47 protein-coding genes (1 of these 47 cut by a window edge) are annotated in these 57,671 nt (G+C 57.4%); 28 read left to right on the plus strand and 19 right to left on the minus strand.

What is annotated here, in order from left to right:
* The first annotated feature begins 328 nt into the window (after nt 1–328).
* The gene (locus ACYVGU_RS08020) at nt 329–883 is read left to right on the plus strand and encodes a rhomboid family intramembrane serine protease (protein ID WP_460622002.1); all 555 of its coding nucleotides are present in this window, start codon (nt 329–331) and stop codon (nt 881–883) included.
* A 19-nt stretch (nt 884–902) separates the two neighbouring features.
* Here ACYVGU_RS08020 and ACYVGU_RS08025 read toward each other — a convergent pair whose 3' ends face one another.
* The 3 genes from ACYVGU_RS08025 to ACYVGU_RS08035 form a co-directional block, all read right to left on the minus strand.
* Nucleotides 903–1,409, minus strand: coding sequence for a vitamin K epoxide reductase family protein (locus tag ACYVGU_RS08025; RefSeq protein WP_460621613.1), 507 nt, complete (start codon nt 1,407–1,409; stop codon nt 903–905).
* An 84-nt stretch (nt 1,410–1,493) separates the two neighbouring features.
* On the minus strand, nt 1,494–2,717 hold the full coding sequence (locus ACYVGU_RS08030; RefSeq protein WP_460621614.1) for a hypothetical protein: 1,224 nt from the start codon (nt 2,715–2,717) through the stop codon (nt 1,494–1,496).
* Between the two features lie 28 nt (nt 2,718–2,745).
* Entirely contained in the window at nt 2,746–3,351 is a 606-nt protein-coding gene (locus tag ACYVGU_RS08035) for a hypothetical protein (RefSeq protein WP_460621615.1), read from the minus strand.
* 346 nt (nt 3,352–3,697) lie between these two features.
* Here ACYVGU_RS08035 and ACYVGU_RS08040 point away from each other — a divergent pair, with 346 nt between their 5' ends.
* Nucleotides 3,698–6,700, plus strand: a complete 3,003-nt coding sequence (locus ACYVGU_RS08040) for a PD-(D/E)XK nuclease family protein (protein WP_460621616.1) — start codon at nt 3,698–3,700, stop codon at nt 6,698–6,700.
* A 12-nt stretch (nt 6,701–6,712) separates the two neighbouring features.
* Here ACYVGU_RS08040 and ACYVGU_RS08045 read toward each other — a convergent pair whose 3' ends face one another.
* Nucleotides 6,713–7,246 (minus strand): hypothetical protein, encoded by a 534-nt coding sequence (locus ACYVGU_RS08045; RefSeq protein WP_460621617.1) that lies wholly within the window; start codon nt 7,244–7,246, stop codon nt 6,713–6,715.
* A 95-nt stretch (nt 7,247–7,341) separates the two neighbouring features.
* Here ACYVGU_RS08045 and ACYVGU_RS08050 point away from each other — a divergent pair, with 95 nt between their 5' ends.
* The 6 genes from ACYVGU_RS08050 (at nt 7,342) to ACYVGU_RS08075 (ending at nt 15,434) form a co-directional block, all read left to right on the plus strand.
* On the plus strand, nt 7,342–7,776 hold the full coding sequence (locus ACYVGU_RS08050) for a nucleoside deaminase (RefSeq protein WP_460621618.1): 435 nt from the start codon (nt 7,342–7,344) through the stop codon (nt 7,774–7,776).
* Nucleotides 7,777–7,847: 71 nt separating this feature from the next.
* The gene (locus ACYVGU_RS08055; protein WP_460621619.1) at nt 7,848–11,870 is read left to right on the plus strand and encodes a DUF7619 domain-containing protein; all 4,023 of its coding nucleotides are present in this window, start codon (nt 7,848–7,850) and stop codon (nt 11,868–11,870) included.
* 33 nt (nt 11,871–11,903) lie between these two features.
* Nucleotides 11,904–12,194, plus strand: a complete 291-nt coding sequence (locus ACYVGU_RS08060) for a hypothetical protein (protein WP_460621620.1) — start codon at nt 11,904–11,906, stop codon at nt 12,192–12,194.
* Nucleotides 12,191–12,571 carry a hypothetical protein gene (locus ACYVGU_RS08065; protein ID WP_460621621.1) on the plus strand — a complete coding sequence of 127 codons (381 nt, stop codon included), beginning with the start codon at nt 12,191–12,193 and terminating at the stop codon, nt 12,569–12,571. The genes ACYVGU_RS08060 and ACYVGU_RS08065 overlap by 4 nt, the downstream gene beginning before the upstream one ends.
* 103 nt (nt 12,572–12,674) lie before the next feature.
* Nucleotides 12,675–13,502 (plus strand): mechanosensitive ion channel family protein, encoded by an 828-nt coding sequence (locus tag ACYVGU_RS08070; RefSeq protein WP_460621622.1) that lies wholly within the window; start codon nt 12,675–12,677, stop codon nt 13,500–13,502.
* A 153-nt stretch (nt 13,503–13,655) separates the two neighbouring features.
* Complete coding sequence (locus ACYVGU_RS08075; RefSeq protein ID WP_460611617.1) at nt 13,656–15,434, plus strand: chloride channel protein; 1,779 nt, start codon at nt 13,656–13,658, stop codon at nt 15,432–15,434.
* Nucleotides 15,435–15,725: 291 nt separating this feature from the next.
* On the opposite strand, the gene ACYVGU_RS08080 is transcribed toward ACYVGU_RS08075, so the two are convergent.
* Nucleotides 15,726–16,814: a cation:proton antiporter gene (locus ACYVGU_RS08080; RefSeq protein WP_460622003.1), complete on the minus strand. Its 1,089-nt coding sequence runs from the start codon at nt 16,812–16,814 to the stop codon at nt 15,726–15,728.
* 263 nt (nt 16,815–17,077) lie between these two features.
* On the opposite strand from ACYVGU_RS08080, the gene ACYVGU_RS08085 reads away from it, so the two are divergent.
* A complete protein-coding gene (locus ACYVGU_RS08085) occupies nt 17,078–18,331 on the plus strand; it encodes a BaiN/RdsA family NAD(P)/FAD-dependent oxidoreductase (protein ID WP_460621623.1) in 1,254 nt (417 codons plus the stop codon).
* An 8-nt stretch (nt 18,332–18,339) separates the two neighbouring features.
* Here the strand turns inward: ACYVGU_RS08085 and ACYVGU_RS08090 are convergent, their stop codons facing one another.
* On the minus strand, nt 18,340–18,597 hold the full coding sequence (locus tag ACYVGU_RS08090; RefSeq protein ID WP_460611614.1) for a hypothetical protein: 258 nt from the start codon (nt 18,595–18,597) through the stop codon (nt 18,340–18,342).
* Between the two features lie 207 nt (nt 18,598–18,804).
* Here ACYVGU_RS08090 and ACYVGU_RS08095 point away from each other — a divergent pair, with 207 nt between their 5' ends.
* Complete coding sequence (locus ACYVGU_RS08095; RefSeq protein WP_460621624.1) at nt 18,805–20,256, plus strand: diadenylate cyclase; 1,452 nt, start codon at nt 18,805–18,807, stop codon at nt 20,254–20,256.
* A gap of 88 nt (nt 20,257–20,344) precedes the next feature.
* Here ACYVGU_RS08095 and ACYVGU_RS08100 read toward each other — a convergent pair whose 3' ends face one another.
* Nucleotides 20,345–21,334: an aldo/keto reductase gene (locus ACYVGU_RS08100; protein ID WP_460621625.1), complete on the minus strand. Its 990-nt coding sequence runs from the start codon at nt 21,332–21,334 to the stop codon at nt 20,345–20,347.
* Between the two features lie 178 nt (nt 21,335–21,512).
* Between ACYVGU_RS08100 and ACYVGU_RS08105 the strand changes: the two genes are divergently transcribed.
* Entirely contained in the window at nt 21,513–21,983 is a 471-nt protein-coding gene (locus tag ACYVGU_RS08105; RefSeq protein ID WP_460621626.1) for a DUF4112 domain-containing protein, read from the plus strand.
* 197 nt (nt 21,984–22,180) lie between these two features.
* Nucleotides 22,181–22,882 (plus strand): hypothetical protein, encoded by a 702-nt coding sequence (locus ACYVGU_RS08110; RefSeq protein WP_460621627.1) that lies wholly within the window; start codon nt 22,181–22,183, stop codon nt 22,880–22,882.
* A gap of 46 nt (nt 22,883–22,928) precedes the next feature.
* Here ACYVGU_RS08110 and ACYVGU_RS08115 read toward each other — a convergent pair whose 3' ends face one another.
* The gene (locus tag ACYVGU_RS08115) at nt 22,929–23,480 is read right to left on the minus strand and encodes a glutathione peroxidase (RefSeq protein WP_460621628.1); all 552 of its coding nucleotides are present in this window, start codon (nt 23,478–23,480) and stop codon (nt 22,929–22,931) included.
* A 287-nt stretch (nt 23,481–23,767) separates the two neighbouring features.
* On the opposite strand from ACYVGU_RS08115, the gene ACYVGU_RS08120 reads away from it, so the two are divergent.
* From ACYVGU_RS08120 to ACYVGU_RS08135, 4 genes are all read left to right on the plus strand, one after another.
* Nucleotides 23,768–24,175, plus strand: a complete 408-nt coding sequence (locus ACYVGU_RS08120) for a hypothetical protein (protein WP_460621629.1) — start codon at nt 23,768–23,770, stop codon at nt 24,173–24,175.
* A complete protein-coding gene (locus ACYVGU_RS08125) occupies nt 24,172–24,861 on the plus strand; it encodes an SCO family protein (protein WP_460621630.1) in 690 nt (229 codons plus the stop codon). The genes ACYVGU_RS08120 and ACYVGU_RS08125 overlap by 4 nt, the downstream gene beginning before the upstream one ends.
* Nucleotides 24,858–25,289, plus strand: coding sequence for a c-type cytochrome (locus tag ACYVGU_RS08130; protein ID WP_460621631.1), 432 nt, complete (start codon nt 24,858–24,860; stop codon nt 25,287–25,289). The genes ACYVGU_RS08125 and ACYVGU_RS08130 overlap by 4 nt, the downstream gene beginning before the upstream one ends.
* 443 nt (nt 25,290–25,732) lie before the next feature.
* Complete coding sequence (locus tag ACYVGU_RS08135) at nt 25,733–26,731, plus strand: enhanced serine sensitivity protein SseB (protein WP_460621632.1); 999 nt, start codon at nt 25,733–25,735, stop codon at nt 26,729–26,731.
* A gap of 72 nt (nt 26,732–26,803) precedes the next feature.
* On the opposite strand, the gene ACYVGU_RS08140 is transcribed toward ACYVGU_RS08135, so the two are convergent.
* Nucleotides 26,804–27,337 carry a DUF2062 domain-containing protein gene (locus ACYVGU_RS08140; RefSeq protein WP_460611605.1) on the minus strand — a complete coding sequence of 178 codons (534 nt, stop codon included), beginning with the start codon at nt 27,335–27,337 and terminating at the stop codon, nt 26,804–26,806.
* A 108-nt stretch (nt 27,338–27,445) separates the two neighbouring features.
* On the opposite strand from ACYVGU_RS08140, the gene ACYVGU_RS08145 reads away from it, so the two are divergent.
* The 3 genes from ACYVGU_RS08145 (at nt 27,446) to ACYVGU_RS08155 (ending at nt 31,901) form a co-directional block, all read left to right on the plus strand.
* A complete protein-coding gene (locus ACYVGU_RS08145; RefSeq protein ID WP_460611604.1) occupies nt 27,446–28,381 on the plus strand; it encodes a YihY/virulence factor BrkB family protein in 936 nt (311 codons plus the stop codon).
* Nucleotides 28,382–28,492: 111 nt separating this feature from the next.
* The gene (locus tag ACYVGU_RS08150) at nt 28,493–29,887 is read left to right on the plus strand and encodes a DEAD/DEAH box helicase (protein WP_460621633.1); all 1,395 of its coding nucleotides are present in this window, start codon (nt 28,493–28,495) and stop codon (nt 29,885–29,887) included.
* Nucleotides 29,888–30,413: 526 nt separating this feature from the next.
* On the plus strand, nt 30,414–31,901 hold the full coding sequence (locus ACYVGU_RS08155) for a glycoside hydrolase family 30 protein (RefSeq protein ID WP_460621634.1): 1,488 nt from the start codon (nt 30,414–30,416) through the stop codon (nt 31,899–31,901).
* Between the two features lie 265 nt (nt 31,902–32,166).
* On the opposite strand, the gene bglX is transcribed toward ACYVGU_RS08155, so the two are convergent.
* Entirely contained in the window at nt 32,167–34,485 is a 2,319-nt protein-coding gene (gene bglX / locus ACYVGU_RS08160; RefSeq protein ID WP_460621635.1) for a beta-glucosidase BglX, read from the minus strand.
* Between the two features lie 705 nt (nt 34,486–35,190).
* Between bglX and ACYVGU_RS08165 the strand changes: the two genes are divergently transcribed.
* The 3 genes from ACYVGU_RS08165 (at nt 35,191) to ACYVGU_RS08175 (ending at nt 38,677) form a co-directional block, all read left to right on the plus strand.
* Nucleotides 35,191–35,541 carry a low molecular weight protein tyrosine phosphatase family protein gene (locus tag ACYVGU_RS08165; RefSeq protein ID WP_460621636.1) on the plus strand — a complete coding sequence of 117 codons (351 nt, stop codon included), beginning with the start codon at nt 35,191–35,193 and terminating at the stop codon, nt 35,539–35,541.
* A 144-nt stretch (nt 35,542–35,685) separates the two neighbouring features.
* A complete protein-coding gene (locus ACYVGU_RS08170; RefSeq protein WP_460614323.1) occupies nt 35,686–36,642 on the plus strand; it encodes a zinc-dependent peptidase in 957 nt (318 codons plus the stop codon).
* A gap of 181 nt (nt 36,643–36,823) precedes the next feature.
* A complete protein-coding gene (locus ACYVGU_RS08175) occupies nt 36,824–38,677 on the plus strand; it encodes a M2 family metallopeptidase (RefSeq protein WP_460621637.1) in 1,854 nt (617 codons plus the stop codon).
* A 118-nt stretch (nt 38,678–38,795) separates the two neighbouring features.
* On the opposite strand, the gene ACYVGU_RS08180 is transcribed toward ACYVGU_RS08175, so the two are convergent.
* The 3 genes from ACYVGU_RS08180 to recQ form a co-directional block, all read right to left on the minus strand.
* Nucleotides 38,796–39,515, minus strand: coding sequence for a pirin family protein (locus ACYVGU_RS08180; protein ID WP_460614326.1), 720 nt, complete (start codon nt 39,513–39,515; stop codon nt 38,796–38,798).
* A gap of 237 nt (nt 39,516–39,752) precedes the next feature.
* Complete coding sequence (locus ACYVGU_RS08185) at nt 39,753–40,565, minus strand: helix-turn-helix domain-containing protein (protein WP_460621638.1); 813 nt, start codon at nt 40,563–40,565, stop codon at nt 39,753–39,755.
* A 173-nt stretch (nt 40,566–40,738) separates the two neighbouring features.
* Complete coding sequence (gene recQ, locus ACYVGU_RS08190; protein ID WP_460621639.1) at nt 40,739–43,030, minus strand: DNA helicase RecQ; 2,292 nt, start codon at nt 43,028–43,030, stop codon at nt 40,739–40,741.
* A 157-nt stretch (nt 43,031–43,187) separates the two neighbouring features.
* On the opposite strand from recQ, the gene ACYVGU_RS08195 reads away from it, so the two are divergent.
* The gene (locus ACYVGU_RS08195; protein ID WP_460614329.1) at nt 43,188–43,532 is read left to right on the plus strand and encodes a four-helix bundle copper-binding protein; all 345 of its coding nucleotides are present in this window, start codon (nt 43,188–43,190) and stop codon (nt 43,530–43,532) included.
* 114 nt (nt 43,533–43,646) lie between these two features.
* Here the strand turns inward: ACYVGU_RS08195 and ACYVGU_RS08200 are convergent, their stop codons facing one another.
* Nucleotides 43,647–45,539 (minus strand): glycoside hydrolase family 13 protein, encoded by a 1,893-nt coding sequence (locus tag ACYVGU_RS08200; protein ID WP_460621640.1) that lies wholly within the window; start codon nt 45,537–45,539, stop codon nt 43,647–43,649.
* Between the two features lie 177 nt (nt 45,540–45,716).
* The gene (locus ACYVGU_RS08205; RefSeq protein ID WP_460614331.1) at nt 45,717–46,910 is read right to left on the minus strand and encodes a THUMP domain-containing class I SAM-dependent RNA methyltransferase; all 1,194 of its coding nucleotides are present in this window, start codon (nt 46,908–46,910) and stop codon (nt 45,717–45,719) included.
* 225 nt (nt 46,911–47,135) lie between these two features.
* Between ACYVGU_RS08205 and ACYVGU_RS08210 the strand changes: the two genes are divergently transcribed.
* From ACYVGU_RS08210 to murB, 5 genes are all read left to right on the plus strand, one after another.
* The gene (locus tag ACYVGU_RS08210; protein ID WP_460614332.1) at nt 47,136–48,158 is read left to right on the plus strand and encodes a hypothetical protein; all 1,023 of its coding nucleotides are present in this window, start codon (nt 47,136–47,138) and stop codon (nt 48,156–48,158) included.
* Between the two features lie 69 nt (nt 48,159–48,227).
* Complete coding sequence (locus tag ACYVGU_RS08215; RefSeq protein ID WP_460621641.1) at nt 48,228–49,628, plus strand: sugar MFS transporter; 1,401 nt, start codon at nt 48,228–48,230, stop codon at nt 49,626–49,628.
* A gap of 234 nt (nt 49,629–49,862) precedes the next feature.
* Nucleotides 49,863–50,636 (plus strand): bacteriorhodopsin-like, encoded by a 774-nt coding sequence (locus tag ACYVGU_RS08220; RefSeq protein ID WP_460614334.1) that lies wholly within the window; start codon nt 49,863–49,865, stop codon nt 50,634–50,636.
* A 111-nt stretch (nt 50,637–50,747) separates the two neighbouring features.
* Nucleotides 50,748–51,764 carry a Brp/Blh family beta-carotene 15,15'-dioxygenase gene (locus ACYVGU_RS08225; protein WP_460621642.1) on the plus strand — a complete coding sequence of 339 codons (1,017 nt, stop codon included), beginning with the start codon at nt 50,748–50,750 and terminating at the stop codon, nt 51,762–51,764.
* Between the two features lie 80 nt (nt 51,765–51,844).
* A complete protein-coding gene (murB, locus tag ACYVGU_RS08230; RefSeq protein ID WP_460621643.1) occupies nt 51,845–52,873 on the plus strand; it encodes a UDP-N-acetylmuramate dehydrogenase in 1,029 nt (342 codons plus the stop codon).
* Between the two features lie 104 nt (nt 52,874–52,977).
* Here murB and rlmF read toward each other — a convergent pair whose 3' ends face one another.
* From rlmF to ACYVGU_RS08250, 4 genes are all read right to left on the minus strand, one after another.
* Nucleotides 52,978–53,910 (minus strand): 23S rRNA (adenine(1618)-N(6))-methyltransferase, encoded by a 933-nt coding sequence (gene rlmF, locus ACYVGU_RS08235; RefSeq protein WP_460621644.1) that lies wholly within the window; start codon nt 53,908–53,910, stop codon nt 52,978–52,980.
* A 106-nt stretch (nt 53,911–54,016) separates the two neighbouring features.
* Nucleotides 54,017–56,434, minus strand: coding sequence for an endonuclease MutS2 (locus ACYVGU_RS08240; protein ID WP_460621645.1), 2,418 nt, complete (start codon nt 56,432–56,434; stop codon nt 54,017–54,019).
* A 110-nt stretch (nt 56,435–56,544) separates the two neighbouring features.
* Nucleotides 56,545–57,303, minus strand: coding sequence for a DUF2400 domain-containing protein (locus ACYVGU_RS08245; protein ID WP_460621646.1), 759 nt, complete (start codon nt 57,301–57,303; stop codon nt 56,545–56,547).
* Between the two features lie 21 nt (nt 57,304–57,324).
* A protein-coding gene (locus ACYVGU_RS08250) for a tetratricopeptide repeat protein (protein ID WP_460621647.1) crosses the window boundary here: on the minus strand, nt 57,325–57,671 show its 3' portion. Its footprint extends 457 nt past the window's final position; only the last 347 of its 804 coding nucleotides appear in the window; its start codon lies off the right edge, out of view; it ends in the stop codon at nt 57,325–57,327.

Consider the following 57,671-nt stretch of genomic DNA (forward strand, 5'->3'; position numbering starts at 1 on the left):
AGGCAAAGCTGAACTTCTGACCGCTGTCCAACGCAGCCCGTTTTATCAGGCGTCTGAGCCTCCGGTGCTGGTTGAACTCCAAACGGAGCCATTTGATCAGCGCACCCTCCCCCCACTTCGGAAGCTGGCTTGGATCCTGAGCATAGGGCTTGGCTTATACTTATTCATGTTTGTGTTTCCAGAAGTAGCTACTACCTCTGGGGAAATGTGGCTGACGGGTGGTAGCTACACGCCCCTGTGGCCCCAACTACAGCTTATCATTATACCTAGATCTGGGTATATAGCCACTCCCCTGCTTGTAGGGAGCATTCTGCTCCTATATCTGGCGATGGTAGGCGCAGGACTTGGGGTTGTGACATTCCGCACGGGTGATTTGCTCCGTTGGGGAGCCGTAAGCAGACCAACTGTTGAACAAGGCGAGTGGTGGCGCTTGCTGAGTAGCACGTTCTTGCACGGTGGTCTCATTCACATCATCTACAATGCGGTAGCTATGGCGTTGATTTGCTGGCTAGTGGAGTCAGTGGCCGGAACCATGCGGATAGTACTGATTTTCGTGATAAGTGCGCTGGGGGCAAGCTTGGTGAGCATATGGTGGCACCCGCAACTAGTTAGCGTGGGCGCCTCCGGAGCTATTTTTGGGCTTTTTGGCGCTGCCCTTGCTATGAGTGGAAGCCAACGCATACCAGAAGAAGACCGAGGGGGCCTTCTTCTGGTACCCATCTTATTTGGCGGCCCCAGCCTGTTAATTGGCTGGTTTCAGCCCACAGTCGATAATGCAGCGCATCTTGGAGGCCTAGCAACTGGCTTGTTAGTAGGCCTAGCTATGTTGCCTACCTTCCCGTCCTTTTACCAACGGTCTAGGCGTAGGTCGGTAGTGCGCTAAAGTAGGAGAGTACGCTTATTTACGAGGGTTTACCCAGCAGTTTGCGGGCGCCTTTCAGGGCTTCCGGCACGGCGAGGGCTAGGGAAGCGAACGAGGCAACAGTGGCGACTTGGCAGTAGAAACACAGAGCTTTATTCTCCTGCCACTCTTCCTGACCCAGCTTCACGGTAGTCAGCGAATCGAACAGGGTTTTGAGGCCCATAGCCACGGGCAACATAGGCTGGGTAGTGGCTCGGTGCAAGCCGCCGGCTCCGGCTAGAGTGGCGGTAATACCATAGGTAACAATCATGGGCAGCGCGTCGGGCGTATCCATACGCTTGTAGGCGTAGTCCGAGGCATCCACCTTATCGGAGTCAAACGGACCCACGGGCGGATCGGGGAGGTGCTTGATGATACCGGTTTGGTAGAGGCTCACGATTTGGCCCGCCACCACCCCTAGCAGGGAGAGGCCAATAATCCAGCGGCGGCGTTTGAGGTCGGTGCTTTTGCCATGACGTAGTTCAAGGCTGAGTTGAGTAGGATCCATCAGAAAAGAATAGCAGGTGGTTAGTGCTACCGGGTTACGTGTTTCTGAGGGGGTAGGGTTCAGGAACAGCTTGCCGCTAGTGCACTAGCTTGCCAGTTTTACCCGACGGTAGCGCAGCTGCTCGGGGTGGTCCTTTTCCGCGTAGAATTCAAAGCGTGTCGCTTCCGCGTCGATATAAAACTGAATTTCGGATGGCCGGACTGGCGGCCGGAATTGGGTCATTTGCCGAAATTTTACTTCCTGTGTGGCTGCTGGGCTCTGCTTGTTCAGTAGGCGTAGGTATCCTCCCTCCTCATCCAGCAGGTAGTAGGTGTTAGTAGCAGGCACGTAAGTTCGCGGCACATAATACCCGAGGTTGCTGGCAAAGCCATTGTACTGAAATCGGGCTACTTTCTCGCCTTGTAGGGTTAGCACAAAGGCATTGGGTTTGTTGCGCATGTGGGGCGGCACTTTCCAAACCATACTTTCCGCGTTGCCAAGACTATCATTCGTCACGATGTATTCGCCGTACTGATAGATGGTTAGCAGCGTACTATCAGAGAGAAAGCGAGCCAGAACGAGGTCGGCGTGCGGTTTTCTTAGGGGTAGTGCTGCGCGGCCCGCCCGCAAAAGCTGCTGGCAGCTGATAAAAGCGCCGCCGTGCGGGGCGGGCAGCGGGTCACAATCTGCTTGGCCTTCCCCAAAGTGGTTCCCAAAGGACATGTTATGGACGTTGCCTTGCATATCCAGCAGGAAGAAAACGTAGCTACCCACGTCGCTGCCCGGAATTGCAATTTCCTGCCAGAAAGCCAGCCCACCTAGTTCCGGATAATAGCCCAGAAAGCGGGGCGGCATTGGGGCGCTTACCACAACGATATCAGCCCCAACCACTTTAGAGAAATCTGATTTTCGAAACTCCTTTCGCATCACGGGTTGGCCGGCTGCTGTGGTCAGCACAACGCGGTAGTAGCCTGTGGGCCCTTTCACTAGTTGGTTGTTGGCAAAGTTGCTATCAGCGGCCAGAGCGGTTCCTACAATGCCATCTGTCTCGACGCGCAACATACGCGTTGAGTCGGCCTCGGCACTCAGGCGCAGGCGGTATGGCTTCCCGTCAATTTGGAAGGTAGTGTCCGTGGTAGCCTTTTCGTGTAATCCCTTCCCCATCCAGTCTACCGCATCGAACGCCTCTTGACCAGGAGAATCCACAGACGGTTGCAGTGAGTCTGACACCAGCGGCGGGGTAGTAACCTGTTCAGCTGGTTTCTCAGGTTGGCAGGCGGCAATTACGAAAGCAGCTATAGGGAGTAAACGACGAAGATTATATGCCATAAGGGCCGAGAATAAGCAAGGAACAGCATTAAGCCAGCGTTTCAACCTGTATTTCCACCTCGCCACTATAAGTGTTTACTCCTTTGAATATGGAAGGGTCCGCCGTTTCATTCGGCAACAAATAAAATTCCTTTGTTTCCGCAAGGCATTGCCATTTCAGGGAAGCAAACTCAAGATGCACCAGCCAGGAAGTAGCCGGCGGCACCTGGCCCGGAAGTGGCTCTAGCAGTTGCATAAACACCCCATTAGCTCCCTCCCGACATAGCGTAGATGCGAGCTGGCCGTGTAGGCCCACTACCTCCGGCTTCGTCAGCAACCGGCCGGTTAGTGGGCTGTGGCCTTGAAATTCCAACTCATCCCATTGCTCGCGCCAGTTTGTAAACTCTTGGTCTAGTCCGTCCTCATCCAGATTCTCCAGCCATAAATGCACAAACTCGTTATGAAACAGCTCTTCCACCTCTGGTGGTGCAACAGGCTCCAACGCAATCGGCATCTGCCCTAGTAAGTGCTGGCAAAAACCAACCAGCTTGTTCTTCGCTTCCCACACCACACTCATAAGCCCAGCCACTAGGCCGGCGCTGATGAAGAGCACGAGCACCGGTACCGTGCATACTAGCATCAAGCTAATCTCCATCCATTCCAACCAGGAGGTGCTGGATGGAGGTACAGGGGGGCGTACCACCTGCTGAACTGTAAACCTCATTTGCTGCAACTCATAGTTACTCTGCTAAGTAATAACACCCCATAAAATCAGGAGGCCAGAAGTGGGCAGATACTGAGAGCTGCACTATTGCTTTCTTACTACAGTTCTCGCATCACGGCCACCGGCCGGGGCAGAATGGGCATGCAATAAATTAGGAAGCTGGTTTCTATAACAGATTAGTGGGTGAAATTTAATTACAAAGTCCACTCACGAAGGTAGCAACCTGCTACCAGCAGGAAACGGTTTCCGACGCAACCAGCGTTATCTTTACTACTGTATGATTACCTCTCCCGCTCCTACTACCCTCGCTCCTCTTCTAAACCGCCCCGATACCACGCCTTTCCTTACCCGGATGGCGCGGGAGCTGGTGGCCAAGTATGGGCCTAGCGGGGAGTTGTCGGACTTGGTGGTGGTGGTACCTACGCGGCGGGCGGTGGTATACTTGCAGAATGAGCTGAGCTTGGCCGCCGAAGCCGGGGTAGCGGTCTGGAGCCCGCGCATTGCGGCCATGGAAGACTACATGGTGGAGCTAGCCGGCGTGCAGGTAGAGGAACCCATTGCCCTGCAGCTCCTGCTGTTTGAGATTCTGCGCGACATCGACCCCAAGCTGGATTTTGACCAATTTGTGGGGTGGTCGGGGTTGCTGGTGCAGGACTTTTCTAGCCTCGATCAGAACCTGGCCTCACCCAAAAAGGTGTTTGAGTACCTGAGCCAGGCCAAGGCGTTGGAGCGCTGGGACTTGGGTGCTGAGCCCGCCCCCCAAAGCACTACGGCCGCCTATTTCCGCTTCTGGGACGACCTCGAGAAAGTGTACTGGCGCCTGCGCCGGCGTATGGAGCAAAGCCACTTGGCCTATCCGGGCCTATCCTACCGCCTGGCTGTAAACCGCGTGCAGGACCGGCTAGAGAAAGATGAACCGCTGCCCCAACATGTGTTTATCGGGCTGGGCTTGCTCTCGAAGGCTGAGGAACGTCTGATCCGGCTGCTGCGCAAAGCTCACCGAGCCGAGGTGTTCTTCGATGCCGACGCATTTTACCTGGAACGCGGCTCACCCAACCGCGCCGGTCAGCACTTGCGTGAGTACCAGGAGCTGTTTGATTTGCCGTGGGAGAACTTCGGCGGCCCCGCTGAGTTGCTGCGCGGCTTGCCGCGCGAGGTGCGGTTTGTGGGTGTGGCCAACGCCAGTATGCAAGGCAAAGTAGCGGGCCAATTGCTAGCCGAATCACGGCGGCTGAACCCCAAAGCCAAGGTAGCGGTAGTCCTGCCCGATGAAACCCTGTTGCTACCCGTGCTGCACGGCCTGCCCCTAGATGCAGTGCCGGAGTACAACGTAACCATGGGCCTCAATTTCCAGAGCACGCCCTTGTTCAACCTCGTCGATTTGCTGTTTGAAGTTCACCTGACGGGCGTACGGGAAGGCTCGCCGGAAACCGGCTATGGCATTCCGCGCTACCACCATTTGGCCGTCAGTAAGCTGCTCCAGCACCCGTTTTTGCGCCGCTATCAGCAGTGGCTCGATAAACAAGAAGACCCCACATACCACGGCCTGCTCGACCACGTGTGCCGCACCATTGTGAAGCGCCATGCCGTGTTGCTGCCGGCCGAGGAGCTAGTAGAGCTGGGTCGTGGCCACGAGCTACTGCACGCCCTGTTTGCCACCTGGAATAACTGTGACGATATTATTGCGGCCTGCTATACCCTTATCAACCTGCTCAAGCAAGCCTACCAGGACCAGCATTCGGCTATCGAGGCCGAGTACTTGTACCTGTTTTTCACCCTAGTAAAGCGGCTCGATTCAGTGTTCGATTGCCGAGAGCAGCGCCTGTCGGTGCGCTCGTTCCGGCGGTTTCTCTACGAGCAGATGAAGGCCACGCGCCTACCCTTCAGCGGCGAGCCCATTGCTGATGTGCAGGTGATGGGCCTACTGGAAACCCGCGCCCTCGACTTCGACCACATCATTATTCTGAGCTGCAACGAGAACGTGCTGCCGGCCCCCAAACGCCACAGTTCCTTGTTCCCCTACGACGTACTCACCACGTTCCAGCTCCCCACCTACGCCGACCACGAAGCTGCCACGGCCCACCAGTTCTGGCGCCTGTTGCAGCGCGCCCGCCAGATTGACCTGCTCCATATTCTGCCCGGCGCCGAAGGAACCCGCACTGGCGAGCGAAGCCGCTTTCTGCTTCAGATTGAAAACGACCTGGCCGTACAAAACCCCGGACTAGTACTACGCGACCTGACGGTGACGTCGGCGGAGCCGGAAGCCACGGAGCCACCAACGCACGCGGGCGCATCGGCCCTGGAAGCATCCAACGAAACCACCGACCTAGTATTGGAAAAGGATGCGGGCATGCTGCTGGCCCTGCGCGGCGTCCTAACCAAAGGCCTGTCGCCGACGGGCTTAAACCAATACCTGAACTGCTCCCTGCAGTTCTATTTCCAACGCGTAGCCCGCTTCCGCGAAAACGACGAGGTGGAAGAAGCCCTAGGTCCCGATGGATTCGGAACCGTGGTGCACGAGGCGCTGGAAGACTTGCTTGGCCCCTTCCAGCAGAACCAGCAGCCCATAATGGCCGCCGACATACCGGGCCTAGTGAAGCTGGCTCCCATCATGGTTGCCAAAGCGCTGCGCCGAGAAGAAGACGGCCGCCACGCCCGCGCCGATGAGGGCCTGAACCATGTGCTGGGCCAGGTGGCCAGCCAGCTCGTGCGCCGCTACCTCGAAAGTTTGCTCGAACAGCCTGATGCCTTACCCCTGCTCGTCCAGAGCCAGGAAGAAGCCCTGCAAACTACCGTGTACGTGCCCCTGCCCAGCGGCGAAAAGCTACCCGTGAGCCTGGTGGGTTTCGCCGACCGTGTGGACCAGCTACCCGACGGCCGCCTGCGGGTTGTAGACTACAAAACGGGCATGGTAGAAAAGTACCACCTGCAACTGCTCAAGCGCGGCGAAGGCCCTGCCGAGGCCGTGCAGCGCCTGCTTACCGACGCCACCCCAGCCGCCGATAAAGTGCGCCAGCTCTGGCTCTACCGCTTTTTGCTGGCCCAAGGTGGCCGCCCCGCCGCCGATGCCGCCATCATTTCCCTGCGCAACCTCGGCGCCGGCCCCATGTCGGCGGATATGAGCTTTCTGACGGCCGACGGGCAAGATTTTGTGCAGCACAGCGAGCAACTGCTCAGTCAGCTCGTCAACCGCATCCTCGACCCTGAAGAACCTATCCGTAAAACCGACGACCAGGTTAAGTGTCAGTATTGCCCCTACAAAGGCATTTGCGCTAGGTAAGCACGTTTTTAATTAAGCGGGCCATTGCGCCCGGCGTCGGCGCCATTCGGCCCAGAAGAGCTCGTAGCCCTTTGCGTCCTCTTCATCCTCAGGAATCTCTTTGGGCTCGCTCTTAAAATAAAATTGCTCTACTTCATCAGCAAACCGCAGCACTTGCGTCTGATATTCAGCTAGTGGAATAACTATAGTCGGGCCAGCCGCCGCGCATAGCCGCACTTCATTTCCTTGATGCTCTACGCTCCAATCTACCCCATTTGGGCACCCCAGCACTAACACGTTGTCACTGGTTACGTCCGGCCACATCGTGAAGCCACAGCATGGCAAGAGCTGGTCGCCGACTGGGTGTTCCGGTGTATGATTGGTTGTCAGCGTCCGAAGCAGAAACAATCCCGCCGCGCTTACCGTCCAGCTGGTGCTGGTGCTATCCGACAATACCTCGCCGCCAAGGATAGCCTCTACTTTACTATGCGCACAGCGGTCTTCCGCCGCCGACAGGGTTTCGAGCCAGTGCAGGCCTAGCAGGCGAAGGGTAAATTGTTCTTGCATAACTCTAGTGTGCACAGCTCTTATTGCCCCATAAAAAATACCTTTGCAAGATTACTAGCTTCCTTTCAAGCCTGTACCTCACTACGCACGATATTATGGACAAATTCATGCAGGCCGCCATTGAGGAGGCCCTTCAAGGACGAAAAGAAGGCGGTATTCCGATTGGCTCGGTGCTGCGCCGTGGCGACGAAATCGTAAGCCGTGGCCGCAACAAGCGCGTGCAGGAAGATAACCCCATCAAGCACGGCGAAATGGATGCCCTGTTTAACGCCGGCCGCCAGCGTTCCTACCGCGACACGGTGCTGTACACTACCCTGATGCCCTGCTATATGTGCGCCGGCACCATCGTGCAGTTCAAGATTCCGAAGGTGGTAGTAGGCGAAGCCCGCACGTTCGGCGAGTCCAAGGAATTTCTGGAATCACATGGGGTGGAAGTAGTAATTCTGGACCTACCGGAATGCGTGCAGATGATGAAAGACTTCATCCGCGACGAGCCCACCCTCTGGAACGAGGACATTATGGAGCTGTAACCCCGTTTTACTAGCCTATTTACTCATCTGAACCTATCCTATCGATTCGACTTCTATCCGCCTGCCTTTAGATGCGTATTTTTTATGTAGTGTGCTGCTTGCTGCTGTTGCCGCTTGCCAGCTGGGCGCAAACGCCCTCTACTTTCCAGTTAAGCACGGTTTTCGGGACGCCGCTTGAAAACCCGCAGGATGTAGCCGCGGCGGCGCACCGCTATATCTATATTCTCGATAACGGGCTTGTCACTCAGCTGGATGCGGAAGGCCGATTCGTAGCCCAGCTAGATCCCAAAAGTCCCGACCCCAACAAAGCAAAGTTGGCAAATATCAGGGCCATTGGCGCCGACGCAGCGGGCAACCTGTATGTGGCCGACCGAGGAGCCCGCGAGGTCCGCAAGTTTAGCCCCAGCGGTCAGTTGCTGCTGACGTTCACTCATCCGCATTGGGTTTCTAATGACTATGCTTACCGCGACAGTTATCCGGAAAGCTTAACAGTGGACGCGGCCGGCAACGTGTACGCCCTAGAGCCTCTCCGGACTCTTAAATTCAATGCTCAAGCTCAGTTGCAGTGGGTGTATGACCCCAGAGACTATTGGACGACAGGAGGGGTATTCGGTATATCAGGTGGCCGAGACATAGCCATTAATTCGCAAGGGCTCGTTTTTTGTCTGGATTACGGGCATACTGTTACAGTTCTCGACGCAGCTACGGGCAAAAAGCAACGCTCCTTTTCTGTAAAAGACCAATCGTATACGGACAGTGCGCATCCAAGCCTAGCGGTTGATGCGTCAGGCAATGTGTATACGTTAAATGGTATTGCCATCAGCAAATCTGACTCGAACGGAATTTACCAGAATCTACTACGCCTGAGCGTTGAGGCGGAAACCTATGCCCTGACGTTTGACCAGGAAGACAACCTTTATGTAACTACTGCGCGCGCCACCAACCGCTACGACTATACAGGAGGCTCCCGGCTTTTCAAGCTGAACACTGCAGGGCAGCAGCTAGCCCAATGGGGCAACCAAACCAGCCAGAACTGCCTTACCCAGGACAAGCTGGGCAACTACTACGTGTATGAGGCTCTGCAGAGGCAGCTACGAAAATATGATGCCGCTGGGCAGGAAATCAACCGGTTTCCGGAGGCAGGCGCAGCCAAGCAGTTTTCAATAAATGACCGAATGCTGACCCTAGCTACGGACATTAGCGATAATGTGTATGCGTTGTATTTTGATTATGATGCTCAAAAGGTTGCTATCAACAAGTTCAACGCCCAAGGACGCTACATAACAACCATTCCGATTCCGATTTCTAATGACTATCTGTGGCCAGCGAGCCTGGCCATTAGCCCTGCCGGCGACCTGTACATCACGAACGGCTTTGAAGGACTTGTCTATAAGTTCGATTCCTCTGGACGGCAGCTGCTTCGATTTGGGGCCAAAGGGCGCGGGGCGGGGCAACTGGAGTTTCCGATGGCTTTGGCCGTGGATATCAGGGGGTATGTATACGTGGCGGATATCAACGGACACCGCCTGCAAAAATTCACTTCGGATGGCCGTTTTTTACGTGAGACGAAAAACCTCAGCGCCATTGATGACACGTACCCAAGGTGCACGGTTGGGCTGAGCGTAGATGCCAAAGGCACAGCATTTCTGAGTTCTACCCTTGATGCCTTTGTGCAAGTGTATGGCCCCGATGGCCAGCCTGGGCAGCGCATACCGGGCATGTTTTGCTACCCCTCCGTGAACCTCAAAGGCACCCGCCTGCTAGCTCTCAATAAAGACCGGGATGCCGTACACCTCTTCACGGCGCCCAGCCCAACCGCTGTCACAGAAGCCCTGATATCCGGACGCGTTTTTCAGGATCAGACCTTTACCTGCGCCAGCCAAACCGCCCCCGGCATGAAGGGGATGCTAGTGGTAGCGGAGCCCGGCAACTACTACGGCCTCACCGACGAGAATGGCACCTATACCATGGCCGTCGATACCGGCACGTACACTGTGCGGCAGTTAGTACCCAGTGAGCCCGGCCGCCAGATTCAGGTGACGTGCGCCACCAGCCAGAAGGTGCGCGTGGGTACGTACAACACCACCGTAGCCGGGCCAAACTTCGGCAACTTTGTTTCTGCTACTCCGCATCTGACTGTCAACGTTGCTTCGAACCGGCGCCGGCGGTGCTTCCGCAACCTCACTACCGTATCGTATGGCAATAGCGGGTTTGCGGCCGCCAACAATGCCAAAGTGCTTGTGGAGCTACCGGAGCATGTGGTGCTGGTAGCAGCCAACGCGCCCTATACCCGCACGGCGAAGGGCTACTACCAGTTTGAGGTGGGCACGCTCACGCCCAATCAACACGGCACCATCCTGATTCAGGACTCCGTAGCGTGCGGCAACTCTGCCATCCGGGGCCTGACGGTTTGCACCAAAGCTTGGATTACCCCCGCCAATACATATTCCGGCTCACCCAGCTGGAACGCGGCTTCCATCACGGTTAGTGGCACCGGGGAGGCTAGTAACCAAGCGCGCTTCACGGTAACCAATACCGGCAAAGCCGCCACCACCGACGGCCTCAACCTACGGGTGTACCAGGATGCGCAACTGGCGTTGGTGCATCGGTATTCCTTGGCCGCTGCTGACAGCCTAGTGCTGCGAGTGCCCGCCACCGGCCGGGTGGTGCGGGTGGAGGCCGACCAGCCCCAGGGCCACCCGCTGAAAATGATGGCCAGCGCCAATGTAGAACTGGCCAACCGTGTGACAGATGGTGTTCCGAGCGCCAGCATGCAGGCGTTCCCACTGGATGATACCGAGCCGGAAAAAGCCGTTGACTGCCAGCCTATCGTGGATTCCTTTGACCCCAACGACAAGCAGGTTGCTCCCATTGGCCTCACTGCCGAGCACTACACGCCTACTAACACGCCCTTGCGCTACCAGCTCAGGTTCCAAAACACCGGTACGGATGTGGCCTACCGCGTAGAGGTAGTGGATACCCTAGCCGCCGACCTCGATGTAAGTACCCTAAAACTAGAGTCTTCCTCGCACCCCTACCGCCTGAATGTATCCGGTAAGAACCGCCCGGTCCTGACGTTTACCTTCGATAATATTATGCTGCCCGACAGCACCCGGGATGTGCTGGGCAGCAACGGATTTGTACAGTTCAGCGTGAAGCCAAAAGCGGATCTGGCACCTAAAACCCGTATTGATAACGTAGCGGACATCTTCTTCGACTACAACGAGCCCGTCCGGACCAACACGACTGTAAACCGAATTTTTGATGTTCCACTCACTGTTAATCCGGCCATTCGGCTGCAGCCCCAGCAGGTTATCGTGACGCCTAGTATCCTGAGCTTTTCACCGATGCAGGGCCGCGTAGGCACCTTGGTTACGCTTACGGGAAAGCATTTTTCGCCAACCCCAGCCAGCAACCGCGTGCTATTTCAGGGAGTGGCGGCTCCGGTTCTGAGTGCTACCTCTACTTCGCTTACTGTGCGCGTTCCGGCTAATGCCGCTACGGCTCCCATTCAGCTACTCACCCCCGAAGGCGCCACCAAAAGTGCGGGCATCTTTACCTTTATTCCGGCTCCCGTACTTACCAGTTTCAGCCCTACAACAGGCAAACCTGGCTCCTCCGTTACTCTTACGGGGCGAAATTTCCGGGCTGGTGGGGCCACCGATACGGTTTATTTTCAGGGCACCGCCGCTACTGTTCTCAACGCCAGCGCTGAGCGCCTAGAGGTGCTCGTACCTGAAGGGGCACGCTCCGGACCTATTACTGTATCGGGGGCCGGCGGAACTGGCCAGTCTGCCATGCCCTTTACCGTCTCGGTCCTGACGCCCACTGCTACTGCTGATGCCTTTTCGGCAATCCAGGTGTACCCCAACCCTACGGCCGGCCTGTTTACTATCGACTGGCAGAAGGCGGATGTTGCGGTGCAACAAGTACGGGTATTTAATGCCGTCGGGAGCCTGATTTTCCAAGAAAATATGCGGCGTAATTCGCCGGCAGCCCTCACAGTAAATTTAGCGACCAACCAGCCTGGGCTGTATGTAGTTGTGCTTCAAACGGCCATGAGTACCATAACAAAACGCGTTACTTTGCACTAGAACGTCCAAAATCCCTGCGTTCTTGCTATGCCTATGACTGCAACCAAAAAATGTCCGCATTGCGGCCAATGGACCGAGTGGCACCAACAGCCCACCGACCTGTGCCAGCACTGCGGGCAGGTCTTGGAGCCCTATCGGGTGGCCAGCAACGAGGAGCGGCAGCAGCTGGCCGATGAACCGGTTTCGCCGCTGCTGCTCATCGAAATAAAGCCCGATGACAACGCGGCAGTGAAGTTTTTTAAGTACATCGTGCGGGGCGGGCAGCTGGCGTTTGCGGCCATCGTGTCGTTTTTGCTTTGGCTGGTGGCGGCCGCGGCCGGATGAGGAGCCGCTGGCCCGCGGAGCTGCGGCAGCCGCTGTTTGTGGCGGGCGCAGGACTATATGTGGTTTTGCAGGGTAACCGCCGCCTAGTGCAGGTGCCATTGCCCTCATTACTCAACTCGTACCTAGCTGATGTGCTAGCCCTGCCGCTGCTGCTAACCCTGGCACTGTGGTATATGCGGCGGGTCTATTTCCGGAAGCCCGGTTTTGTGCTGCCCGGTTCCTGGGTTTTCAGCACGTGGCTGGCCGTGGTGGTGGGGTTTGAACTGTTGCTGCCGATATGGCGCCCCACCGCCACGCCCGACCCCTGGGATGCGGCGGCGTATGCCGTAGGCGGCCTGGTTTTCTGGCGCTGGATGAACCGCCCGGCCCACGCGTAACCCCAACCTTGCCTCCCATTTGGCGCGTATACCCCCTCGTGCCGCCCCGCTGCCCCCGTGGTTGCGGGGCTTTGTTTTGTACTGTTGGAGTTTTTGAGTGCGTATGTTGCTAACAGATTTAACTCGGGTGCTGTCCAGCTACTGGGAGCAGTTTTTGTATTTGTTGCCGAAGCTGGCCGTTGCGCTAGTACTGCTGTTTCTGGCGGTTTTCGTGGCGAACCGGGCTAGTGCCTTACTAGGCAGCCGCCTGCGTAGTCGCTCCTCCGACCCCTTATTGCCTGATTTTCTGGCCAACATTAGCAAGTGGCTGGTGGTGCTAGTGGGTATTGTCGTGGCCCTCAACATTCTGGGGTTTTCCGGGATGGTGGGCAGCATAGTAGGCGCCGCAGGAGTATCGGCGTTTATTGTAGGCTTTGCCTTCAAGGACATTGCCGAGAACTTTCTGGCCGGCGTCATTCTAGCCTTCAACCGGCCCTTCCACATCAACGACACTGTGCAGATAAAGGACCTCATTGGGCACGTGGAGGCGCTTAACCTGCGCACTACCCTCGTTCGCACCTTTGATGGTAAACACATCTTCTTACCCAATTCCATGGTACTTAAGGAGCCCCTGATCAACTACACCCGCGACGGCAACCTGCGCCAGGACTTCCTGGTGAGTGTAGAGCTAGGACCTGATGTGATGCCAGATGTCGCCATTAACCTTATTCTGAACCACCTGCGCACCATTCCTGACATTCAGCAGAGCCCGCGGGCCCCGTACGTAAACCTTGAAAAAGCCACTACTACCGTGGCTGACTTGCGGGTGTATTTCTGGGCTGACTCGGAGGATTACCGCCGGGGCGTGCTGCAGCAAAAAAGCCGCGTGATGCAGGAAGTAAAACAGGAGTTGCTGGGCGCTGGCCTGGGCGTACCTACCCTGGGGCAGTAGGCAGGTTGGTGTGGTTGTTGGGGCTAGTACACTAGCGGGCGTTAGCTGCCGTTGCTAAGTCAAGGAAAAGTTATTGCCCTAGCGGCTTTTTCGCTAGGTTGCAGCGTCAGGCAGCGGCAGCGTAAATTCGCTTACTGCTGAGGTTATTCGCCCATGCCCCAAAACACCATTCACCGCCTGCTTCGCCCGTTGCTGCTGTGGCGCCTGCGCCACGTCAGCGACCGGGTGTACATTATCCTGGTGAGCATTGTGGTAGGGGTGCTGGCGGGCCTGGCGGCAGTATTGCTCAAAACGCTGGTCCATGACTCGCAGAGCCTGCTCAATGCCTGGGTTCCAACGCAGTACCGGGTGTTTTCCAGCTCCTTCTACCCCATCATCGGCATTGCTCTCACGGTGCTGTTTACTAGGTACTTTCTGGACGGCAACCTGGGCCGTGGTATTGGGCCTATCATCTACAATATTGCCCGGCAGGGCAGCGTGGTTCCGCGCAGCAAGCTCTATTCCCAGCTGGTTTCGTCTTTCCTGACGGTTACGTTTGGCGGATCGGCGGGTCTGGAGGCTCCTATTTCTGTTACGGGCTCGGCCATTGGCTCCAACGCTTCGCGCATCTTGCGTATTGGGCGGCGGGAGCGGCGCCTGCTCACGGGGTGTGGGGCCGCGGCGGGGGTAGCAGCCATCTTTAACTCGCCTATTGCGGGGGTACTGTTTGCCGTTGAGGTCATCCTTTCCGAGCTGTCGGCGGCGTACTTTGTGCCGCTGCTCATCTCGTCGGCTACGGCTACCGTGGTATCGAAGGCACTGTATGCGGGCCAGCCCTTCGTGCTCATTACTACCAGCTGGCCCGTTGATGCCGTGCCGCTGTACCTGATGCTGGCCGTGTTTACGGCCCTGCTGTCAGTGTACATGATCCGGGTGTACTTCTGGGCCGATGCGTATTTTGAGCATATACCGGGCAGCTTCCGTAAGGTGGTGCTGGGCGGCCTGGCCCTGGGCGGCCTGGTATTTCTGTTTCCGCCGCTGTATGGCGAGGGCTACAATATTGTGCAGCTCCTGCTAGGTGGCCGCGCCGAGCAACTCGTTGATAACTCGCTGTTTGATGTATTTCATGAGCAGAGTGTGTGGCTGGTGCTGTTGGTGGCCACGGGCAGTATGCTGCTGAAAGTAGTAGCTACTACCATTACCATTGGCTCGGGCGGCAACGGCGGGATGTTTGGTTCCTCGTTGTTTGCGGGGGCGCTGTGCGGTTTTGTGTTTGCCCGTCTCATCAACATGAGCGGCCTCTACCCTATCTCCGAAGTACACTTTATTGTGCTGGGCATGGCCGGCACCCTGGCCGGCGTTGTGCACGCGCCCCTGACGGGCATCTTCCTGATTGCCGAAATTACGGGCGGATACGCCTTGTTTGTTCCGTTGATGGTGGTCACGTCGGGCTCGTACCTGATTACGCGTTACTTCGAGCCCTACTCAGTATATACCCGTAAGCTGGTGCAGCGCGGCGTGTACGTAAACCAGGACCGCGACCGAAGTCTGCTGGCGCAATTGGATGTAACCACGCTCCTGCAAACCGATTTCTTGCCGGTGCACCCGGATGATACCCTCGGTGAGCTGGTGCAAACCTTCCGCCACGCTACCCGCAATCTGTTTCCGGTGGTTGATTCGGAGGGCCATCTGCACGGCATCGTGAGCCTAGACACAGTGCGCGACGCCCTCTTCGACGATGTGCATTACAACACCACCCGCGTACGCGACCTGATGAGCGATGCGCCGGCCATTGTCCGCCCCGATGATACCCTGCTGGACACCTTGCGCTGCATGGAGCAGCTAGGCGCCTGGGCCTTACCCGTCATCAGTCTCGACGATCGGTACCTGGGCTTTCTGCTCAAATCCACCATATTGGCCAACTACCGCCGCCAGCTGATCAAAGACAGTTAATGGAGGTAGCAGACCTAGCTTTTTTTGACTTGCCAACCTGTCTCTGTTTTAATAACATCCGAAAATTCAAGAACGTCCTGCTGAGCGGAGCCGAAGCATCTCTACCGCTGGCTAACTCATGTCGTAAGGACAAAGTGGTAGAGATGCTTCGACTCCGCTCAGCAGGACGTTCTATTTGCTAGGGTAACGCACTAGCCCAACCTTAGTCAGGCGAGTTACGTCAGCTGCGTAAGCACCAGATCAAGCAAGTTGGTTTGATTCTTCCCGGACACCTTTGCCTCAGTAGCGCACCTAGTACTCGCCTATTTCGGGTTCCTCTTTGGCCATCAGCAGCCCGATCATCATCAGAATTCCGGTCAGCAGAATTACCACGAACAGGATTTTCTCACTGACTTGCCCGATAAGGTGCTGCTGCGGAATGCTGTAGAATAGCAGGATCGTAATCAGGCCTTTGGGGGCAATAAACAGCTCGGGTACCAGGTCGGTGCGGGCAATGTAGCGAAGGTAAAAGAAGCGGATAGCGGTGAGGGCGGCCACAATTAAAATGCCTTGCCCAATCAATGCCGGACTCAGAACACTGTTAAGCTCAATGCTGAATCCGAACAGCAGAAAGAAGAACGTACGAATCAGGAACGCCGACTCAGCCGTGATGCTGCGCAACTGGTGCACCTCCTCACTGAGGCGCTCCGGATGAAACCAGCGCCGCAAGGGGCCTTTCAGAAACTGCTCGGCGTTGCTTACGGCTAGGCCAAAGGCTAGCACCAGCACCAACGACGACAAATGCAGCTTCTTGGCTAGGCTGTACAGCAAGATCAGGAAGGCCAGAATAAGGAAGAACTTGACGTGCAGCCGGATTCGACCGAGCAGGAAGGCTAGCGCGGCTGTGCTGAGCACCGCCACCACCAGCACCGCCAGCACATCGGCCCCAAACGTGAGGACCGAGGCTCCCTGAGCAAAGTTTTTTTGAAGGGCGAAGTTGAAGAACATAATGCCCAGAATGTCGGAGAACGTGCTTTCGTACACGATAAACTCCTGCTTTTCGCCGCGCAGGTTGGCTACGCTGGGAATGGCAATGGCCGAGCTGATAACGGCCAGCGGAATGGCATTTACCAGGCAGCTCTGAAAACTAACCTGCAGCCACAGATGCAGAATCAAGGCAATAACCAGGGCTTGCACCACCAGTATCAGAATAGCCGCGAAAAACGAACGCCGAATGAGGGGCGCTTTATCCCGACTGATTTTCAAATCCAGGGCGCCTTCCAGCACAATCATGATCAGTCCGATGATGCCGAATATTTCCAATACCACCTTCGGAATGCCCAAGGCAATATCGAAGTAGTCGGCGGACTGGCGCAGCGCAATGCCCGCGAGCAGCAGCATTAGCACCGACGGCACTTTGGTGGCCCTGGCAGCCAGATCGAAGAGGTACGAAAGTATAACGGCCAGACTCAGGCCGATCAGAATGGAATAAGGACCCATGCAGCAGAATGTAAGCCAAACACTAGCCCGGCACCCACTTCAAAGGCAGGTGAACCACGGCTCAAGCTGCCCAAGATAGGGAGCCCGCGGCACCTAGCGCGCCGCTAGGCCTTTCTGCGGGCCGTGGTAGCCTAGCTCTGGCGGCGGCATTCTACCTTTGCACGATGGATCAAACGGCTGAGCTGGCACCTGCTTGGATTGCAATTATTGGGGGCGGCCCGGCCGGCCTGCTGGCGGCCCAACGCCTGGCCGAAGCGGGCTGCCGCGTGACGGTGTATGAGGCCCAGGCCACGGTAGGGCGTAAGTTTTTAGTGGCCGGCCATGGCGGCTTCAACCTAACCAACAGTGAGCCCCTGCCGGCTTTTGCGCCGCGCTATGCCCAGCGCCAGGCTGAGTTTGCCCGCTTTCTGGAGCACTTTTCTCCCGCCGACCTGCGCGCCTGGACCCAGGACTTGGGCATTGCTACCTTCATTGGGACCAGCGGACGGGTGTTTCCGCTGGAAGAGCACAAGCCGGCGCACGTGCTGCGGGCGTGGTTGGAGCGGCTCAGTGCCCTAGGCGTTACCATCCGAACGCGCCAGCGCTGGCTGGGCTTTGCGGGACCACATGGCCTACGGCTGCGCGATGAAACAACAGGCACCGAAACTACGGTGCAGCCTACCGCTACCGTGCTGGCTTTGGGCGGAGCTAGCTGGGCTAAAACTGGCTCCGACGGCAGCTGGGTGGCAGCGTTAGAGGAAATTGGGGTTACGTGCGTGCCCTTCGCGCCCAGCAACTGCGGGGCGGAAGTGGCATGGTCGGCTTTCTTTAAAGAGAAAGTGGGCCGTCAGCCGCTCAAAAATGTGGCCTTAAGCTGCGGGGCGCAAACTGTTCGGGGCGAACTGATGCTGACCGATTACGGCCTGGAAGGAACGCCTGTGTACGCCCTTACGCCGGCGCTGCGCGCGGCCCTGGCTACGGGAGGCTCCGCTACCCTACGGCTCACCCTCAAACCCGACCTAGCACCTGAGGCATTGCTGGAGAAGCTGGCCCGGCGTCGGGCAGAGAAATCACTAGCCTCGTTTCTAGCCGATACGCTGAAGCTAAAGCCACCGGTGCCTACTCTGCTGCGGGAGCTACACCCCGGCCCGTTACCCACTGAGCCCACCGCTCTGGCTCACCTGCTCACGCACCTGCCTATTCCGGTTACGGGCCTGCGCCCGCTTGATGAGGCCATTAGTACGGCGGGTGGGGTGGCGTGGGAAGCGGTAGATGAGCACCTGATGCTGCGGCAGCGTCCCGGCACATTTGTGGCCGGCGAAATGCTGGACTGGGAGGCACCGACAGGGGGCTATTTGTTGCAAGGCTGCTTTAGCACCGGGGCCTGGGTGGCACGCGGGGTACTAGCTAGCCTTGGGCAGCCAACCGGCAGCAACTAAACGCTAGGCTACCGTTCGTTCTGAATGCGTTCGGCTTCCTCGGCAGCAGCCAGAATGGCCTTGGCTTCGGTAAGCAAATTCTGGCCATGATCGAGCTGCTGACGCAGGATCAGAGCAAACAGCACGAAGTAGGAAATTATGGGCAGAAACAACCCGAGGGCAAACCACAACCAAAACGAGCGGCCGTAGCTATAGGCACAGTACCCCGTGGTCATCGGTAGCAACGACATGGCAAAAATGCCGGCAATAAGTAAATCTACGAACATGACACGACGGGGCAAAGGCGTGAAACTTCCTGAAGATACGCCCCACCATACAAACTGCCAAGCAGTAGCTTACGAACGGGCTTGCTGATAACCCGTAAACAGGTAAAAGGTTGAAAAATCGGGCTTTTCTTTTCAGGTTTTCGATCATTCGGCTGATTTTTTCGTAATTCCTGCTTTGCGTTCCCCTCTCGCCCGCCCTTCGCCCCTATGTGGGAAAATCAAAGTCTATTCCGCGTTTCAGCTCAGCTCTCGGCTGATGGTGTCTTTAATCTGCTGGACCGAAGCCTGAAGCCGGAGGTGTTTCTGCTGGGGCTGGCCGCGGTCCGCGAAGCCGATGTGCCGGAAGGCGTGGTGATTGAGCCGGCCGCGCACCGCTACCGCCCGCATGAGTTTGCGGCCGTAAAGGAACGAGCAGCTTCTCTGGAGCCGGATGGCCCGCGGGAAATGGTGTACCATCTGCACCCCCTCGACCACGATCAGTACGAAAAACACCGCTGGTACGAGCTGCTGCGCCGAGCCACCGAACATACCCTCAACGACTTAGTAGTTACGCACCGCGAGGAGCGCGTTACCTTTTGCTCGTTGCCCGTTGGGGTGGGCAACTACTTGGTAGTGGTAGTGTTGCAGCTTTCTTCGGAGGCGTACCACAGCTATTATGCACTTCCGGGCCCGGCGGGGCCTAGTCGGCCGGCGTCGTTGCTGGCGGCTACTATTCAGGAGTTTCTGCAGGATGCCTCACGGGCCCTGCGCGAGTCAGATACCACCGACGACCGCCCCGTGCTCGACCGCGACTACAACGAGGTGCTGCGCGCGGCAGGCCGGCGCTTTATGCTACGGGCCGCGGCGGGCTCACATGGGCTCTACGATGCCTGCAACGGCATTGCGGCTTTGCGCCACGAGGGCGACGAAGGCGTAGGCACCATGATTATCTCCCGGCGCAACCACCCGGCCGTAGTGCCCATCCTGACGCTGGACTCCCCCATTCCACTGCGCGACTACCGCCGCATCCGGAAGCTGCTGGAGCTCAGCGAAGACCGCAATGCCCTCCTGACCGATGCCACCGACGTGTTCGGCCTAGGGTACCTGGTAGAGCCAACCGACCCGCAGTACGAGGCCCTGTTCACGGTGCACTTCACCAAGCACTACAGCTGGGAGCTTAGCCACAACGCCCAAATCATGATGAAAGTGGTGTCGAACACACCACGCCTGCCCCAAGGCACCGTTGATGAAAACAACTTTGCCGATGCCATCCGGCGCGTATTTCCGGCCACTGACGCGGCTGGGGCGGCCTATTTGTGGGAACTCACCCTGAAAGCTACCGCCCAAACCAACGGTACCATTCTGGTAATTTCGGAAGGCGCGGCTCAGGAAGCGGCCCGCCTCACGCGGCAGTGTTTCCGGGTTTCGCCGCGCCTCATGACACCCTCCGTACTGCGCCTAGTCACGAACATTGATGGGGCCGTGCTGATTGACCCGGCTGGCACCTGCTACGCCATCGGAGTGATTCTGGACGGGCTGGCTACGGCCAAAGGCGACTCTTCGCGCGGCTCCCGTTATAACTCAGCCTTACGTTACGTAGAAAGCAGCCGCTACCCAGTGCTAGCCATTGTGGTCAGTGAAGACGGCTGGATTGATTTGCTCCCGCCCGTACGTCGCTAGAAAACAGCCCAGCAGGTGAGTTTGACGGGTTTCCAGGCCTAGGCCCACCACCACGTCAAACCCACCTGATGGGCTGTTTATTCTTGTGTTATCCGTTCACCGATTTCATCATGGCATCGGGGTAGCGCTGTCCGGCGGCCGCGTGCTGGGGCGCAATTTGGTTGATGCGAGCCAGGTCCTCCAGCGACAGCAGCAGTTCGGCGCCGCCTACGTTTTCTTCCAGATACGTGACGCGCTTGGTACCCGGAATTGGCACGATATCCTCGCCCTGCGCCAGCACCCACGCCAACGCCAACTGGCTTGGGGTGCAGTCCTTTTCGGTAGCCATTTCCTTGATGCGTGCCACTAGGTCCAGGTTTTTCTGAAAGTTCTCGCCCTGAAAGCGTGGCGTGTGGCGGCGGTAGTCATCGGGAGCTAGGTCCTCAAACCGCTGAATCTGCCCGGTCAGGAACCCGCGGCCTAGGGGCGAATACGGCACAAACCCAATGCCCAGCTCGCGGCAGGTAGGCAGAATCTCATCCTCCGGGTCGCGGCTCCACAACGAGTACTCGGTTTGCAGCGCCGAAATAGGATGGATGTGATGGGCGCGGCGGAGCGTGTCGGGTGCGGCTTCCGAGAGGCCCAGGTACCGGACCTTGCCTTCCTTCACTAGCTCGGCCATAGCTCCCACCGTTTCCTCAATGGGGGTTTCGGGGTCTACGCGATGCTGATAATACAAATCAATGTAGTCGGTGCCTAGGCGGCGCAGGCTAGCTTCGCAGGCCTGGCGCACATACTCGGGGCGGCCACTGATGCCACGCTTGGTAGGGTCGTTTGGGTCGCGCTGAATCCCGAATTTGGTAGCCAGCACTACCTGCGGTCGGTGTCCTTTCAGGGCCCGGCCTACCAGTTCCTCGTTGGTATAAGGCCCGTACATATCGGCGGTATCAAAGAAAGTAATGCCTAGCTCAATGGCCCGATGAATGGTGCGTGTACTTTCCTCATCGTTGGGCTGGCCGTAAAAATCCGACATGCCCATGCAGCCAAGGCCGAGAGCAGAAACTTGCAGGCCTTCGCGGCCCAGATTGCGTGTTTTCATAGCGTGAATGCGTGTGGTACAGAATACATGAGCTAACCTGAGTTGGTAGCCGCCCGCTTCATCCCGTCAAGGGAATTGCCAAATCTGCGGCTCCTACACTGCAAAAACCTGTACGCGCCGTATAACAGGCCTGTTGCCGCTCCGGCTATTCTTCTCCCTCCCGTTCTGCTTCTTTCCCATGTCTATTCCTTTTGATCAAGATGAACGCCTGCGTTGGGTTGAGCGCATTTCGCACCTGCTCGACAGCCAGTTTCGGGTACCCGGTACCAACTGGCGTTTCGGCCTCGACCCCCTAATGGGCCTGATTCCGGTGGTGGGAGGCCTGCCGTCCCTGGCCGTTTCGGGCGCCCTCATCCTGACGATGATGCGCCACGGCGCCAGCGGCCAGTTGGTGGTGCGTATGGCCTTCAATGTGCTCCTCGACACCCTTATCGGTGCTATTCCGGTGCTGGGCAACATCTTCGACTTCGCCTATAAAGCCAACAACCGCAACGTGCGGCTCCTGCGGGAGCACTACGCCGAGGGCAAACACCAAGGCAGTGGCAAAGGCATTTTGCTGCTCTTGGCCGTGTTTCTGGCGCTAGTGTTTGGAGTAGTGGGCTGGCTGATTTTTCTGCTTTTCGAGTGGGTGTGGCATGCCTTGAGCTAGGTGCCTCGCAGGCGGTTTGCGCCCCGTCAATACCTAGGCTATGTAGATAGCAAACGAAAAGTACGTCATGCTTCGGCTCGGCTCCGCATGGCGTACTTTTCGTTTGCTATAACGAGCGGTTTAAGCCTCGTTGGCACCTAGTAAAAAGTGGCATTGTAACTCGTTCGATGCCACCGCATTTTTAATCTTCTACTCCCTTGTGGAATGCCACTATTTTGCATGAAATTCATCTACACAGCAGAGTGGTACCAACTATACTTTCGAGCCTGCGTCTTAGCACCTGTTATTGGCTACTCCTGTTTTTAGTACTCAGTGCTTGTGATGGACAACACAAGCAGGCTAAAGTTACTCAACAAGGAACAACTGCTTTCCAACCACGATCTTTTAGTCTGGCACGGCTGGATGGAACCCAAAGCTTTCTTGATAGCCTGCGTGCCCTGCCTCGAGTTGATACTCTGCTTCTTCGGCAGTTTTTTGCCAAAGTAGACTCGCGTTATATTCCTGGAAAGGCATATGACGCTTATACAACATTTCACCGCTATACTACGCTTACAATAGGCGAGCGACATGCAGAAGTCATTGCCGAAATCATGGACATTAATACAGTCTATGCTATCCTACACTTAATACTTTTCGATGAGCAGAACCAATGTGTGGCAACGGTGCCATTAGCACTTCATTATGATGAAGCCGGCGGCAGTGAGAATTGGAGTAGCATACAGAAAACTCGCACCTCTTTTTTACAGCGGCAGGAAAAGTCTGATTTTGTCTACAAGAGCCCCATGGAAGGAGACCCAGTAGGAAGAGATACAGTGCTTATTTACCTAAGTATAGAGCTTAAAAACTCCAGAGTAGAAAAGAGCCGGGTTGACAGCACATATACAGCAACGAAGCACTAAATCAGCCGTTTAAGCCCCATCGGCACCTAGTACAAAGCAGCCTCAGTTACTTGCCTGAGGCCTTAATGCTGGTGGTTACTTCTTCGCTAAGCGGTGATACGGCGGGACCGAAATAGTGCGTCAGCTGGCCGTTTTCACTGATGAGGTACTTGGAGAAGTTCCAGTCGGGGGCCTGCTCGTTCCAGCCGTTTTGCTGGGGGTTGCTGAGCCACTGATACACGGGATTTTGGTTGGGCTGCTTTACTACCACGCTCTTTTTCATGAGCGGAAATGACACGCCAAAGTTTACCTGACAGAACTGCTGAATAGCGGAGTCGTCGTCTTTTTCCTGCTCCGCAAAGTCGTTGGCCGGAAACCCGAGCACTACTAGTTTATCGGCATATCGCTCTGAAAGCTGCTGCAGTTCCTCGTATTGGTTCGTGAAACCGCAGTTAGAGGCCGTGTTCACCAGCAGCACTTTCTTGCCCTTCAGGTCATCAAACGACAAGTCCTGGCCGCTGTTGAGCGTACTACCGAGCGTGTAGAACGAAACCGGCGCGGGTGTTTTCTTCTTGTTTTCCAACACCTTGCCCTTACTGCTTGACTTAGAAAGACGCATAATAAGCGGGTAAAGCAGTTTCATTGCCTTTTGGCGAAATGTGGCCATAATGAGGGAGTTGGTTTAGTGAAAGGAGGCCTTCCAGTGCCGAATTGCTGGCTGAGAAGCAGCCTTCAAAGGTAGAAGACTCGGGAAAAGTGTAACAGGGAAGGACGAGCCTAGTACGCAGAAGTTACTACCGAGGTGCTTTCCTAGGCTGCTTGCGAGCTTCAACCGTTTCCTGTCGCATTCTGTTACGGTTTTCATCCGTTCCTCACCTAATCGCGCCTTACCTTTGCGGCGTGAAAATGCTCCGATTCCTTCCGTTGCTCGTGCTTTTTTCGGGTTGCCTCTCGCTGCAAAGTGATGAGCAAAAGGCCGAAAACGCCGAGAAGGCGGTGCTAGCCCGCCATGATGAGCTGATGGCCCAAATGGACCAGCTCTACACCCTGCGCCTTAAGCTCCAGAAAACCCCTCCGGCCGATACCGTGGCCGCGGGCCGCCAGCGCCGCGCGCTGCTGGCCGCCGAGGCTGGCATGATGTTCTGGATGCACAACTACCGACGCCCCCAGGATACTGTGGCCGTAGCACGACGCTTGGCCTATTACGCAGTCCAACAACAGCGAATTGATTCTGTTGGTCGTTTGTTTAGAAGTAGTCAGGACTCCGCTAAGCTGCTCCTGACTACCACCGCCACCCCATCTTCAGCCCAATGATCCGACCTATTTTGCGCCGCACTAGCTTCCTGTTAATCAGTACCCTGGCTAGCATATCCTTGCTACTGAGCAGCTGCACCGAAAAGCCCGACCAGGCCAAGCTGCCCTACCTTGGGGAGCCTGATGTGGTGCGCAACGCCTCCGGGGCCGCCCCCGATACCATTCCGTTCACGGTGCCCACCTTCACGCTCACCAACCAGCTCGGCCAAACCATCACCGACCAAACCTTTGCCGGCAAGGTCTACGTGACGGATTTCTTCTTCGCAACCTGCCCCAGCATCTGCCCCAAAATGCAGAGCGAGCTGCTGCGCGTGTACAAGGCCTACGAGAAAAACCCGAACGTACTGTTCTTGAGCCATACCATCGACCCAGCCCACGACTCCATTCCGGTGCTGCGGGACTATGCTGAGCGCCTGGGCATTCAGGACGCCTCGCGCTGGCACTTCGCCACGGCTCCGCACGACACCATTTTTGGGCTAGCCCGCGCCTACATGACGGGTGCCGAAGTAGATAAGCAAGCCGAAGGCGGCTTTGCCCACAACGGCACCTTCGCCCTCGTTGATTCGCACCGCCGCGTACGGGGTTTGTATGATGGCATGGTGAAAGAAGAAGTAGACCGCCTGATTAAAGATTTGCCCGTGCTGTTGAAAGAAGAAGCAGAACAGCAAAAAGTAGCCACTAAATGAGCCGCCCGTGGTGGCGCGGGTTGGGCCGCGGACTGGTGGCTGCGGCCGTGGGCAGCACCTTGTTAAGCAGCTGTTTCACGGAGCGCAAAAACGAAGGCGCGCAGCTCTATGCCACGCATTGCGCCAGCTGCCACGGCGACCAGGGCCAGGGCCTGCAACGCCTGATTCCGCCCGTAGCCAACGCCGACTACATTGCCAAGTACCGGGCCGAGCTGCCGTGTGTTATTCGGAAGGGCCTGAAAGGGCCGCTGGTGGTGAATGGGGTTGACTACAACCAGGTAATGCCCGGCCACGAAGACCTCACCGACTCGCAAATCACGAATCTGCTGAACTTCCTGCAAACCAATTGGGGCAACAAAAACCAGCCCTACACCATCCGCGAAGCCTCCGAGCTGCTGGCCCGCTGCAACGGCTCCGATGGACAATAATGCCGGGTGTTAGCTACTAGACTGTGTTTGAAAAGTGCTTTTGATCATCTTGAACGGTCATATGTAATCTAGCGCCCGTCAGCCGAGGCATCTTGCTCGCATAGTTGTGTTACTAGCCTAACATCAGCAGGAGAGAAGCTTCCTTCTCTGCTTGATGCGCAGAATGCTCAGCATGACGGGCTAGAGCGTTCAGACACAAGCTAGTCTTACAGAAAAAGCCGCGGGCAGCTTTCGGGCTGCCGCGGCTTTTTCTGTTCCGTAGGGTTTAAGCTGCTGCTGGGCCTAGTGCGCTGTGCGCCGCCTGAGCCGCTCGCATTTCTACTAGCCTGCCGCCACCGCAAAACCCCTGAATTATTTTGCGCGGGCTGTCGGGCCGCTGGTGGTTTAGGCGTGCATCTTCCCGTAAACCTGATTAGCTTGCAGCTTCATCTGCTTGTTTTGTTATGGGTCTGTTTGACTTCCTGAAAAAGAAACCTGAGGACGCTCCGGCTCCTGCTTCCACTCCTACCCCAGCCCCCGATCAGGGCGCTGCCACTACCCCTGCTGAATCGGCAAAGCCGTCGGGCCCTCGCTATAAAGGAGCTAACTATCAGGCACCTGCTACGCCGGCTCCGGCCCCGGCTTCTATGCCGTTTATTCCTCCAGCGCCGCCTATTCCGCTGCCCGGCACGTATGAGGGTGAAGTACCCACGCCACAGGTTCCTGATTTTCAGCCGCTCAATATTCTGGAGCAGTTGCTGATGCAGGCGGCCATGGACCCGCAGTTCCGCTCACCCTTCTACCAAGCGTTGCTCGGCGAAGAAGTATATGTGGTAATGGCAGCCGCCGAAGGCCAGGAGCCCGGCGAGGTTACCCCTACTGAGGGCATGGAAATTCAGCTTCAGGCCCTGCACGATGGCAAAATTGCTGTGTTTACGGCAGTAGAGCGCATCTTCGACAACGGTGCCGTACCCCAGGACAGCGTGGCGTACATGCGCCTGCGCGGCCATGATTTCTTCACGATGACCCAAGGCGCCGACTGCGCCCTGAACCCGTTCTCGTCGGTGGGCAAGCTACTGCCTGTTGATGAAGTTCAGGCCCTGCTGTCGGGTCAGTTGTTCGAAATGCCGCCTCAGCAGGATATGCAAGTGTCGTTGCACCAGCCGGAGCCAGAGCCAACCGAGCTACTGGAAGCCCTGCGTGAGTACAGCGCTAGCCAAGACCACATCCGCAACGTGTACCTCACCGAGATGCGTTTGCAGCAGGATCCGCAGCAGGCCCGCTTACTTCTCGCCTTCGACACCGAATCGCAGGACCCCGCTTTCCTGCAAGATTTGGGCCCGATCATCCAAGGAAAAATCGGCAGCGCGCAGTTCGTAGACCTCATGCTGGTTGACCCGAACTCCGAGGAGCCTCTCATCCAGTACCTGCTTACTACTACGCCCGTTTACCAGCGCGCGTAGCAGGTACTAGGCACCCCACTAGTAGAAACCCTGACCAGCGGCCCAGTGCCGTAGGTCAGGGTTTCGGCCTTTTCAGGGGGTAGCAGTTTCCGTGGGAGCCGGGCGCATGGTACGGCGCAAAATCGGGCGCAGCAGAAAGTACAGGATGGGGCATAGCACGAGGCACCCCACGGCCCAAATGGCCAGCGCCCCCAGCATAGCATACCACAGCAGTTGCAGCGCCCCCACCCAATCAGAGGCAAATAGCTGCTTGAGTTTCTCCAGCGTCAGCTCCGGGCCGTGGCTTCCCCACAGCTTGGCTCCTTGGCGCATCAGTGGAATAAGTAGCAGCAGCTGCAGCGGGCTCCACAGATGCGCAATGAGCAGGATGGCCGCTACATTCAGCCGAAGCCGCACGGCCGCAAACGTAGCCGACAGCGTGGTTACGCCCAGCACGGGCACCATCCCGAACGCCGTTCCGAGCGCGGCCGTGAGGGCCAGCTGATGCGGCGTGAGCCCCTGCCGCAGCAGGTTAAGCACGGGCTGCACCAAGCGCCGCCGCAGCCACCCGGGGTTAGGAGCAGGCGGCGGGCTAGTAAGAGGCGGCGGAACAGAAGGTTGAGTCACAGCACAGTAAGTTAGCACCCGGAAGCTAGTGGAAGCGGCGCTCGGACATTACCTTCGCAACTCGTTCGGGGTTCCGGCTGGGTGCCGCCGGATGCCTACGCGCCTCTAATGACAAAAGTACGTGAGTCCGGCCACGCCGGGCGCAACCCCTGGACCGATTTCCTGATTTTGCTGCGCCGCGCCGCCCGCGAATTCGGTGCCAATGACCCGCTGCGGCTTGGGGCGGCCACCGCCTTCTTTACCACCTTTGCCCTACCTCCCATCCTGATCATTCTGATTCAGGTGCTGGGCTCCCTGTATTCCACCTCCCAAGTGCATAAGCTGCTGCTCACCAAGCTGGCGCAGCTACTGGGTGCCTCAGCGGCGGGGCTGGTAGAACAGATTCTGCAAAACGTAGGCAACATTGAGCGCAGCCGCTTGGTCACGTGGCTAGGCTTTGTGTTTCTGCTGTTCATTGCCACTACGTTGTTTGGCGTCATCCAAAGCTCCCTTAACCAGCTCTGGCAGATTCGGCCCAAGCGCCATACGGGCCGTTTCTCCAAGGTGCTGAAGGCGCGGGCCCGCTCCCTGGGGCTTTTGCTGGCTACCGGCATCCTCTCCATTATTGCCTTTCTTTCCGACGCGGCTCTTTCTTTCGTGTCCGACTACGCGCGCGACTTTGATCCGACGTTTGGCTACGTCGTATTTCAAATTGTCAACCAGCTGGTTTCCCTCCTGATTCTGGCGGCGTGGTTTGCAGCAACGTTTCGGAACCTGAGTAGCGCCAAAGTGCCTATGCAGGCCGTTTTGCGCGGGGCGTTGCTTACGGCCCTGCTCATTGACCTCGGCGAAAACCTATTGGGCTTTCTGCTGGTGCCGCGCAACCTGGGCCCGATTTATGGCCCCGCCTCCAGTGTCGTACTGGTGTTGCTGTTCGTATTTTATTCGGCCATGATTTTCTACTTCGGGGCCTGTTTCACGAAAGCCTACGCCCACTACGCTGGCCATGACATCCGACCCAAAGCCTCCGCGGTGCGCTACAAGCTTGTTGATATCGTGGAGTAAGGCCGCGGAATGCAGGAATGAGGTGCCCAACGCTCGGCAAACGGGCCATTTCAGCCCCTTCTCCTTGCTCCACTTAAAATACGGCTACCTTTGCAGGAGAAATACCGTTTTATGACTTCGACTACCCCGTCCTTCGCCGACCTCGGCCTCGCTCCCGAACTGCTGCAAGCCCTGGAAGAACTGCAATTCCAGACTCCTACCCCCGTGCAGGAGCAAGTAGTGCCCATGGCCCTGGCCGGGCAGGACGTAGCTGGGCAGGCACCTACCGGCTCGGGCAAAACGGCCGCTTATGGCCTTTCCGTGCTGCAACTCATCGACCTGAAAACCGATGCCGTACAGGTAATTGTGCTGGTACCGGCCCGCGAACTGGCCTTGCAGGTGCGCGATGCGCTCAAGAAGCTCGGCAAGTTTCTACCCAATCTAAGGGTAGCTGCTTTCTATGGTGGTCACGCTTTCCGCGAGGAAACCGCCTCCCTAACCCAGGCTCCGCACATCGTAGTGGCTACTCCCGGCCGCCTGCTCGACCACTTCGAGCGCCGCAGCATTATCCCGAACCAGCTTAAAACTCTGATTCTGGACGAAGCCGATAAGCTGCTGGAGTTGGGCTTTCAGGATGAGCTAGTAGAAATTGTGAAGCGCTTGCCCCGCCGCCGCCAAACGTTGCTGTTCTCGGCTACGATGTCGGATAAAGTGGTAGATCTGATTCGCAAAAACCTCACGCGCCCCCGGGTTGTAAACGCCGGCCAAGACACCGACGAACTACCCGAGAATCTGAAGCTTCTGGGCCACGTGGGCACCGTGGAGAAAAAGCCGGCCGCACTGCTGCATATCCTGCGCCAGCCTGAAACGGGCCGGGCCCTGATTTTTTGCAACACCCGCGAGCGGTGCATGGAACTCACCCGCTTCCTGGTAGGCCGCGACATTGCCGCTGAAGTGCTCCACGGCAAAATGCCCCAGCCGGAGCGCGACAAAGCCTTGCTAAAGCTACGCAACGGTTCCAGCCAAGTGCTGGTAGCCACCGACGTAGCGGCTCGCGGCATCGACGTAACCCTGCTCGATACCGTAGTCCAATACGACGTGCCAGATAAAGCCGATGGCTTCCAGCACCGGGCCGGCCGTACGGCCCGCGCCGGCGCCGAGGGTACGGCCCACATTCTGGCCACCGAGAAAGAGCAAGCACACGTAAAGAAATGGCCGGTAGCTGCTTCTATCCAGTGGAAGGAAATGCACGCGCCCAAGCTGCCCCCAGCCGCCCCCAAAGCGCCGCGCCCCGAAAACGTGACCCTGCACGTATCAGCCGGCAAGAAAGACAAAGTTAGCGCCCACGACTTGGTGGGAGCCTTTGTGAATGTGGGTGGGGTAGCCCGCGACCAGGTAGGTCACATTGAGGTGTTTGATTACTACAGCTACGTGGCCGTGCCGCGCCAGCAAGCCCACGAGGTAGCGGAGAAGCTGGCTGGCGCCAAAGTCAAAGGCAAAAAAGTCCGGGTTTCTATCGTGGAATAACGAAGAGCCTTACTCTAAAAGAAACACCAGGCCCGCGCAGAAGAGCTCTTCTGCGCGGGCCTGGTGTTTCTGGCTTGTTCCCACAAGGCTGCCTCTAAAAAAGGGGAAGCTAATAGGCCCCTAAAGTCCGCAAGGTTGCCAGTTTTGCAATAGCCGGTTTAAGCTCTATTGGCTGGTTTTTTTCTTGTTTCTTAACTGCTTTTGCTCGCGTGCTCCACCTAGTGTTCAAGCTTCGTGATGCACGCGCATACCCAATAGCAGGTGTGCAGTAAGCGTATATCGGGGGTAAATAGAGCTACCGAAGGAAATCGGCGTGGTTTGGTTTGTGCACTGGCTGACCGATATATTTGATCAGGGAGCCACCTACGAGTACCCACTCCTGCCTGCACTACTACCCCTGCCAGGCGCCTACAGCCGCTGTGCTGCTACCCCCAGTTCCTACTTAAACCGCCATACCTACGTGCAGCCCACGCCCCAGTAACTGGGCGCAGCGGCACATCGGAATGGTGATTCTATGCCCTTGCACATGCACAAATCCCTCCTCCTCTGCCTGCTGGCTTCTGGTGTCAGCACCGCTTCTTTGGCCCAGAAAAAAACCACTCAGCCGGCGGCCAAACCGGCTACTTCCACTTCCTACTCAGCGGCCGGCCGGCAGGTGCAGGTCTACACCACCGCCGAGAACACCCCGCTGCGCCTGGCGGCCGCCCCCCAGAAGCTTGCCTTCCAGGCCCAGGCCCAGCCGCTGGAAACCCAGCCCACCGTGTTTGTGGACCCCACCCATGCCTTTCAGACCCTGCTCGGCATCGGCGGGGCCCTGACCGATGCCGCCGCCGAAACGTTTGCCCGCCTGCCCAAGGCCCAGCAGCAGGAGTTGCTGCAGGCCTACTACAGCCCCAGCCAGGGCATCGGCTACACGCTGGCGCGCACCTCCATCCACAGCACCGACTTCTCCTCCGCCCCCTACACCTACGTGGCCGAGGGCGACAAAGAGCTCACGACCTTCAGCATTCAGCACGACCAGCAGTACCGCATTCCCTTTATCAAGCAGGCGATGGCCGCGGCCGGCGGTAAGCTCACGCTGTACGTAAGCCCGTGGAGCCCCCCGGCCTGGATGAAGGACACGAACACCATGCTGCAGGGCGGGCAGCTCTTGCCCGAGTTTCGCCAGAGCTGGGCCAACTACTTTGTTAAGTTTATTCGGGCCTACGAAAAGGCGGGCATCCCCATCTGGGGCCTGACGGTGCAGAACGAGCCCATGGCCAAGCAGAAGTGGGAGTCCTGCCTGTTTACGGCCGAGCAGGAGCGCGACTTCGTGAAAGGCTACCTCGGGCCTACGCTTAAAAAAGCGGGCCTGGGCGAGCGCAAGCTCATCGGCTGGGACCACAACCGCGACCTGCTGTTTCAGCGGGCCACTACCCTCTTTGATGACCCGGAGGCTAGCCAGTACTTTTGGGGCCTGGGCTACCACTGGTACGAGACGTGGACGGGCTCAGGCATGCAGTTTGAGAACGTGCGCCGCGTCCATGAAACCTACCCCGATAAGCACCTGATCTTTACCGAAGGCTGCGTGGAAAAGTTTGCCTACAGTGGCATTGGCGATTGGCGCCTGGGCGAGCGCTACGCGTATTCCATGCTCAACGACTTTAATGCCGGCACCGAAGCCTGGACCGACTGGAACGTGCTGCTGGACGAGACCGGCGGGCCGAACCACGTGGGCAACTTCTGCTACGCGCCCCTGATTGGCGACACCAAGCAGGGCCAGCTCCTTTATACCAACGCCTACTATTACATCGGTCACTTCAGCAAGTTTATCCGGCCCGGGGCCCGGCGCGTGGCCGCCACGGCCAGCCGCGACGTGCTGCAAACCACGGCCTTCCGCAACCCCGATGGCACCCTGGCCGTGGTCGTGCTCAACACGACGGAAAAAGAACAGCCCTTCCAGCTCTGGATTAAAGGCCAGGCCACCCCCACCACCAGCCGCCCCCACTCCATCATGACGATGCTTGTCGAGTAAGACGACCTAGTAAAAGTAAAGCAGAAGCGGCCCAATCAGGTATCGCCTCTGCTTTACTAGGTCATGAAAAGCTGGAAACCCACCCAGTAGCCGCCAGCCTGATGGTCAGCTTCAGCTACTACCCAAAACAAGAGAGGGAAGTCTTCCGATGAAGACTTCCCTCTCTTGTTTTGGCTTCCGAGGTACTAACTGCTCCCCTAGAGCAACTCAGTTCCCGGAAGCCCCCGCGACCTGGTCCCACAACCAGGCGCGGGTGTAGCCAAGGCTATTGCCCGACCAGCTTGAAGCTGGCCATCTGCACATCGCGGGAGTTGCTGCCCACAAATACCTGGAAGTCACCGGGCTCCGCCACGAATTTCAGGTCGGCGTTGTAAAACTTCAGGTCCTCGGGCGTGAGGCGGAACGTGAGCGTGCGGCTCTCCCCCTTCTTAAGCATTACCTTCTGGAAGCCTTTCAGCTCTTTTACTGGCCTGGAAATGGAGCCCACCATGTCGCGGATGTAGAGCTGGGCCACTTCCTCCCCGTCGTAGTTGCCGGTGTTTTTCAGGGTCACTTTCACCTCCAGCGTGCCGTTCATGGCCAGTGAGGTGGTGCTCAACTCCGGCTTGCCATATTCGAAGGTGGTGTAGCTCAGGCCATAGCCAAACGGATACAAGGGGTCGTTGCTCACATCCATGTAGCGCGACTTATACTTGTCCAGCGCCACACCTTGGTAGGGGCGGCCAGTCATTTTGTGGTTGTAGTAAATCGGCACCTGGCCTACGTGCTGCGGGAAGGTAGCCGTGAGCTTGCCTGAGGGGTTGTAAGCTCCAAAGAGCACATCAGCAATAGCGTTGCCGGCCTGAGTGCCTGCAAACCAGGTTTCCAGGATGGCATCGGCGTTCTGGTCTTCCCAGGGCAGCGTAAGTGGGCGGCCGCTCATCAGCACAATCACCAAGGGCTTGCCGGTTTTCTTCAGGGCTTTCAGTAACTCCAGTTGCTGGCCCGGCAGGCCAATATCGGCGCGGCTAGCAGCTTCCCCTGTCATGCCCTGGCTCTCGCCTACGGCGGCTACAATCACGTCGGCACCTTGCGCGACCTGCACGGCTTCGCGGATCATTTCCTCCGAGCTGCGCTTGTCCACGTTCAGCTCGCCGCCGTGGGCATTCAGGCGGTCAATCATCTGCTGATCATCAGTGAAGTTGGCGCCCTGGGCTGTTACAATCTTCACGCCGCTGCCAGCCACGTTCTTGATGCCTTGCTCCAGAGACACAGCCTGTTTCCAGTCGCCGGCGCCGCTCCAGGAGCCAATCATATCGCGCTGGCGCGTGGCAAGGGGGCCTACTAGGGCAATGGTTCCAGTCTTTTTCAGGGGTAGTGCGTTGTTGCTATTTTTCAGCAGCACCATGCTCTTGCGGGCAATGTCGCGGGCATCGGCGATGAACTCCTTTTTCATCATCGTGGCCTTGGCCCGTTTTTCATTGGTGTACAGGTACGGGTCTTTGAACAGGCCTAGCTTCCACTTTGCTTCCAAGATGCGGCGGCAGGCTTGGTCAATCTGCTCCTGCTTTACGGTGCCGTCTTTCAGGTTCTGGGCCAGGTTTTTCAGGAAAATCTCTCCCACCATGTCCTGATCACTACCCGCGTTCAGCGCCAGCGCCGATACCTGCGCATCGTCGCCCATGCCATGGGCGGTCATTTCGTTGATGGCGGTATAGTCGGTAGCCACAAAGCCTTTGAAGCTCCACTGGTTGCGCAGCAGCTCCGTCATTAGCCACTTGTTGCCGGTGGCGGGCACGCCGTTGATATCATTAAACGACGACATCATGGAGCCCGCGCCAGCCTCTACGGCGGCTTTGTAGGGCGGCAGGTACTCATTGTACATGCGCACCAGGCTCATATCGGTAGTATTGTAGTCGCGGCCGGCTTCGGCAGCCCCGTAGAGCGCGAAGTGCTTCACGCAGGCCATCACGGTGTTGTTCTTCATCAGGTCGTCGCCCTGGTAGCCGCGCACCATCACGCGCGCAATCTGGGAGCCCAGGTAGGGGTCTTCGCCCGAGCCTTCCGAAATCCGGCCCCAGCGCGGGTCGCGGGCAATGTCCACCATCGGCGAGTACACCCAGTTGATGCCATCAGCAGAGGCTTCTTCGGCCGCAATTCGGGCGCTCCGCTCCATAGCCTGCAAATCCCAGCTCGAAGCCAAGCCCAGCGCAATCGGGAAAATGGTGCGGTGGCCGTGTATTACGTCGTAGCCGAAAATGAGCGGAATGTGCAGGCGCGACTCCTTCACGGCCATTTCCTGCAGCTTGCGCGCGGCTTTGGGCGTGAACGTATTGAGCACCGAGCCCACGTTGCCTTTGCGGATGTTGGCGTCCACGTCCTTACTTACTACCGGCCCGGTTACATCAAACCCTACCGTAATCAGGTTCAGCTGGCCGATTTTCTCTTCCAGCGTCATCTTCTGCATCAGGTCGCTGATGAATTTGTTCATCTTCTGATCGTCGTCGGCCGTGAGTGTAGTGGCCGCAGCCGATTGGGAGGCCTGCAGCTGCGGCGTAAGCAGCCCCAGCGACATGAGCAAAGCGGTTCGGAAAACTCGTTTCATGTGGAAATTGGATAGGATGGTTGTGAAGCTGGCAGCTAGCCTCTGGGGTTACGGCCTGCCACAAGGGGTACGGCGAGGGCGGCTTAGGTATAGTGGCAGCTGCCTAGCTGGTGGTGAGGCAGGAGGAAAGGCAGACGCAAAGCCGCTGCTGGCAAAGGAGAGACGCACCGGGTCGGCGCGGACTTACTACGCTTTTTTCGGAGCTACTGCACACAGCACCCGGCCCGGAAAGCAGCCTTAGTTTGGGCTTTTGAGGGCCTATCAGCAAACCATTTCGGGCCTCGGCTATATGCAATACTACAAAACCTTTTAGTTGCTCAACCACCCTCACAAGCACTTCGGACACTAAAATTTACCCAACCTAGCAGCACCGTATAGCGCTTCTCTGCCGTTGGTTGTGATGTAACTGTTATGGCCACCCGAGCACCCGATTACCGGCATAGCTCCTGCCTCTTGTAATTACCTTTCTTACACTACCCTACACCCACTGCCGCTTGTGCGGTACGTGTGCCGTAACCGGCATTGTAGGTCCGTTTTGTAGCCCTGGCACTCTGGAGGTACGGCAGACTATTTCAAACTGTACTTTTGCTTGCGCATGCTGAGTACAGCGGGGTACTGCCACGGTTTGCGCCCTCGCAAGGGGTAGCATCTGGCGTGCTGCTGAGGCCTGCATGTGCCACCTGTTTGCTTTTTTTCTGCTCTGCTTTGTCTGATTCATCTGCTCTCAAGCTGTTATTTATCTGTAGCCAAAACCGCTGGCGCAGCCTCACTGCCGAGCGTTTGTTTGATGGCCACCAACACTACGAGGCACGTTCGGCGGGCACTGAGCCCGGCGCGAGAGTGCGCGTTACGGCCGGGCACCTGGGTTGGGCCGATGTGGTGCTGGTAATGGAGCGCAAGCATACCGATATACTGCAGCAGAAATTTCGGGAAGAGCTGGCCGGCAAACGCATCATTAACCTGCGCATCCCCGACAAATTCCAGTTCATGGACCATATTCTATTGGAGTTGCTTCGGGAGCGGCTGCGCGAACACCTAGGGACTGCGGTGCTGTAAACCCCTAACCAATTCCGCTAGTGTCATTTGGAGTGTAGCTGTATCCGTGATTGAATACCCTGCTTGGGTTCACCCTGCCTGGCGACCTAGTATACCGACGGAGGGCAAGCACAACCTCATGGCCTCAGCATCGTTTAGCGGCTCATGCAGTACCTTCTTTTCGCCGCCCTGCTTGCAGTGGTAGCCTTTTTATTCTACCGCTACGTTACGCGGGAGGCACGCCTCCGGCAGGCAGCGGTAGCCGCTGAGTTCCCCCAAGAGTGGCGCCAGATTCTCACGGAGCGCGTCGCGTTTTATCTTTCGCTTACGCCCGGCGACAAGCAGCGCTTTGAAAAGAAAGTGCAAGTGTTTTTGGCCCAAACCCGCGTAACCGGCATTCAGACTGATATCGACGAGACTACCCGCGTGCTGGTAGCGGCTTCCGCCGTTATTCCAGTATTCGGGTTTCCGGACTGGGAATATGCCAACCTGAGTGAGGTACTGGTGGTGCCCGATGCCTGGACCCAACAACGCGACCCCAACAAGGAGTTTGTGGGGCTGGAAGGAACGCTCCTAGGTAGCGTGCAGGGCTTTCAAACCTCGCACTATATGCGCCTCTCAAAATCTTCGCTGGAGCAAGGCTTTAAAGACGCTCTTGACAAGCAAAATGTTGGCATTCATGAGTTTGCCCACTTGTTGGATGAGGCCGATGGCGTGATTGACGGCGTGCCAGCGGTTGCGCTGCCAGCTGAGCTGCGACCAGAATGGGAAGCCGTGATGCAGCGTGAAATTGCCGCCATCCGGGCCGGCGACTCAGAAATCAATAGCTACGCGGGCACGAATGAGGCCGAGTTTTTTGCGGTCGTGACGGAGTACTTCTTCGAGAAGCCCGAAAAGCTGCAGGAGCACCATCCCGAGCTATACCAACTACTGCAGCGTGCCTTTCGCCAAAACCCTAAAAAACGCTTCCTGCGCCTGGCCGTTGACCCGCGCGAGTGGATTCGGAGCTTGCGCACGCGCCGCAAATTCGGCCGCAACGACCCCTGCCCCTGCGGCAGCGGTAAAAAGTATAAAGACTGCCATCTGCTGCAACAGCAGCAGGAAACAGCCACCAGCATTTAATTACTAGGCCCTTGTACTAGACGAACCCTCATTAAACCAGCCCCTGCTGCCCGCAACGCAGTGGGGGCTTTGGCGTTCTGGCGGGGCTAGTGAATTCCGGAGGTTTGGCTGTCGCAGCTACCTAGTAAACCGCTCGCTTTGTACTTTAGCTGCCCACCCTAGTTTTCCCCTCCTTCTTCTTATGAAAAAATATTTTCTCCCCATTCTTACGGCCGGCGCCCTTACGGCGTGTGCCCCCACGGCCAAAACGCCCACGGCTGCCACTACCCCCTCGCCTACTACCGAACCTACTAGCCAGCCAGCCGCGCCCAACTGGCAGGAACAGGCCGAGGCCTTTTTGAAAGACTACTCCGCCCAGTACCAGCGCCTGTACACCGAATCGGCGGAGGCGGAGTGGCGCTCTAATACGCATATTGTGGCTGGCGATACCGCTAACTCGGGCGCCACAGCCCGCGCCAACGAGCGGATGGCGGCTTTCACGGGCTCGGTTCAGAACATTGAGCGCCTGCGCCAGCTGCTAGAGCACAAGCAAGACCTAACCGACATTCAGGTAAAGCAACTGCAAACGGCGCTTTACAACGCGGCCAACTCGCCCCAGACCATTGCCGACGTAGTAAAGCAGCGCATCAAAGCTGAAACCCAACAGACGGAAAAGCTCTACGGCTTCGACTACAAATACCAGGGCAAGTCCGTCACGACCAACGACCTGGATGAGCTGCTACGCAAAGAGAACAACCCGCTCAAGCGCCAGCAGATTTGGGAAGCCAGCAAAGCTATTGGCCCTACTCTGAAGGAAGGCCTGCTGAACCTGCGCGACCTACGCAACCAAACGGTGCAGGCCCTCGGTTACCCCGACTACTTCTCGTATCAGGCATCTGACTACGGCATGAGCCGGGAGGAGATGATGACGCTGGTGCGCAAAATCAACGAGGAGTTGCGCCCCTTGTACCGCGAGCTACATACCTACGCCCGCTACGAACTAGCCAAGAAATACAAGGTAAAGCAGGTGCCCGATTATCTACCCGCTTCGTGGCTACCCAACCGCTGGGGCCAGGACTGGAGCGCGATGGTGGACGTGAAAGGCCTCAACCTCGACCCCGTACTAGCCAAAAAAGGCGCCGAGTGGCAAGTGAAACAAGCTGAGCGCTTCTATCAGAGCCTCGGCTTTCAGGCTCTACCCACTTCGTTCTATGAGAAATCGAGCCTTTACCCGTTGCCCAAAGGCGCTACTTATAAGAAGAACAACCACGCCTCGGCCTGGCACATGGACCTAAACCAGGACGTGCGCAGCCTGATGAGCGTGGAAGGCAACACCGAGTGGTACGAGACCACCCACCACGAGCTGGGTCACATCTATTACTACCTCACTTATACTAACCCTGAGGTGCCGGTACTGCTACGCCAAGGTGCCAACCGCGGTTACCATGAGGCTATGGGCTCTCTGATGGGCTTGGCCGCTACCCAAAAGCCCTTCCTGGCTGGCCTAGGCCTAGTAGATGCCAAATCGAAAACCGACGAAACCCAGACGCTGCTGAAGGAAGCCCTGAACTACGCCGTATTCATTCCGTTTGCCTCGGGTGTGATGAGTGAGTGGGAAAACAGCTTCTATGCCGATAAGCTGCCCGCCGACCAACTCAATGCCCGCTGGTGGGCGCTGGCTAAGCAGTACCAGGGCATTGTGCCGCCGACCACGCGCGGCGAGCAGTACCTCGACCCCGCCACCAAAACCCACATCAACGACGACCCCGCGCAGTACTACGACTACGCCCTCTCTTACGTCATCCTGTTCCAGCTCCACGACCACATTGCCAAGAACATCCTGAAGCAGGACCCGCACGCCACCAACTACTACGGCAGCAAAGAAGTAGGCGCTTTCCTGGCCGACATCATGCGCCCTGGCTCCAGCAAAGACTGGCGCACCGTGCTGAAAGAGAAAACCGGCGAAGACCTCTCGGCCCGCGCCATGGTAGAATACTTCCAGCCCCTGATGGCCTACCTCAAGCAGCAGAACAAAGGCCGCAAGTACACGATGTAAGCGCTAGCTTGCCCGCAAACAAAAAGGCCGCCCCATTCAGGGCGGCCTTTTTGTTTGCGAACTAGTCTAAAAGTAAACCAGCCTTGTTACAGGTATCGGCTTCACTTAAGGAAATGACCTAGTAATTCGCCTCAGTGCCAGGCAAGTCAATCAGAATGAACTGAGCGTCTTTAGAGGCACGAATTTCCAGCACGTTTTCATCGGTGGAGCGAACCTGATCGTTGGGTCCGATATCAACTCCGTTGATGTAGAGGCTGCCTTCTTTCACGTAAATGAAGGTGTTACGAATTGGGAAAGTCTTGAAAGTAACTGTCTTGTCAGTGCTCAGGTTGCACCAGTATACCGTGGAGTTAGAATTCATGTACACCACATCTTCCAGCACTTTTTGTCCAGAGACCAGCGGAATCAGCTCGTTCTTTTTGTCCAGGAAGTCCACGTCTTTCTGCTCGTAGCTTGGCGACAGGCCTTTTTGGTTGGTCAGGAACCAGAGTTGGTAGATATGAGCGGGCTTGTCGGTGTCGTTCTTTTCGGAGTGGGCCAGGCCCGTGCCCGCCGTCATGCGTTGCACTTCGCCTTTCTTAATGGTGGCATTGTTACCCATCGTGTCGGCGTGGCACAGCTCACCATCTAGCACCAGCGTCACGATTTCCATTTCGGAGTGCGGATGCTGCGGAAAACCGGAGTTGGCCTGAATGTTATCGTCGTTAAACACGCGCAGCGGGCCAAAATGCATATTCTGCGGATCGTAGTAATCGGCGAAACTGAACAGGAAGTAGCTGCTGAGCCAGTTGACGGGAGCAGCGTGATGACGGTCGGTAGCGGGAATAATCTTAAGCATCGGGAGGTCAGTGGTTAGTAGTTGCGTTGGGCTTACGCGGAGTAAGCGCGGTTAGTTAAACGCTTAATCGTAGTTAATAGATATTCTCCTCCTTCTGATGCCGTTACTTACGTGTCTTGAAAGTTTACGCTAGAAAGCAGCCTAGTAGATTACCGCTCTTACTAGGCTCCCGCCAGACGCAAAACGCCCGCTTAGCCATCGTGGCCAAGCGGGCGTTTTATATACCAGTAGTACTGGTTATACTTTCTTCATGGTGCTTACCTGCTGCTGCAAGTCGAGCACAATGCTAGCCAGTCGGTTCAGCGAAAGGTCAGCAATGGGGAACGTGCTGCTGATGTAGGCTTTGGCCTCCCAGATTTCCACTACATCCTCCACATCAATCTGATAGGGCTGATACAAGGGGTTATCGGAGTGCAGGGCCAGCATGGCCGCATCTTTCAGGCGGTTGAATACGCGCTTGAACACGATGCCCTCTTTGCTGCTCACCACAATGCAGGGTGTGCCGTCTTTGATGCTCATCCAGTCATCCACGTAGCGACCCACGATAACGGTACCGCTGGCAATGGGTAGCATGGAGTCGCCGGCAATTTCAAAGGCGCGGTACGTGCCAGTGTTGCCCAGCATCGGCAGCCGGAACTTCGGCAGCTCTTCTAGGTACTCCGGATCGGCGTAGCCGTTGAGATAGCCAGCCGCCGCCTTCTGTGGTACCAGCTCGATGTTCTCGTTCTGCTCGCGGTCAACGGTTAGGGCCAGAATACGCAGATTGTTGCCGGTGCGGTTGGCCGCATTTACGGAGGTAGCAACAGCCGACTGAGCTTGTAGCTGTAAGGCGGCTTTGGCGTTCTTCTTTTTACTAAAGTCAGTGGTTACCAGCGCATCAAGCGAGATACCGAACAGGCGCGCCATATTCACGAGGGTAACTAGCTTGGGTTCAGCTCGTCCTTCCTCATATGCGCCCACCAAGGAGCGTTTAATACCTAGTTTTTCGGCCATCTGCGCCTGCGTAAGGCTCAGTTCGCGCCGCCAGAATTTCAGATTCGTGTTAATCATAACGCAGGGGGAGCCGGGAGAAATGGCTGCAACGGCAAAACAGGTGCCGGCTCACGAAGATACGAACGCATCTACGCGAATACTAATTCAATTAGCTGAAATTTTTACTAAAAATATTCGGCGCCTCCTTTTCCGGCAGTCTGGTTTACACTCCCCCCGCTAATGGCCGCAACCTACTCGCCGCGTAGCTTCTTGAAATACATGAGCGCCAGCCGAAGCTTAAAGTAATCGTACTTCTCGCGCAGGTGGTCGAACAGGTCGCGGAGCATAGGGCTGCCCCCCAGTTGGACCTGGGCCGTCTGAATTTCGGCTAGGGCGTCAGGCGTCAGGAAGTCAGCCAGACGCAGATCGAGGCCTTTGGCGTAGCAGTTGGTCAGGTGGGTTTGAACCGTGGAGAGGGCTAGCTCCCGGCGCTCGGCAATGGCTTCTAGGCTCAGGCCCTGGTGGTGCAGCAGAAAAGAGGCTTCCATGGTGCCGTTTACATCGGTGCTAGCCTCCTTGGCTTCCTTAACTGCTTTGGGCTTCGTCTCTTTTTTGCGGGAAGCGCGCGGCGAGCCGCCAAAGTCATCAGGACCTAGGTTGCTCGGTATGTCATCCATCTCGAACTCTACTTGCGCCGCGGGGTTGCCGCCGTGGGCCAGCACTTCCCGAATGAACGCCTCGCCGTAGTTTTCGAACTTCTTCATACCTACCCCCGAAATGCTGAGCATCGCCGTGCGGTTGATGGGACGTTCCTCGGCCATTTCCTGCAGCGTCGAATCGGTGAAGATAACGTACGGCGGTACACCCTGCTCGTCGGCAATACGCTTGCGCAGGCTGCGCAAGGCCTCGAACAGCCTGGCTTCGCGCGAAACCGGTGCGGCTTTGGTGGCCGCAGCGGCTTTGCGGCCCCGGGGCGCTTTCTCGGCTTTTTCGGCGGGCTGAAACTTCTTCATGGCCAGAGGGCGCTGGCCTTGTAGCACCTCGCGGCCTAGCTCCGTCATTTTCAGCGAGTAACCTTCCTCGTAGGCAATGTATAGTAATCCATCATTCAGCATCTGATGGATGTAGCTGTACCAGTCGAGGTAGGGCAGGTCGCGGCCGGCGCCGTAGGTTTTAATCTGGTCGAAGCCGCCCGACAGCACCGCTTGGTTGCGCATGCCGCGCAGCACGTCAATCAGCAGGCCAATAGGTGCCCGCTCGCGCATGCGCACCACTGCGGAAAGTGCTTTCTGGGCTAGTTCAGTGCCATCGAAGGTGGTAGGTGGGTTGCGGCAGATGTCGCAGTTGCCGCAGTCCTGCGCCAGCGTTTCACCGAAGTAGTTGAGCAGGATTTTGCGGCGGCAGCTGGCGGCCTCGGCAAACTGCTGCATGCGCTCCAGCTTGGTAAGGTTAAGCTGCGTAAGGTGCGGATTCTCCTTGGTTAGCATCTCACGCAGCTGCATCACATCCGAAAAGCTGTAGAACAGCACCGCCGTGGCCGGAGAGCCGTCGCGGCCGGCGCGCCCGATTTCTTGATAGTACCCCTCGATGTTTTTGGGCAGGTTGTAGTGAATCACCCAGCGCACATTGCTTTTATCAATGCCCATCCCGAAGGCGATGGTGGCAATAATAACCTGCAGGTCGTCTTTCAGGAAGGCTTCCTGCACACTGGCGCGCTGGTTGGGCGTCATGCCAGCATGGTAGAAACCTGCTTTGTAGCCCTTGGCCTGTATTTTCTGGGCTAGTGTTTCGCACTGCTTGCGCGAGAGACAATAGATAATGCCCGCCTCGCCGGGGTGACGCTCCAAAAACTCCAGAATACCCCCTACCCGATCTTGGCCCGGGCGCACAATCAGGTTCAGGTTGGGCCTATCGAAGGACGAGAGGAACACCCGCGGATTGTTGAGCCGCAGCTGCGACTGAATATCGCGCTGGGTAAGGCGGTCGGCGGTAGCCGTCAGGGCAATGATGGGCGTGCTCGGAAACTGCTCGCGCAGCACCCGCAACTGCGTGTACTCGGGCCGAAAATCGTGTCCCCAGGAGCTGATGCAGTGCGCTTCATCAATAGCGAACATGCTGATGCGCATGCGCCGCAGAAACGTCAGGAAGCCTTCTGAAAGCAGTTTCTCGGGCGAAACGTACAGCAGCTTGAGGTAACCGTTTAAGCAGTCGGCGGCAATGTTGTTTTGCTCACTCTGGCCCACGCTGCTGTTGATGTAGGCCGCCGAGATGCCGTTGGCTTTCAGGGCTTCCACCTGGTCTTTCATCAGGGCAATCAGCGGCGACACGACCACACACACGCCTTCCTGCACCACCGCCGGCACCTGAAAGCAGACGGATTTGCCGCCGCCGGTAGGCATCAACACCACCGTATCCAGCCCACCCATGATGTTCTGGATAATATCCTCCTGCATGGGCCGAAACGAGTCGTAGCCGTAGTATTGCTTTAATACACGGCGAGCAGATTCAAGAGTCGGGGCGAGAGGTTCAGCAGCAAATAACATGGGGTAAAGATAAGGCTAAACGCAACGGGGCGAAAGAATGAAAATAACCATTCGAAGACGCAAATCGTGCACCACTGCGGCGGAATACTACACGGCTAACCGGTAGCTGCCCCCGTATACACAGATATCGTTTTTCGTAGATAAAATCCCTTTTGCTATGACAACCTCCCCCGCTGCTGCTTCCAAACACACCGTTGTGCTCGACGCCCTCAACCGCTGCATTGCCGCCTGCGAGCACTGTGCTACCTCCTGCCTGCACGAAGAGCATGTACAGCACATGGTGCCCTGCATTCTGCTCGACCGTGATTGTTCCGACGTTTGCGCCCTCACAGCCCGCTTGGTGGCTCGCGGCTCAGAACACGCCAAGCACCTGATGCGGGAGTGCATTGAAATCTGTACTAAGTGTGCCAACGAGTGCAGCCAGCATGAGGATGAGCACTGCCAGCAGTGCGCCGCTGCCTGCCAGGCCTGCGTAGAGGCTTGCCAGCGCTACCTCGAGTAGAGTACTAGCTCCCGAGAGAAACCAAACCTCTCGTTAGCCTCTTGGCTCCGATATACCAAGGGCCGCTACCTTCGCGTGAGGTAGCGGCCCTTGGTATGTCGGAGCTAGGTGAATCTATTTCATTAACTCCAGTACCACTGCTGTTTTGGCCGGCAGTTGCAGCGTCTTGATGTCGCTCAGCGTCTCGTTAGTTAACACGTTGCGCGCTTTGCTAAAGCCGTTCAGGCGTTCCGAGAACCTAGCCGTAGGCAGGGCCGCAGGTTTGTCAGTGGAGTTGGTGGCAACCATTACGGTGCCGGTGGCATCGTAGCGGAAGTACACGTAGAGGCCGTTTTCGGGCAGGTACTGCATCAGTTTGCCGGAGTTCAGCACTTTGTGGTCGCGGCGGTACGTGGCTAGGGTGCGCACAAAGTTGAAGGCCTCGTTTTCCTGCGGCGTACGGCCGGCCACCGTAAACTTATCCTGCTTATCGCCGGGCCAACCGCCAGGGAAATCTTTGCGCACTTCGGCATCGGTGGGGTTTTTGAAATTCTTCATCAGAATTTCGGTGCCGTAGTACATGGAGGGAATACCTCTGGTGGTAAGCATCCACGTCAGGCCCATCTTGAACTTGTCTACGTCTTCGCCTACTTCCGACAGAAAGCGGTTATGGTCGTGGTTATCAATGAACGTCACCAGCTTGGTGGGGTCCTGATACACACCGTCCTGAGCCAGGGCCTGGTACACGCGCTGCACTCCGTTGTCCCAGCCCGTAGCCGATGGCGTACCTACTTCCTTGAGGCCACCCAGCATGGCGCCTTCCAGCACAAAATCAAGGCCACCGGGCTGATTTGATTTGAATGGGAAGGCAATTTTATTGCGCACGTAGTAGGCCTGATCCACAATGCTTGTCACCGATGACTCTCCGAAAATATGGATGCGGGGGTACTCCGTGAGCAAGGCCGCGTTGCAGCGGTTCATGAACGGCTGGTCGTTGTACATGTAGGTATCAATGCGCCAGGCATCCACCCCGAAGGTTTCCACCGACCAAATGGCGTGCTGAATCAGGAAGTTGGCCACGTACGGGTTTTGCTGGTTCAGGTCAGGCAGGAAGGGTACAAACCAGCCATCAAGCGTCACCTTTTTATCTACCTGCGCGGCATAGGGGTCGGTGATGGGCTGCTGGCGGTACGAGGTGTTGGTGTAGGTATCCCACTGGTGCAGCCAGCTTTTCATGGGCAAATCCTTCACAAACCAGTGGTTGTTGCCCACATGGTTATACACGGCATCTTGCACCACTTTCAGGCCCGCAGCGTGGGCTTTCTGCACGTAGGTTTTGTAGGCTTCATTGCCCCCTAAGCGCCGGTCAACGGTGTAGTGGTCGGTAAATCCGTAGCCGTGGTAAGCGGCGCGCATAGTGCCGCCCTCGTTGGTGAGACCTTGGTTGTTTTCAATAACAGGCGTAAACCACACGGCCGTAACGCCCAGGTCTTTGAGGTAGCCAATCCGCTGGGCTGCACCAGCTAGGTCGCCGCCGTGGCGGAAGAACGGGTTGGCGCGGTCCATGTTGGGGTCGGCCATATCCGCGAACTTGTCGTTGCTGGGGTCACCGTTGGCAAACCGGTCGGGCATGGCCAGGTAAATAAAGTCGGCTTGCGTAACGCCCTGGCCTTTTGGGGCGTTGTCGCGGGCCTTCAGTTCCCAGTTCTGCGTGACGGTTTGGGCGCCTTTCTTGCCTAGTATTTTCACCGTGCCGGGCTTGGCAGTAGCGGCAATGGTCAAGTCCAGGAAAGCGTAATTGGGGTTTTCTACGGCGCTGGTTTTCGTCAGCTTCACGCCCGGATGCGTGATGGTGTAGCTCATGGTGCCGGCCTGTGGACCGTACACGAGCAACTGTACGTTGCTGTTTTTCATGCCTACCCACCAGTTGGTAGGGTTTATGCGCGTGATGGCCGGCGTTTGAGCAACTACCCCCCACGGCAGCAGCAAGGCCAGCAGGAGCAGCAAAAAGCAATTCGGTTTAGTCATGATGAAGGCGGGAATAGAGGACAGTTCAGCAGAAACAGGAAGGTAGTAGCTGGCTAGCAATTATCAGAACAGAAGACGCCCGGAAGCTGCCTTGCGCCCGGTTACTAGGTAGCAAAAGCACCCAAACCTCCCGGGGCAGGCTTGATAATGTTGGCCGGCTGCAAATGCGACTGGGTGCTAGCCCTGCTCGGGGCGCGAAACCTTGCGCGTGCCTTGGTACAGCTCGTACTTGAGCAAGCGGCAGTCGATGGGGCCATTATAGAGCGGAATACGGCGCGAGGTTTTTAAGCCAATGCGCTTAGCTGCCTCCAGGTTGCCGGTGAAGATAAATGCGTCGTAGCCCTGGAAACCCGATTTCAGCGTGTCGCCGATGGTTTTGTAGAGGGCATCCATTTCGGCTTCCTCGCCAATTCGCTCGCCGTAGGGCGGGTTCATTATCACAATGCCGGGCTCCTCTTTGGCCGGGGCTTTGGCTTCTTTCACGTCGCGCACCCCCAACCGGATAAAGTCTTCCAAGTCGGCGGCGGCCACGTTTTCGCGGGCCAGCTCAATAAACTCTCTGCTTAAATCGGAGCCGGCAATGTAGGCTTGGGGCTCTTCCAGACGCATTTGCTTGGCATCCATCTGCACTGATTCCCAGAGCGAGGCGTCAAAATCAGCCCAGTTCTCGAAGCCAAACTTGCCCTGATGATACAAACCGGGCGCGATGCGCTGGGCAATGAGGGCAGCCTCGGTGAGCAAGGTGCCGGAGCCGCACATGGGGTCGATGAGAGGCTTTTTGCCATCCCAGCCGCTGAGCAGCAGCAGGCCCGCGGCTAAGGCCTCGTTGAGCGGCGCCACGTTGGTTTGCTGACGGTAGCCGCGCCGGTGCAACGACTCACCCGAAGCGTCGAGGCTCAGAATCACCTCGTTCTCAATCATGTGCAGGTGCAGCCGGATATCGGGGTTTTTCACATCTACGCTGGGCCGCTCGCCGGTGCGGTTCCGGAACTGGTCTACAATGGCATCCTTGGTGAGCTGGGCCACGAACAACGAGTGCTCAAAGGTGGACTTGTTCACGACGGCCGTAATGGCAAACGTCTGGTCCTGGCGGATATACTTGCTCCAGTCGATGCGGCCGACTTCGCGGTAGAGGGCTTTTTCGTCGCGGGCATAAAAGCCGGCGAAGGGCTTCAGAATGCGCATGGCCGTGCGGCACCAGAGGCAGGCCTCATACAGCAGCTGGGTGTCGCCGGTGAATTCGATGGCGCGCTGGCCTACTTTCTCAATCTTGGCTCCTAGCTGGCGTAGCTCTTCCGCTAGCACCTCTTCCAGCCCAAACTGGGTAGTGGCAGTCATGTAAAAGGGAGCGGAGCGGCGGTTGTCGGCCATAAGCGAGCTAGTAAGAAAAGCGAAGGAAAGCCCAAAGGTCGGGAATGTAGCGCGCCGAACCACAGTTTTGGTAGGCCGATGCCCTAGTGATGCTGACTTACTACCGGTTGGGCCGGCTGCACGGGGTAGCAGTTGACGCTCCCGGTGGCCCAAGCACCGCACCAGACCGGTAGCGAAGTGTATGGAGGATGCCAGGCTATGACCGATTCTCAATACCTTCGGATTATGAGGCCTTCCTTCCTGTTCGACCCTAGTAAAAGCTCCCTCTTCTACCTGATTCTATTTTTGGCCCTGGTAGTCATCGGGCTGACGACGTATGAAGCCCTGAACGGGCATTACTCCATTATCGGCAGCGTGTCGTCGTTTCTGGCGCTGTTCGTGGCCTTTCAGAGCTGGAAATCGGCCGATGATGCGTCGCGCAAAACCGACGAGGCCATGAAGCAAATGCAGGACTTGGTGCACGAAACCCGACAGTTGGTAGAAAGCAGCTCGGCGGTGGAAGAGCAAATAAAGAGCGCCGTCATCACCATCAGCGACGCTACCCGGGAGCTATACAAAGGGTTTCAGCCCATTATGCGAGAAATAGCAGCTTTTCTGGAAGAAGCCAAGGGAAGCGAATACCTGGCCCTGATGACCGATTCGGCAGCCATTGGCACCTTCTACGCCCGCCATCATCAGCCCCCGCTTAACCAGCGAGAAATGCAGGCCCTCACCGACCGTATTCACGACCTACTTCTGGAGCGCACCCGCGACGCCCGGGAGTTCTACCTCGCCACCCTTGCCGTGGAGGATGTTGCCACTACGGTTCCGCCTACCCTCGACAAGCACGGGCATTTGCACTACTTCGTGCAGGGCGTGTGGCAGCAGTTCCACCCCAATGTGCCGGTAACGGAGGAGCATTGGAAAGAGCATCGGGAAGAGCACCTTGCCACCCTGCGCCAGATTCAGGAAACGTTTATGAGTCTTTCCAAGCACTCTGAGCAGCAGGCGGCGGGCCTGGCGCCGCACCAGCACCTGCCGGTGCTGCCGCTCCAGCTGTTTCTGCGGTTCAATGCTGAGGCCAAAGAGCCCTTTCGGGCTTTGGTAGTGTTTCTGGGCCAGTACAACCTCGACCGGGTAGCGGAAACTCGCGCCATGCAAACAGCGGATCCGGAACTGGTGCGCACCTTTATCAGCATGTTTGAAAGCCTTACCAGCCTCGACGACCACCCCGGCTACCAGCAGCTCCGGCAGCAATTCCCGCTATAACCGGCGGAGCGGCCATTCGGCGCCGGTTTTCTATCTTTAAGGCTCTCTCATTCCTCTACTTCTGCCTGCATGGCTGCTCCTATTACTTCTTCCTCCCCTCCCACCGCTGCTGCCGGCACGGCGCGCAGCTTCGCGCTGCCCATGGCCGCCATGACGAGCCTGTTCTTCCTGTTCGGGGCCGTCACGAACTTCAACGACGTGCTAATGCCCTACCTCAAGGACATCTGCCAGCTCACGGATTTACAGTCGTCGTTGGTGCAGTCAGCTTTTTTCGGGGCATATTTCCTGATGTCGTTGCCGGCGGGCTTTGTACTGAAGCGCCTGGGCTACCAGCGCGGCATTGTGCTCGGGCTGTTGGTAATGGCCGCGGGAGCCTTAATGTTTGTGCCGGCTGCCAACTCTCGCACCTTCGCGCTGTTCCTGACGGCGCTGGGGCTGTTGGGCGCGGGCATCACGCTGCTGCAGGTAGCGGCTAACCCCTATGTTTCGGTGCTGGGCCCAGCCAACCGGGCGGCCAGCCGCGTAAGCATTGTAGGCGTAGCCAACGGGCTGGGCGGCACCATTTCGCCGCTTATCGGTGGGGCCATCTTGTTTGGCACTTCAGAGATTTTGAAGGCTCGACTGGCTACGCTACCCCTACAACAACGCCTGACGGAGGAAGCCACGCTCATTAAGCCGCTCTATTTGGGGCTGGCGGGTTTTCTAGTGGCGCTGGCGGGCATCTTTTTTCTGCTACGCCTGCCTGAAATCGAAAGCCTACCGGCCGATGACCAAGCCGATACGCTGCCTGCGGCCGCCAACCGCCGCTCGGCCCTCGACTATCCGCACCTCGTGCTGGGCATTGCAGCCATCTTTGTGTATGTGGGGGTTGAGGTGGGCCTGGGCTCGTTTCTGATTCGCTACGGCGAGTCGCAGGGAATTACGCAGCTCAGTAGCTTCACCCAACAGCTGGTACGCGGCCTGAATGTGGTCACCAATTTTGCATCGGTGCTCTTCGGAAAATCGCCGGCCCCGATTGATACGACCGTCGGCTTCACGAAAGCTGTGGGTGCGGTGTTGGTGGCCTCTTATTGGTTTGGCGTGATGGTGGGCCGCATTGTGGGCATTCCGCTGCTGCAGCGCTTCAACGACCGGAAGATGCTAGTAGGCGTGTGTGCCGCCGGTGTAGCGCTGGTAGTGGCTTCTATGCTTTCCAGCGGGGAAACGGCCCTCTGGCTGATTGTGCTCTGCGGTTTGTGCAACGCCATTATGTGGCCTGTCATTTTCCCTATGGCTATTAAAGGACTAGGTCAATTTACCAAACAAGGCTCTTCGTACCTGATTATGGCCATTGTGGGTGGAGCTGTGGTGCCTCCCCTCATGGGCTGGATTGCTACCAATGGGGGTGGGCTGCGCGTGGCGTTCATACTGCCGGCGCTCTGCTACGCGTATCTTCTGTTTTACTCCTTGCGCGGGTACCGAGTCCGGTAACCTATCCATCAACTAACATACGCCACGAGCGGGTTGGAACCAGGCAAGAAGCTGGTTCCAACCCGCTCTTTTTTTTGCCCAAACGGTGCGGAATGATGCCTATTAGTACAGCTGAGCTTACTCCTCAAATTGTTTACTTTTTTTGTTGAATCTTTTATAACAAAAAGTTAAACATTAGAACATGCAGCTTTCTTAATGTAGTGTAATTTCTTTCTCACCCTCAATCCCTTAACCATGCAAACGGTATTTCTCGACATCATGCGTATCCCGGTCGACGACCCAGTGGCGTTTACCTTTTTTACGGGATACATGGCCATGGCGGCGGCCTCCATTTTCTTCCTGTTTGAGCGGAGCACGGTAGCCGACAAATGGAAAACTTCCCTGCTGGTTTCGGGCCTGATTACGGGCATTGCGGCCGTGCATTATTATTACATGCGCGACTACTACGTGAGCACCAACGAAACCCCCATTGCGCTACGCTACATCGACTGGACCCTGACTGTGCCACTCATGGTGGTAGAGTTTTACCTGCTGGTGCGAGCGGCGGGCGCCAAAACGGCGCTGCTCTGGAAGCTGATTCTGGCGGCCGTTATCATGCTGGTATTCGGCTACATTGGCGAGGCCTTCACTGATGGCTCCATGAGGCATTCGGTACTGTGGGGCTCTCTCTCCACGCTCGGCTACGTGTACATTCTGTACTCGGCCTGGGTGGGGGAAGTGGCGCAGCTAGCGGCGGCCTCCAACTCTGTGGCCGTGCGCAAGGGTGTGCGGGCGCTGGCCTGGTTTATTCTGGTCGGCTGGGCTATTTACCCTATCGGCTACATGGCCATGCCCGGCGGCTGGCTCGGGCCTGATGGAGCCGGCCTGCTTCGTCCCCACGACCTCGACCTACTCTACAACATTGCCGATGCCATCAATAAAATTGGTTTCGGGCTGGTAGTGTATGGTATTGCCCGCAGCGAATCGGTAGTAAAAGTGGCTCCTGCCAACGCGGCGTCCATCGTGTAACGCAACGGACGGCCGCCTCGGTCCATCCCGCTTTTTCGGAATTCACCGGCTGGCAGGCTGCGTTGCCCAACACCGGGTCGCGCAGCCTGCTTGCATTTCCATCCGTTTCGTATGCAACATTCTCCCGGTATAGCGGCGGCTACTTGGCCTCCGCGCTATTACTCCTACGTGGCTGTAGGCCTGCTCATTGGGCTCGGGCGCCTGTTTCCGGCCCATACCGGGCTGGTGCTGGGCCTGCCGCTGGCGGTGGGCATGGTGGCGCTGGGCGTAGCGCACGGTGCCTGCGACCAGCTGGTAGTTCCGGCCACCGCTCCTACTGGTAGCGTACTGAGCAACTGGCGCTACTGGGTCCGGTTTCTGGCGGGTTACCTGGGGCTGGCGGCCGGAGTAGGCCTGTGCTGGTGGCTATGGCCAGCTGCTACCGTAGTCCTGTTTTTCCTGCTGACGATGTGGCACTGGGGTTCGGCTGATGCGCCACCGCCTACTCAAATACCGGTAGCGAGCTGGCTGAGCCACAGCCTGCTGCGCGGTATGTTACTGTTTGCGGTACCCGCCGCGTGGTGGCCCACCGAAACGGCCAGCATCGTCAATGATTTACTGCGTTTCACCGGATCAGCGCCCATTCCGCTCACCACCTTCCGGGTAGTGGCCAATGTGCTGGGCGCGCTGGTAGCAGTTGGGCACGTTGTGCTCTGGCTCTGGTACGCCCAGGGCCGGCGCTGGGAGTTGTTGGGCCGTGAGCTGCTGGAGCTACTAGTACTGGGAGGGCTACTGCTCTTACTAACCCCGCGCTGGTCGGTGGTGGTGTATTTTGTATTCTGGCACAGCCTACAGCACGTGCTACGCCTGACTGGCTGGCTGGGCTACGGACTCAGCCAGCCGCAGGGTGCCCGGGCGCTACTGCCACAGCTCGGGTATTTTCTGCGCCGGGCCGCCCCATTGCTGCTGGTGAGCTGCGTAGCACTGCTGGTACTGGGCCGCCTGCTTGCCGACCGCCTCCCCGATGCGCCGGCCTGGTTTAGCCTGGGCCTGGTGGTAGCGTCCATCGTGACGCTGCCTCATGCACTGCTGGTTACCCTGGTAATGGATGCGCCGCAGCGGCGCGCGGTGGCGCACCCCATAACCTAATCCGCTGCTAGGGTACTCGGCTAGCGCAACCTGCTCGGTGTAGCGTACCTTTGCCAGCACATCAACTCTCCTCCTGTGCTATGGCTTCGGCTCCCGCTCTTGAACACAACGTTTCTCTGCGCCCGTACAATACGTTTGGCCTCGATGTGAAAGCCCGGCTTTTTGCTCGTTTCACCTCCGTGGATGAGCTGCGGGCCTTGCTGGCCCTACCCGAACTGCAGGCTACGCAAAAGCTGATCCTAGGCGGCGGCTCTAACCTTCTTTTTACTCAGGATTTCGACGGCATAGTGCTGAAAAATGAGATTCGCGGGCTCGATATCATCAGCCAAGATGAGGAAACGGCCTTGGTGCGGGCCGGCGCCGGCGAGTCGTGGCATGGGCTGGTGCAGTACACGCTGGAGCAAGATTTGAGCGGTATCGAGAACCTCTCGTTGATTCCGGGTACCGTAGGTGCGGCGCCGTTGCAGAATATTGGCGCATATGGCTCGGAGCTGAAAGACACCTTTGAACGACTGGAAGCCCTAGAAATCAGTACCGGGCAATTGCGCACCTTTTCGGCCTCGGAGTGCGGCTTTGGCTACCGCGAAAGTGTATTTAAAGGCCCGCTTAAAAACCAGTTTATCGTGACGGGGGTAGTGCTGCGCCTGAGCCGGCAGGCCAAGCCCAACATCAGCTACGGCGCCATCAAAACCACCCTCGAGGATATGGGGATTGAAGGCGATGCGACCCCCCGCCAGATCAGTGAGGCCGTAATGCAGATCCGCCGCAGCAAGCTCCCCGACCCTACTCAGATTGGTAACGCCGGCTCTTTTTTCAAGAACCCAGAAGTATCGCAGGCGAAGTATGACGAGCTAAAGGCCCAGCACCCAGAAATACCGGGCTACCCTGTGCCGGGCGGCGTAAAAGTGCCCGCTGGTTGGCTTATTGAGCAGTGTGGCTGGAAAGGCCAGCGGCGCGGCGCCCACGGCGTGCACGACAAGCAGGCCCTAGTGCTTGTAAATCACGGCGGCGCTCAGGGACAAGATATTCGGGAGCTTGCCTTCGATATTATTGCCTCTGTGCGCGAGAAGTTTGGAATTGAGCTCCACCCGGAAGTGAACATTCTGTAACAGAAAAACGGGCCGCTAAATTTAAAAAGCGAGGCATCGGGTTACTAGCAGCTTGCTAGCCCCGATGCCTCGCTTTCCTTTTCCTGCATAGTACCCAGTAATAGTTAAGCGGCTGGTTTCCAGCGGCGTGCAGCCCACTGTTGCCGCTGCTCGGGCTCTTGGTAGGTCCAGGCCACAATGCGGCTGGTTTTCTGGCCCTGTGTCATTTCAATGGTTTTCACCTCAATAGCGCCAGCTTGTTTGAGGAAGTAGTTAACGCTCGGCAGGGTCTCCTTTTTAGAGATGAGCGAGCTAAACCACAGTACCCGAGAGCCGAGTGCTTTGCTTTGTGCAATCATGCGTTTCAGGAAGCCTTCCTCGCCGCCTTCGCACCACAGCTCTGTGTTTTGGCCGCCAAAGTTGAGTATTGGTTCGGGAGTTTTGGCGTAGCCCAGGTTGCGGCCCTTGCGGCGGCTACCCGCGGCCGCATCCTCTGCTGACAGATGAAAGGGCGGGTTGCAGATAACCAGGTCAAACTCCTCGCGGGGCTTCACAATGCCGTCGAAAATGTAGTCGGCATGGGTTTGCAGGCGCAGATCAACCCGTCCTGACAGAGCCGTATTTACTGCCACCATGGTTTTGGCGGCGCGCAGTGCTACCTGGTCTACCTCCGAGCCTACGAAGCGCCAACCGTAGTCATGCGTGCCGATAATGGGATACACGCAGTTAGCGCCCACGCCCACATCCAGCACGTGCACCGACTTGCCGCGCGGCGCGGTTCCTTGGTTTTCAGAGGCTAGCAAATCAGCGGCGTAATGAATGTAGTCGGCGCGGCCCGGAATGGGCGGGCACAGGTAACCGGCGGGCACATCCCAGTGTGCTACCCCATAAAACTGCTTGAGGAGCGCCCGATTCAGGGCTTTTACCGCGGCCGGGTTGGCAAAATCGATGCTGGTGTCGCCGCTGGGGTTTGGTATCACGAAGGGGGCTAGCTCAGGACTGATGCTGATGAGCTGCGGGAAGTCGTAGCGGGCGGCGTGGGGGTTGCGAGGATGCATGCGTTGGAATGGTATGTAAAAGCCCGTTGTACTGCTACAACGGGCTTTCAGTGTTTTTCTAAGCTAGTATATTACTAGGCCTCAGGTAGTGGCAAAGTGCACGCGGCTATTTCAGCACGGCAACGGTGGCTCCGTCGCCGCCGCGGTCGGCGTGTTCGTCGGCTACGCTGGCTACTTCCCGCACGTGGTGCAGGTAGTCGCGGGCAATCTGGCGCAAAACGCCATTGCCACGGCCGTGCAGGATTTTGATTTCCGGCACCCCGAGCATGATGGCGTCGTCGACGTAGCTCCGGATTTTGTTTAGCGCATCCTCGGCCCGCTCGCCCCGCAGGTCAAGCGTGGGGCTAAAGCTCGACATTTTATCGGTGGTACTGAAGCCGGAGTACTGCGCCGGGGCCTTGCGGGCCGCTTCTTTTTCCCGCTCCCGAATCTCGGAGCGGGTCAGTTTTTCCAGCTGGTTTACCTTCACGATGGTTTTCATACCTCCAAAGGAAACCTCGGCCGTTTTACCTTTCACCGCCATAATTTCGCCGTGGCCCTCCTGCCCCAGCAGCGCCACCTTGTCGCCGGGTTTCAGGGTATTGGGGTCGGCTAGCTCGCGGCTGGCTTTGGGCTTGGGCGGCTCAATCTGCAGCTTTTCCCGCACAAAGGTATCGAGCTTCCCGCGCGCTTCTTTGGTACGCTCCTTTTCGGCCTGGCCCAGCCTGATTTCCTGAATGGTGGCCTCAATCTGCTGGTTGGTATCCTTGAGCAGCATCTTGGCCTTGGCCTTGGCCTCACGCAGCACATCGAGCGTGGTTTCGTCGAGGTACTTCTTGAGGTCCTGGTATTCCTGGGCGGCTTTTTTCATGCGCCGCTCGGCCTTGGCAGCTTCGGCGGTGCGCTGCTCCAGCTCGGTTTTCTCTTTTTCCAGGCCTTCCAGGAGCCGGTCGTAGCGGATTTTATCTTTGCCTACTAGTTGCGTAGCGCGCTCCACAATCTGCTTTGGCAGACCAATTTTGCGGGCAATTTCGATGGCAAAGCTGGAGCCCGGCTTGCCGGTCTCGAGGCGGTAGAGTGGCTGAAGCTGATCGGGGTCGTAGCGCATGGCGCCGTTCACGATGCCCTCTGTCCGTTCCGCGTAGTTCTTGAGGTTGGTGTAGTGCGTAGTAATGACGCCAAACGCCCGGGCCCGGTTCAACTGCTCCAGCACGGCTTCGGCAATGGCCCCGCCCAAGCTAGGCTCCGTGCCGGTTCCAAACTCGTCAATCAGCACGAGGCTGCGCTTGTTGGCTAGGGTCACGAACTGCTTCATGCTCAGCAAGTGCGAGGAGTACGTGCTCAGGTCGTTTTCCAGGCTCTGCTCGTCGCCAATGTCCAGAAAAATATCATCGAACACGCCCGACTCCGACGTTTCGCCAGCCGGAATCAGCAAGCCGCACTGCAGCATATACTGCACCAAGCCCACCGTTTTCATGCTCACAGACTTACCCCCGGCATTGGGCCCCGAAATCAGCAGAATCCGCTTCTCCGGCGTCAGCTCAATATCCAGCGGCACGACTTTCCTAGGGTCATCTTTGGCGTGAGCCTGGAACGTGAGGTAGAGCAGCGGATGGCGCACCTGGTGCCAGCGTAGCAGTGGCTTTGGGTGCAGCACCGGCAGCGTGGCCTCCAGGCGGTAGGCTAGCTGCGCCTTTGCCCGGATAAAGTCCAGCAGCCCCAAGTACTGGTAGGCCTTGCGCAAGTCCGGAATGTGCGGACGCAGTTGGGCCGTCAGTTGGGTCAGGATGCGAATCAGCTCGCGCTGGTAGGCATTCTCGAGGTCCTTGATGTCGTTGTTCAGTTCGAACACGGCTTCCGGCTCGATAAACACCGTCTGCCCCGTTGCCGACTCATCATGAATCAGGCCTTTTACGCGGCGCTTGTGCTCGGCAATAACCGGCAGCACCAAACGCCCACCCCGGATGGTAGGCTCAGCCCCTTCGGGCACCCAGCCTTCCTGGCGGGCATGACGCAGAATGCCACTGATTTGCTTGCGCAGCTGCACCTGCCGGCTAATGAGTTCCTGCCGCAGCTGGCCTAGCAACGGCGAAGCGTTTTCGCGCACCTGCCCCTCGTCGTCAACTACCTTGTCGAGGTTAGCTAACAGGTTACGGTCTACCTGCACGCCAATACCCAGCAGCCGCAGCGTAGGATACAGCTCCTCGTCAGCGTGGGTGAAGAAGGTAAGCGCCTCCCGAATGGTGCGCAAACTCATTTTCACAGCATAAAAAGCTGCTACCTCGAGGTAGGAACCGGGTATGTTGGCGCGCACCAAATGTTGGTGCACATCGTGGTAATGCTGGCTCGGAAAATCAGCGCCGCTGGCCAGCAGTTGGCGAAACTCATCGGTCTGGAGCAGCAGCTTGTGCAGCTGATCGTGCTTGGTCTGAAAACTCATCTTCGCCACGAAATGACGGCCTAGCGCACTCAGGCACAGGCTATCCAGCATCTCGCGCAGCTGAGAGAATCCTATTTTTTGCTCAAAATTCTGAGGAAGAATCAAATCGGGTACTTAGTAAGTAGTGTTGTATGGTGGGATGGGAATGTGAACGTAAACATTCCTGAGGGCCGGAAAGATTCATGAAAAGCCATATAAAACCAAGTGGCTCTTTTTTACATTTCTCCTTCCACGCCCAGCCCAAATAAGGCAAAGTCATACTTCACGGGGTCCAGAGGGTCGTAGGTGCGCAGATGCGCCGTTAGGTCCTCGGCGGCGAGCCAATCCATCTGTTTACGCTCCAGCAGGCCCAGCCGCCGGGCTACGCGCTCCACGTGCACATCACAAGGGCAAATCAGGTCGGCAGGCGAAAGGCGCGTCCAGAGGCCAAAGTCGACGCCGTGAGCATCGGGGCGCACCATCCAGCGCAAGTACATATTGATGCGTTTACAGGCCGAGCCTCGGGCCGGTGTGGCCACGTGCTTACGAGTGCGCTGAGGAGCCTCTTCCAAACTAAAAAACAGAGTATGAAAGTTTTCAAGCCGCTCTTTTTGGGTGTTGCCTTTCAGAAATGCGTCTTCCAGCGTATCGTGGCCACCGTAAAACCAGCGCAGCCAGTGCACAAAGTACAGCAGGTCGGTGTCGCAGAAGGTACGGTGGCAAAACCCCAACAGCTTTTTCAGGTCCTCGTCCTGATGCTGCGTGATAAACTGATGCGGGGCATTGTCCATGCGGCGCATAAGCTCCGAGCACTTGCTGATAATGGTTGGGCGCCGGCCCCAGGCTAGCAGCGCAGCAAATAATCCGCTGATTTCGATATCCTGACGCTGCGAAAAGCGGTGCGGAATGCTGATTGGGTCGGCGGTGATAAACGCAGGCTGATCGTAATGCAGGTATTTATCGTCGAGTAGATGACGGACTTGGGCGTGATTCACTAAGCGAAGGTTCTCAAAAGGTTACCAGCCTCCCCCTTGTTCAGGCTCGGCTACCCTATTTACGGGCTTGAACCGCGTCAGGGCTTCATTGAATTGCGGCAGCCGGCGCAACTTGCGCTGGCCTAGGGTTTCGGCCCGGCGCAGGGCTAGTGTGCGTTGGGCGGGTGTTAGTTGCGGATGCAACAGCGAAACGTGCTCGAGGAAAGCTTCGCTCCTGATCAGCAACGTTTCTAAGGTAAGCATCTCATTCATTAGCAGAAACCACGCATAGCTTTCTACCGGGTCCTTGGCCAAGCGGTATCCCTCATGGTACCAAACCCCTAGCTGAAACGCTGCTTGAAAAACAGTGGCACTATCGTGCTTCTGAA

It is taken from the genome of Hymenobacter tenuis, from assembly GCF_054780495.1.

Coding starts and splice junctions, on each gene's coding strand:
- ACYVGU_RS08170 (WP_460614323.1), top strand. CDS start 35,686: ATGCAGTACCTTCTTTTCGCCGCCCTGCTTGCAGTGGTAGCCTTTTTA.
- ACYVGU_RS08205 (WP_460614331.1), bottom strand. CDS start 46,910: ATGGCCGACAACCGCCGCTCCGCTCCCTTTTACATGACTGCCACTACC.
- ACYVGU_RS08220 (WP_460614334.1), top strand. CDS start 49,863: ATGCAAACGGTATTTCTCGACATCATGCGTATCCCGGTCGACGACCCA.
- ACYVGU_RS08175 (WP_460621637.1), top strand. CDS start 36,824: ATGAAAAAATATTTTCTCCCCATTCTTACGGCCGGCGCCCTTACGGCG.
- ACYVGU_RS08115 (WP_460621628.1), bottom strand. CDS start 23,480: ATGCGTCTTTCTAAGTCAAGCAGTAAGGGCAAGGTGTTGGAAAACAAG.
- ACYVGU_RS08185 (WP_460621638.1), bottom strand. CDS start 40,565: ATGATTAACACGAATCTGAAATTCTGGCGGCGCGAACTGAGCCTTACG.
- rlmF (WP_460621644.1), bottom strand. CDS start 53,910: ATGCATCCTCGCAACCCCCACGCCGCCCGCTACGACTTCCCGCAGCTC.
- ACYVGU_RS08020 (WP_460622002.1), top strand. CDS start 329: ATGGTAGGCGCAGGACTTGGGGTTGTGACATTCCGCACGGGTGATTTG.
- ACYVGU_RS08135 (WP_460621632.1), top strand. CDS start 25,733: ATGGGTCTGTTTGACTTCCTGAAAAAGAAACCTGAGGACGCTCCGGCT.
- ACYVGU_RS08025 (WP_460621613.1), bottom strand. CDS start 1,409: ATGGATCCTACTCAACTCAGCCTTGAACTACGTCATGGCAAAAGCACC.
- ACYVGU_RS08210 (WP_460614332.1), top strand. CDS start 47,136: ATGAGGCCTTCCTTCCTGTTCGACCCTAGTAAAAGCTCCCTCTTCTAC.
- ACYVGU_RS08070 (WP_460621622.1), top strand. CDS start 12,675: ATGTTGCTAACAGATTTAACTCGGGTGCTGTCCAGCTACTGGGAGCAG.
- ACYVGU_RS08155 (WP_460621634.1), top strand. CDS start 30,414: ATGCACAAATCCCTCCTCCTCTGCCTGCTGGCTTCTGGTGTCAGCACC.
- ACYVGU_RS08125 (WP_460621630.1), top strand. CDS start 24,172: ATGATCCGACCTATTTTGCGCCGCACTAGCTTCCTGTTAATCAGTACC.
- ACYVGU_RS08105 (WP_460621626.1), top strand. CDS start 21,513: ATGTCTATTCCTTTTGATCAAGATGAACGCCTGCGTTGGGTTGAGCGC.
- ACYVGU_RS08150 (WP_460621633.1), top strand. CDS start 28,493: ATGACTTCGACTACCCCGTCCTTCGCCGACCTCGGCCTCGCTCCCGAA.
- ACYVGU_RS08130 (WP_460621631.1), top strand. CDS start 24,858: ATGAGCCGCCCGTGGTGGCGCGGGTTGGGCCGCGGACTGGTGGCTGCG.
- ACYVGU_RS08045 (WP_460621617.1), bottom strand. CDS start 7,246: ATGCAAGAACAATTTACCCTTCGCCTGCTAGGCCTGCACTGGCTCGAA.
- ACYVGU_RS08195 (WP_460614329.1), top strand. CDS start 43,188: ATGACAACCTCCCCCGCTGCTGCTTCCAAACACACCGTTGTGCTCGAC.
- ACYVGU_RS08050 (WP_460621618.1), top strand. CDS start 7,342: ATGGACAAATTCATGCAGGCCGCCATTGAGGAGGCCCTTCAAGGACGA.
- ACYVGU_RS08075 (WP_460611617.1), top strand. CDS start 13,656: ATGCCCCAAAACACCATTCACCGCCTGCTTCGCCCGTTGCTGCTGTGG.
- bglX (WP_460621635.1), bottom strand. CDS start 34,485: ATGAAACGAGTTTTCCGAACCGCTTTGCTCATGTCGCTGGGGCTGCTT.
- ACYVGU_RS08035 (WP_460621615.1), bottom strand. CDS start 3,351: ATGGAGATTAGCTTGATGCTAGTATGCACGGTACCGGTGCTCGTGCTC.
- ACYVGU_RS08090 (WP_460611614.1), bottom strand. CDS start 18,597: ATGTTCGTAGATTTACTTATTGCCGGCATTTTTGCCATGTCGTTGCTA.
- ACYVGU_RS08225 (WP_460621642.1), top strand. CDS start 50,748: ATGCAACATTCTCCCGGTATAGCGGCGGCTACTTGGCCTCCGCGCTAT.
- ACYVGU_RS08065 (WP_460621621.1), top strand. CDS start 12,191: ATGAGGAGCCGCTGGCCCGCGGAGCTGCGGCAGCCGCTGTTTGTGGCG.
- murB (WP_460621643.1), top strand. CDS start 51,845: ATGGCTTCGGCTCCCGCTCTTGAACACAACGTTTCTCTGCGCCCGTAC.
- recQ (WP_460621639.1), bottom strand. CDS start 43,030: ATGTTATTTGCTGCTGAACCTCTCGCCCCGACTCTTGAATCTGCTCGC.
- ACYVGU_RS08080 (WP_460622003.1), bottom strand. CDS start 16,814: ATGCTGCTGCTCGCGGGCATTGCGCTGCGCCAGTCCGCCGACTACTTC.
- ACYVGU_RS08100 (WP_460621625.1), bottom strand. CDS start 21,334: ATGAAAACACGCAATCTGGGCCGCGAAGGCCTGCAAGTTTCTGCTCTC.
- ACYVGU_RS08180 (WP_460614326.1), bottom strand. CDS start 39,515: ATGCTTAAGATTATTCCCGCTACCGACCGTCATCACGCTGCTCCCGTC.
- ACYVGU_RS08030 (WP_460621614.1), bottom strand. CDS start 2,717: ATGGCATATAATCTTCGTCGTTTACTCCCTATAGCTGCTTTCGTAATT.
- ACYVGU_RS08215 (WP_460621641.1), top strand. CDS start 48,228: ATGGCTGCTCCTATTACTTCTTCCTCCCCTCCCACCGCTGCTGCCGGC.
- ACYVGU_RS08095 (WP_460621624.1), top strand. CDS start 18,805: ATGTGGGAAAATCAAAGTCTATTCCGCGTTTCAGCTCAGCTCTCGGCT.
- ACYVGU_RS08060 (WP_460621620.1), top strand. CDS start 11,904: ATGACTGCAACCAAAAAATGTCCGCATTGCGGCCAATGGACCGAGTGG.
- ACYVGU_RS08145 (WP_460611604.1), top strand. CDS start 27,446: ATGACAAAAGTACGTGAGTCCGGCCACGCCGGGCGCAACCCCTGGACC.
- ACYVGU_RS08120 (WP_460621629.1), top strand. CDS start 23,768: ATGCTCCGATTCCTTCCGTTGCTCGTGCTTTTTTCGGGTTGCCTCTCG.
- ACYVGU_RS08200 (WP_460621640.1), bottom strand. CDS start 45,539: ATGACTAAACCGAATTGCTTTTTGCTGCTCCTGCTGGCCTTGCTGCTG.
- ACYVGU_RS08055 (WP_460621619.1), top strand. CDS start 7,848: ATGCGTATTTTTTATGTAGTGTGCTGCTTGCTGCTGTTGCCGCTTGCC.
- ACYVGU_RS08085 (WP_460621623.1), top strand. CDS start 17,078: ATGGATCAAACGGCTGAGCTGGCACCTGCTTGGATTGCAATTATTGGG.
- ACYVGU_RS08040 (WP_460621616.1), top strand. CDS start 3,698: ATGATTACCTCTCCCGCTCCTACTACCCTCGCTCCTCTTCTAAACCGC.